The 42,076-nt window shown below is 59.9% G+C and carries 35 protein-coding genes and 1 pseudogene; 19 read left to right on the top strand and 17 right to left on the bottom strand.

Annotated elements, in window-relative coordinates:
* Nucleotides 1-900, top strand: a 900-nt coding sequence (rfaD, locus tag VGU61_RS09745; protein WP_326858921.1) for an ADP-glyceromanno-heptose 6-epimerase, incomplete at its 5' end; no start/stop codon positions are given.
* A gap of 6 nt (nt 901-906) precedes the next feature.
* Here rfaD and VGU61_RS09740 read toward each other — a convergent pair.
* The gene (locus VGU61_RS09740; protein WP_326858920.1) at nt 907-1,116 is read right to left on the bottom strand and encodes a hypothetical protein; all 210 of its coding nucleotides are present in this window, start codon (nt 1,114-1,116) and stop codon (nt 907-909) included.
* A 169-nt stretch (nt 1,117-1,285) separates the two neighbouring features.
* Between VGU61_RS09740 and VGU61_RS09735 the strand changes: the two genes are divergently transcribed.
* A complete protein-coding gene (locus tag VGU61_RS09735) occupies nt 1,286-3,898 on the top strand; it encodes a bifunctional diguanylate cyclase/phosphodiesterase (protein ID WP_326858919.1) in 2,613 nt (870 codons plus the stop codon).
* A 581-nt stretch (nt 3,899-4,479) separates the two neighbouring features.
* On the opposite strand, the gene VGU61_RS09730 is transcribed toward VGU61_RS09735, so the two are convergent.
* Nucleotides 4,480-7,398: a PAS domain S-box protein gene (locus VGU61_RS09730; RefSeq protein ID WP_326858918.1), complete on the bottom strand. Its 2,919-nt coding sequence runs from the start codon at nt 7,396-7,398 to the stop codon at nt 4,480-4,482.
* A gap of 349 nt (nt 7,399-7,747) precedes the next feature.
* On the opposite strand from VGU61_RS09730, the gene VGU61_RS09725 reads away from it, so the two are divergent.
* Entirely contained in the window at nt 7,748-8,785 is a 1,038-nt protein-coding gene (locus VGU61_RS09725; protein WP_326858917.1) for a GGDEF domain-containing protein, read from the top strand.
* A 24-nt stretch (nt 8,786-8,809) separates the two neighbouring features.
* Here VGU61_RS09725 and VGU61_RS09720 read toward each other — a convergent pair whose 3' ends face one another.
* Together VGU61_RS09720 and VGU61_RS09715 are read right to left on the bottom strand one after the other, a co-directional pair.
* Nucleotides 8,810-9,439, bottom strand: coding sequence for a LysE family translocator (locus VGU61_RS09720; RefSeq protein WP_326858916.1), 630 nt, complete (start codon nt 9,437-9,439; stop codon nt 8,810-8,812).
* Nucleotides 9,440-9,463: 24 nt separating this feature from the next.
* Nucleotides 9,464-9,871: a GNAT family N-acetyltransferase gene (locus tag VGU61_RS09715; RefSeq protein ID WP_326858915.1), complete on the bottom strand. Its 408-nt coding sequence runs from the start codon at nt 9,869-9,871 to the stop codon at nt 9,464-9,466.
* Nucleotides 9,872-9,997: 126 nt separating this feature from the next.
* Here VGU61_RS09715 and VGU61_RS09710 point away from each other — a divergent pair, with 126 nt between their 5' ends.
* The 4 genes from VGU61_RS09710 to VGU61_RS09695 all read left to right on the top strand — a co-directional run bounded on the left by VGU61_RS09710 (nt 9,998) and on the right by VGU61_RS09695 (nt 16,512).
* Entirely contained in the window at nt 9,998-10,444 is a 447-nt protein-coding gene (locus VGU61_RS09710) for an Lrp/AsnC family transcriptional regulator (RefSeq protein ID WP_326858914.1), read from the top strand.
* A 91-nt stretch (nt 10,445-10,535) separates the two neighbouring features.
* A complete protein-coding gene (gene icmF / locus VGU61_RS09705) occupies nt 10,536-13,814 on the top strand; it encodes a fused isobutyryl-CoA mutase/GTPase IcmF (RefSeq protein WP_326858913.1) in 3,279 nt (1,092 codons plus the stop codon).
* Nucleotides 13,815-13,913: 99 nt separating this feature from the next.
* Entirely contained in the window at nt 13,914-14,603 is a 690-nt protein-coding gene (locus VGU61_RS09700; RefSeq protein ID WP_326858912.1) for a diphthine--ammonia ligase, read from the top strand.
* A 457-nt stretch (nt 14,604-15,060) separates the two neighbouring features.
* A complete protein-coding gene (locus VGU61_RS09695; RefSeq protein WP_326858911.1) occupies nt 15,061-16,512 on the top strand; it encodes a CapA family protein in 1,452 nt (483 codons plus the stop codon).
* 93 nt (nt 16,513-16,605) lie between these two features.
* Here the strand turns inward: VGU61_RS09695 and VGU61_RS09690 are convergent, their stop codons facing one another.
* On the bottom strand, nt 16,606-17,292 hold the full coding sequence (locus VGU61_RS09690) for a Crp/Fnr family transcriptional regulator (protein ID WP_326858910.1): 687 nt from the start codon (nt 17,290-17,292) through the stop codon (nt 16,606-16,608).
* A gap of 222 nt (nt 17,293-17,514) precedes the next feature.
* Between VGU61_RS09690 and rarD the strand changes: the two genes are divergently transcribed.
* Together rarD and ettA are read left to right on the top strand one after the other, a co-directional pair.
* Nucleotides 17,515-18,399, top strand: a complete 885-nt coding sequence (gene rarD, locus VGU61_RS09685) for an EamA family transporter RarD (protein ID WP_326858909.1) — start codon at nt 17,515-17,517, stop codon at nt 18,397-18,399.
* Nucleotides 18,400-18,444: 45 nt separating this feature from the next.
* Nucleotides 18,445-20,112 carry an energy-dependent translational throttle protein EttA gene (ettA, locus tag VGU61_RS09680; protein WP_326858908.1) on the top strand — a complete coding sequence of 556 codons (1,668 nt, stop codon included), beginning with the start codon at nt 18,445-18,447 and terminating at the stop codon, nt 20,110-20,112.
* Between the two features lie 79 nt (nt 20,113-20,191).
* Here the strand turns inward: ettA and VGU61_RS09675 are convergent, their stop codons facing one another.
* The 3 genes from VGU61_RS09675 to VGU61_RS09665 are packed head-to-tail and all read right to left on the bottom strand — an operon-like array spanning nt 20,192 to nt 22,399.
* Nucleotides 20,192-21,148: a DUF3618 domain-containing protein gene (locus tag VGU61_RS09675; RefSeq protein ID WP_326858907.1), complete on the bottom strand. Its 957-nt coding sequence runs from the start codon at nt 21,146-21,148 to the stop codon at nt 20,192-20,194.
* Complete coding sequence (locus VGU61_RS09670; protein WP_326858906.1) at nt 21,145-21,549, bottom strand: phage holin family protein; 405 nt, start codon at nt 21,547-21,549, stop codon at nt 21,145-21,147. The genes VGU61_RS09675 and VGU61_RS09670 overlap by 4 nt, the downstream gene beginning before the upstream one ends.
* On the bottom strand, nt 21,536-22,399 hold the full coding sequence (locus VGU61_RS09665; RefSeq protein WP_326858905.1) for a hypothetical protein: 864 nt from the start codon (nt 22,397-22,399) through the stop codon (nt 21,536-21,538). The genes VGU61_RS09670 and VGU61_RS09665 overlap by 14 nt, the downstream gene beginning before the upstream one ends.
* A 487-nt stretch (nt 22,400-22,886) precedes the next feature.
* Between VGU61_RS09665 and VGU61_RS09660 the strand changes: the two genes are divergently transcribed.
* On the top strand, nt 22,887-23,186 hold the full coding sequence (locus VGU61_RS09660; RefSeq protein WP_326858904.1) for a hypothetical protein: 300 nt from the start codon (nt 22,887-22,889) through the stop codon (nt 23,184-23,186).
* 80 nt (nt 23,187-23,266) lie between these two features.
* Here the strand turns inward: VGU61_RS09660 and VGU61_RS09655 are convergent, their stop codons facing one another.
* The gene (locus VGU61_RS09655) at nt 23,267-24,025 is read right to left on the bottom strand and encodes a CPBP family intramembrane glutamic endopeptidase (RefSeq protein ID WP_326858903.1); all 759 of its coding nucleotides are present in this window, start codon (nt 24,023-24,025) and stop codon (nt 23,267-23,269) included.
* An 83-nt stretch (nt 24,026-24,108) separates the two neighbouring features.
* The gene (locus VGU61_RS09650; RefSeq protein ID WP_326858902.1) at nt 24,109-24,903 is read right to left on the bottom strand and encodes an MBL fold metallo-hydrolase; all 795 of its coding nucleotides are present in this window, start codon (nt 24,901-24,903) and stop codon (nt 24,109-24,111) included.
* A gap of 220 nt (nt 24,904-25,123) precedes the next feature.
* On the opposite strand from VGU61_RS09650, the gene VGU61_RS09645 reads away from it, so the two are divergent.
* Nucleotides 25,124-26,179 (top strand): alkene reductase, encoded by a 1,056-nt coding sequence (locus VGU61_RS09645; protein ID WP_326858901.1) that lies wholly within the window; start codon nt 25,124-25,126, stop codon nt 26,177-26,179.
* Between the two features lie 21 nt (nt 26,180-26,200).
* On the opposite strand, the gene VGU61_RS09640 is transcribed toward VGU61_RS09645, so the two are convergent.
* Nucleotides 26,201-26,416, bottom strand: a complete 216-nt coding sequence (locus VGU61_RS09640; protein WP_326858900.1) for a hypothetical protein — start codon at nt 26,414-26,416, stop codon at nt 26,201-26,203.
* Nucleotides 26,413-26,625 carry a DUF4177 domain-containing protein gene (locus VGU61_RS09635; protein WP_326858899.1) on the bottom strand — a complete coding sequence of 71 codons (213 nt, stop codon included), beginning with the start codon at nt 26,623-26,625 and terminating at the stop codon, nt 26,413-26,415. The genes VGU61_RS09640 and VGU61_RS09635 overlap by 4 nt, the downstream gene beginning before the upstream one ends.
* 164 nt (nt 26,626-26,789) lie before the next feature.
* On the opposite strand from VGU61_RS09635, the gene VGU61_RS09630 reads away from it, so the two are divergent.
* Nucleotides 26,790-27,002, top strand: a complete 213-nt coding sequence (locus VGU61_RS09630; RefSeq protein WP_326858898.1) for a hypothetical protein — start codon at nt 26,790-26,792, stop codon at nt 27,000-27,002.
* Nucleotides 27,003-27,241: 239 nt separating this feature from the next.
* Nucleotides 27,242-28,801 (top strand): methyl-accepting chemotaxis protein, encoded by a 1,560-nt coding sequence (locus VGU61_RS09625; protein ID WP_326858897.1) that lies wholly within the window; start codon nt 27,242-27,244, stop codon nt 28,799-28,801.
* A gap of 10 nt (nt 28,802-28,811) precedes the next feature.
* Here VGU61_RS09625 and VGU61_RS09620 read toward each other — a convergent pair whose 3' ends face one another.
* From VGU61_RS09620 to VGU61_RS09600, 5 genes are all read right to left on the bottom strand, one after another.
* Nucleotides 28,812-29,381: a DUF4399 domain-containing protein gene (locus VGU61_RS09620; protein ID WP_326858896.1), complete on the bottom strand. Its 570-nt coding sequence runs from the start codon at nt 29,379-29,381 to the stop codon at nt 28,812-28,814.
* Between the two features lie 155 nt (nt 29,382-29,536).
* Nucleotides 29,537-30,703 (bottom strand): zinc-dependent alcohol dehydrogenase, encoded by a 1,167-nt coding sequence (locus VGU61_RS09615; protein ID WP_326858895.1) that lies wholly within the window; start codon nt 30,701-30,703, stop codon nt 29,537-29,539.
* On the bottom strand, nt 30,700-31,737 hold the full coding sequence (locus tag VGU61_RS09610; RefSeq protein WP_326858894.1) for an SRPBCC family protein: 1,038 nt from the start codon (nt 31,735-31,737) through the stop codon (nt 30,700-30,702). Before VGU61_RS09610 ends, VGU61_RS09615 begins: the two co-directional genes overlap by 4 nt.
* A gap of 220 nt (nt 31,738-31,957) precedes the next feature.
* Nucleotides 31,958-32,506 carry a hypothetical protein gene (locus VGU61_RS09605; RefSeq protein ID WP_326858893.1) on the bottom strand — a complete coding sequence of 183 codons (549 nt, stop codon included), beginning with the start codon at nt 32,504-32,506 and terminating at the stop codon, nt 31,958-31,960.
* Nucleotides 32,507-32,621: 115 nt separating this feature from the next.
* Nucleotides 32,622-33,707 (bottom strand): DNA topoisomerase IB, encoded by a 1,086-nt coding sequence (locus VGU61_RS09600; RefSeq protein ID WP_326858922.1) that lies wholly within the window; start codon nt 33,705-33,707, stop codon nt 32,622-32,624.
* Between the two features lie 302 nt (nt 33,708-34,009).
* Between VGU61_RS09600 and VGU61_RS09595 the strand changes: the two genes are divergently transcribed.
* The 6 genes and pseudogenes from VGU61_RS09595 to VGU61_RS09570 all read left to right on the top strand — a co-directional run.
* Nucleotides 34,010-35,161 carry a hypothetical protein gene (locus VGU61_RS09595; RefSeq protein ID WP_326858892.1) on the top strand — a complete coding sequence of 384 codons (1,152 nt, stop codon included), beginning with the start codon at nt 34,010-34,012 and terminating at the stop codon, nt 35,159-35,161.
* A gap of 169 nt (nt 35,162-35,330) precedes the next feature.
* Nucleotides 35,331-35,714 (top strand): DUF6394 family protein, encoded by a 384-nt coding sequence (locus VGU61_RS09590; protein ID WP_326858891.1) that lies wholly within the window; start codon nt 35,331-35,333, stop codon nt 35,712-35,714.
* A gap of 11 nt (nt 35,715-35,725) precedes the next feature.
* Nucleotides 35,726-37,441, top strand: a complete 1,716-nt coding sequence (locus VGU61_RS09585; RefSeq protein WP_326858890.1) for a potassium channel family protein — start codon at nt 35,726-35,728, stop codon at nt 37,439-37,441.
* A gap of 393 nt (nt 37,442-37,834) precedes the next feature.
* On the top strand, nt 37,835-38,332 hold the full coding sequence (locus VGU61_RS09580; protein WP_326858889.1) for a C40 family peptidase: 498 nt from the start codon (nt 37,835-37,837) through the stop codon (nt 38,330-38,332).
* A 172-nt stretch (nt 38,333-38,504) separates the two neighbouring features.
* Nucleotides 38,505-40,775: a sensor histidine kinase gene (locus VGU61_RS09575; protein ID WP_326858888.1), complete on the top strand. Its 2,271-nt coding sequence runs from the start codon at nt 38,505-38,507 to the stop codon at nt 40,773-40,775.
* Between the two features lie 131 nt (nt 40,776-40,906).
* Nucleotides 40,907-42,076, top strand: a pseudogene (locus tag VGU61_RS09570) (hypothetical protein); the annotation flags it as partial.

Here is a 42,076-nt window from a genome sequence, read left to right as displayed (position 1 = left end):
AACCTGTCGCGGCCTGACAAGTTCATCAACATTGTCGATACCGAAGTCGCCGATTATCTCGACAAGGAAGATTTTCTGGTGCGGCTCGAGCGTGGCGATTTCGACAGCAAGTTCTCCGCCGTGCTGCATCAGGGCGCCTGTTCCAATACGATGGAAACGGACGGCCGCTACATGATGCGCAATAATTATCAATACAGCATTGCGCTGTTCGAGTTCTGCCAGCGGGAGAAGATACCGTTCATCTACGCGTCCTCTGCCGCGGTGTACGGCAGCAGCGCGACCTTCAAGGAGGAACGGCAGTATGAACGGCCGCTGAATGTGTATGGCTACTCAAAATTCCTGTTCGACCAATACGTGAAAAAGTTCTGGTCTACGCATGGCAGGCAGTCCGCCGCTCCGGTCGTGGGACTGCGTTATTTCAACGTGTATGGGCCGCGCGAGAATCACAAGGGCACGATGGCGTCGGTTGCATTCCATCAATACAACGAATTCCTCGCAAACGGAAAAGTGAAACTCTTCGGCGGGCATGATGGCTATGAAGCCGGTGCCCAGATGCGGGATTTCATCTACGTGGACGACGTGGTCGATGTCAATCTGTTCTTCCTCGACCATCCGGAAAAGAGCGGCATCTTCAACCTTGGCACCGGACGCGCGCAACAATTCAACGATATCGCGGTTGCGGTGGTGAATGCACTGAAACCTTCCGGCACGCCGCTGACACTGGAGCAGATCGTTACCCAAGGCCTTCTCGAATACATTCCTTTTCCGGACAAGCTCAAGGGCAAGTACCAGAGCTTTACCCAGGCCGACATTGCACAGTTGCGCGATGCCGGTTACGACAAGCCGTTTGCCGATGTCGCCACCGGCGTCAGCAGGTATATCCAATGGCTTAAGGCCTGATGTTTGTCATCTGGTTGCACCTGCCGCAATTACATCCTTTGCCAATCGTGCAACCAGCGCCTTTGCCCGCACCATCGCGGCACAAGCGAAACTAGAGTATTTCTTCACCGCGCCGTGATCCGGTCGCATAAATGCTAAACCAATCTCCGTAGCACTTGTCATATCAGACTGCCTGATATGGCGAACAGGAAATTCCGTTTCCGTCAGCAGCGGCATTGCACCCAATTACCGGGTCGTTCACCATGTCTCCGCTGGATGTCTTGTTAAATCGGTATCGGAGAAGCTTTTGGCACGACAGACACATTCAGCCATCCAAACTAGACCCTGGCATGGACTAGGGAAAATACGTAAAACTCTGGACGAACTCAAAGGCCATTTTGACAAGGTGCTTGTCTGGCCCTTGCTGATCCTTGCGCTGACGATCCTCGGATGGTCCATGCTGTTGATGAAACTGGATACCGACAAACAGGAGATCCAGCAGTTTTCATTGCAGCAAAGCGCTACCCTGGCGCAGGCTTATGCGGATCATCTGGCGCGCAATTTTGAAGCGATTGACCAGATTGCCCTGCACGTCAAATACGAATGGGAATTATCGAAAGGCACGCTCAAGCTGGATACCGCGCGTGCCCGGGGTTTGTTTCCCTCTTCTGAACTGGTGCTGGTAACGATCGTCGACAGGAAGGGCGATACCGTCACAAGTACCGCGCCCGTCGACAAACCGGTCAACATTGCCGACCGCGAGCACTTCAAGGTGCATATCGATAACCGCGAGGACATTTTATTTATCAGCAAGGTGTTGATAGGACGCCTGTCCGGCCGCCCGGTGATCCAGTTTTCCCGCAAGCTGACCGGGCCGGACGGCAGTTTCGATGGCGTGGTGGTGGTGTCGGTCGAGCCTGCATTCCTCGCATTGTCGTTCGACTTCAGCAGCCTGGGCCAGAACGGCCTGCTGGCCGCTGTCGGAGAAGATGGCACGGTGCGGGTGGCGCGGGTCGGCAAGGTCGTGCCGGCGCAGCAGCATCCGCCGCTGATCAGATTGCCGGAGATGCGCTCTGCGCATGGAAGCATGCTGGCGGCTGCCGACTGGTTTGAGGATGGCCGCAGCCGCTTCCTGAGCTGGCAGGGCTTGAAGACGTATCCCTTCATGGCGATCGCCGGTATCGATGCGCAGGACATGCTGATCCCTTACCGCAAGGAGCGGGAGACGTCGATAGCGCTTGGCGTGCTTGCCACCCTGGCCGCATTGATTATCGCGATATTGGCGACTGTCGCCTCGGCACGCCTGGTGCTGGCACGGTCGAACGCAAAGCGGTTGCGCGATGCTTACCGGATGGCCACCGAATCGGGCAACGACGGATTCTTCATCTGCGAAGCACTGCATGACAACGAGGGAACGATCGTCGATTTCAGGGTGATGGATTGCAACCGTCGTGGCGCGGAACTGATACGCCGCCACCGGGACAGCCTGATCGGGCTGCGCTTGTCACGGCTGTATGCGCGTCCCTTTTTCACCGAAGTACTGGCAATATTCCGCAATGCCATGGAGCGCGGCATCAGCGAGGGCGAGTATCAGGTCCCGGAAGGCAGCCTGCTCAACGTCAAATGGGCGTACAAGAAACTGGTCCGCTCCGGCAACAGCCTGGCGATTACGCTTCGGGATATCAGCGACCAGAAACTTCATCTCGAAGAGCTCGAGCGGCGCGGCAACGAGGATGCGCTGACGTCGCTGCACAACCGTCACTGGCTGCATGCGTTTCTTCCCAAGGCGCTGGAAAAGGCCTCGGAAAATAACAAGATGCTGGCGCTGCTGTTCATCGACATCGACGGCTTCAAGGCGGTCAACGATTCGATGGGACATGCCGCCGGCGACGAACTGCTGCGCATCGCGGCATCGCGGCTGCAATCCGTGCTCCGGCCGCAGGACAAGGTAGTACGCCTCGGCGGCGACGAATTCCTGATCGTGCTGGAGGACGTCGAACAGCAGGCCGATGCATCCCACATCGCGCGTCGGGTGCTGGAAGTATTCGGCGAAAAGTTCAAGCTCAAGATGGCCATGCATACGGTGGGCGTATCGGTCGGCATCAGCCTGTTTCCAAGAGACGGCCGGGATGCGAAAACCCTGCTGCAGAACGCCGATATCGCGATGTACTCGGCCAAGGAAAGCGGCAAGGGCCAGTCGCGCTTCTACGACCCGGTGTTCTACGACAAGCTGCGCCTGCGCCTCGAAACCGAACGCAAGCTGCGCGATGCGCTCGATCTCGACCAGTTCGTCATGTTCTACCAGCCGCGCCTCGACATGCGTACCGGCCGGGTATGCGGGCTGGAAGCCCTGATCCGCTGGAATCATCCGGAAGACGGTTTGATGGAACCAATGCGCTTCATCACGATCGCGGAAGAAAGCGGCCTGATCCTCAACCTGGGCAGGCAGGCGATGGAAAAAGTCTGCGCGCAGATCGCCCAATGGTCATGCGCCGACCATCGCTGCGTGCCGGTATCGATCAATGTATCCCCGCGCCAATTCCAGGAAGGCAACCTCAAAAACATCCTGGCCGCCTGCCTTGCGCGGCATAACGTCGCGCCGGGACTGGTGGAAATCGAAGTGACCGAAAGCTCGATGATGGGTGAGGACGCCGAAATATCGATGGAAATGGAAGCGCTGCAGACATTGGGGGTGAAGCTGCTGGTGGACGACTTCGGCACCGGTTATTCCTCGCTGTCGCAGTTGCAGCGCCTCGACATGGATGGCCTGAAAATCGACCGCGCCTTCACCTCCGAACTGGGACGCTCCGACGAGGGCGAGGTGTTCTTCACCGCCATCGTCACGATGGCGCATGCGCTGGGCATGCGGGTTGTCGCCGAAGGTGTGGAAACGCGCCAGCAGGTGGATATCCTGAAGCGGCTGCTTTGCGACGAGATCCAGGGATTCTATGTGTCGCGCCCGGTGCCGGCGGCGGCGATTCCGGCGCTGATTGAGAATCCGAAGCTGCTGGCGGCGTGAGTGAAAGTTTTTAAGTTAATTTTCGCGCCCACTTATTGCCGACAGGGTTGCAAGGAACTGCACTGCCACTCGTAAAACCCAACCAAGCCAATGCAGAAAGGCTGTGGTAGTTGAATTCCGCTTGGACGCTGCCGAGAAAAAGGGTGCCATAGCGGATAAAGAAGCGAAATCTGTCTGAGCCGCAGGCGAGTTTATTTCGCTTCCCGCTTTGGCACCCTTTTTCTCGGGGACCCCGAAGGGGCAGCGTCCCTGCGGTCGCCTTCTTTTGCTTACTTTTCTTGGCGAGACAAGAAAAGTAAGTGGCCTGCCGGGGCCAGTCCCGGCTAGTCTCTTCGGAACCGTAAGGGTTGCATCACCGGAGACACTCCGTAGCTCTGGATTCCCGCCTGCGCGGGAATGACGAAGGTGATGCATTGCTGGAGACAGTCCGTAGCTCTGAATTCCCTTGCAGGACGCGCACTGACTTGCAAGCGAGTACCGTTGCGCAGACGGACAGCATGCTGGCCGACTTCCCTGCTCTACCCTCAGCGGGAATGACAAGGATGATCGATTAACGGGGACACTCGGTTACTCTGAATTCCCTAATGAAAATCCTTAAACACCACCCCCTCCCCCAATGACGGCGGCCGGTTGATCCGCGACCAATGCCCGCTCAGCATGATCTCCTCGAACTTCTCCGCCGGCACCGGTGGACTGAAGATGAAACCCTGCGCACTGGTGCAGTCGCGCGCCTTCAGGTACGCGAGCTGTTCGGCGGTTTCCACGCCGCCGGCGGATACGCCGATACCCAGGTTATGCGCCAGGTTGATGATGGCCGAGGTGATCGCCGAATCCTTCCGGCGGTGCGGCAAATGCTGCACGAATGCCTTGTCGATCTTCAGGCCGTCGACCTCGAATTCCTTCAGGTCGATCAGTGCATTGCTGCCGGTGCCGTAGTTATCGATGGTGATGCGCACGCCGAGCGCACGCAACTCGGTCAACTGGCGCTTGATGTCCGGATGCTTGGTCAGCATCGATTCGGCGATTTCGATTTCCAGAGAGTTCGACGCCAGGCCGGTCTCTTCCAGGATCGGGCGGATCATCTTGACGAACTGCGGATTGCTGAACTGCCGCGCCGAGCAGTTGACCGATATCCGCAGTTCCGGCATGCCTTGCTCCTGCCAATTCTTCACCTGCCTGCAGGCTTCGCGCAATGCCCAATCGCCGATCTCCACGATCAGGCCGGTTTCTTCCGCTATCGCCAGAAAGTCGTTGGGCAGCACCAGTTCGAGTTCGGTCGCCTGCCAGCGCAGCAGGGCTTCCACGGTTGAAATGGTCCAGTTGTTCAGATCGATCTGCGGCTGGTAGTACAGCTCGAATTCACGGTTCTTCAGCGCATTGCGCAACGCAAGCTCACGATCTTTCTTCCAGTTGCGCTCCATGTGGATATCGGCGGTATAGACCTGGTAGGTGCCGCGGCCTGCGCTCTTCGCCCGGTACAGCGCCAGGTCGGATTTTTTCAGCAGTTCAACCGAGCTTTTCGCATCGGTCGGGTAAGTGCTGATGCCGATGCTGGTGCCGCCGATGACTTCGTTGCCGTCGAGGTAGTACGGACGGCCGAGTTCGATGATGATTTTTCGTGCCAGGGTTTCCGCCGCTTCCGGCTGCGATACATCGGTCTGGATCAGCACGAATTCATCACCCCCCAGGCGCGCGACGAAGTCCGTTTCGCGCAGCGAAGACAGGATGCGCATGGCCACTTCCTTGAGCAGCAGATCGCCGACATGATGGCCGAAGGTATCGTTGACATGCTTGAAGCGGTCCAGGTCGAGCAGCAGCACCGACAGAGGCGCCTTGGTCCGCTCCGACATGGCGATGGCCTGGTGCAGGCGGCTGCTGAAGCTGACGCGGTTCGGGAGGCCCGTCAGCACATCATGATTGGCGAGGAATTGTGTCTGCTCCTCGACCAGCCGGTGCGCGGTCTGGTCGCGCATGATCTTGACGAAACCGCGCAGGCTGCCATCCTCGTTGCGCATCGGGGTCACCACACCGACTGCCCAGAAGCGGCTGCCGTCGCGGCGCAGATGCCAGCGGTCGTCCTCCGAGCGCCCAACCATTTCGGCCTCGATAAGCTCCCGCGACGGCTCGCCCATGCCGCGGTCTTCCGGCGTGAACAGGTCCGAAACCGGCTTGCCGACCGCTTCCTTCGTCGACAGGCCGAGCATTTTCTCGGCACCGGAATTCCAGCTGATGATGGTGCCGTGCGGGTCCATCATCATGATGGCGTAATCGGTCGATGCCTCGACCAGCAATTGATAATTTTCCTGCGCCTGCCGCAATGCCTTTTCCGTCTGGATGCGCTGGGTGATGTCGGCATTGGTTTCCAGGTAGCGCAGCGGGCGGCCGTCCTGCAACTCCAGCGACCATTGACTGAACACGACCAGTTCCCGGCCATCCTTGGCGACATGGACCAGTTCGCCTTCCCAGTACTGCGTCTCCTGTATCGCTTTCTGGATTTCTTCCAGCGGCTGCGGATACTGCGTTTGCAGCAGTTCGTGGCACACGCGGCCGATCGCCTCCTCCCTGGTGTACTTATATAACCGTTCGGCGCTGCGGTTCCAGTAGGTAATGATGTGATCGGGCGAGCGCACCAGGATCGCATCATGCGACAGGTCGAGCAGGCTGGCCTGTTCCTGCAGCAGGCGCGCCTGTTGCGCGAGCGCTTCTTCGCGCTTCCTCAATTCCGTAATGTCGTGGAAAACGACCACGGCGCCGATCAGCACGCCATTGCCGTCCACCATCGGCCGCGCGTTGGCGCTGATCCAGCGGCCTTTGCCACCCTCCGGATGACAGCTGTAAGCGATCAGGCCATTGACGTGTTCGCCTCGCAGCGCCCGCGCCAGCGGCCGGTCGGCCGGCGCATACGGCGTCCTTCCATCGGGCTGGCACAGTGCGAAAGCCAGAAAAGTGTCCCTGGCTTCACCATCGACCGGCCTTACGTGCAGCAGGCGCTGCCCCGCGGCATTCATGACGATGATGCGCCCTGTTACGTCGGCCACCACTACCGCATCGGCCATGCTGTCGAGGATCGACTGCGTGATGTGCTCCTGCGCCCGGACTTCCTTTTCCAGTTGCTTGCGGCTGGATATGTCCCGCAGCGACGCGGAGAAAATCATGCGGCCCGAGGATGGAATCGGCGTGACGCTCAGCTCGACCGGAATTTCGCTGCCATCCTTGCGGCGGGCCGACAGCTCGACCCGCTTGCCGAGCATGGTCGCCTCGCCTGTTTCGAGAAAGTGCGCCATGCCGGTCAAATGCGCGGCATGATGGCGCTCCGGAATGATGGTGTCGATCAGGCGCAAACCGCAGGCCTCCTCCCGCGTCCAGCCGAAGGTCCGTTCTGCCTGCAGGCTCCACTCCACTATCCGGCTTTGTTCGTCGATGGCGATAAACGAATCCAGTGCATTGTCGATGATGAGGCGGTAAAGCTGGTCCGATTCGTCGGGCCGGAGATAGCTCATGTTTAATTAATTTAATGCCGAAAAGTACATGACGGTCTGACAGCGCAACTTGGATGTGGTTCGGGAAATTGTCACTGTATAAACGACGCCCACAATTTACTTGCTGGACCTCATCCGATTGCCAATGGCAAAAATGCGACAGCCTGTCAAACGGTGAAACATTCAGGATAGAATGATTGTCATTATTTATAAGCTGTCAAAAAGGAGATCCACCTTCGCTGCAGCGCAGCAAGGTGATGATCGTTACCCGAATTCCAACCGTCTTATTGTCTTCGCACCATGACTACACGGCAGTGCCTTCCGCCCGTTCACGTCTTCGGTGACTGATGATTCATTCGGGATGCCGATGATGGAAGCGCTTCTCAAACATTTGATCGACATCACCTGTCAGCGCGATCACACGCTGCTCGACAGCTCTGTCGTTTCGGCGCTGCATGATCTGGTCGGGGCGGATCAGGTCCGGGTACATGAACTGTTCCGGTTCCGGGACCAGATGTACATCCGTCCGAAAACCTGGATCGAGAACGGCAAGGCGGTTTCCGCGGAAGATTGCATGACCGCGGACCAGTACAAGGGCGAGCCGATCAGTCGCTACCCGATCCTGCTCGATGCAATCCAGAAACAGCTGGAATCCGTCACTCAGGCGACCCCTGGCATCGGTCATACCCTCTGGATGCCGATCTGGCTCCAGGACAAGGTGAATACCTGTATCGAAATCGTCAATCCGACGCCGTATTCGGAAAGCACCATGCATGTAATGGAAGGCATTCTGAGCGTCTACCGCAACTACCAGAACATACTGGACTACAGCGAACGCGATTCCCTTACCGGCTTGCTGAACCGGAAAACCTTCGACGAAAAATTTTCCCGCATGCTGGCTGCAAGCATCGCCGATGCGCCACCGCAGAATCAGGAAGAGCGGCGGCAGGGCGGTGTCGAAAAGGGGCAATGGCTGGCGGTCGTGGACATCGATCACTTCAAGCGGGTAAATGACCAGTTCGGCCACCTGTACGGCGATGAGGTATTGATCCTGGTGGCTAACCTGCTGCGCGCATCGTTCCGCTCACAGGACCGGGTGTTCCGCTTCGGCGGCGAGGAATTCGTCGTGCTGCTGCGCTCGACCACGCTGGAAGAGGCCGACCGGATATTCGAGCGCTTCCGCCGCAACGTCGAGAAACATGAGTTCCCGCAGGTCGGGCAGGTCACCGTCAGCCTCGGGTTTGCCGCCATCACCCAGGAATCGCCGGTCGTGATCCTCGGCCATGCCGATCAGGCGCTCTATTATGCAAAGGAAAACGGCAGGAACCGCGTTTGCCACTATGACAAGCTTGTCGACAGCGGCTTGTTGCGATCCGAGGTGTCGAACGACACCGTCGAATTCTTCTGAAGACGATCCGTCAGTCCCTGCGCCTTACAAGGCGCGCTTGACGCCTGCCATCAACGCGCCGGCAATCAGCAATAGTCCCCCTGCCGCCCGGTTGCTTGCAGTCACGAATTTTTCATTCGCCGTAAAGCGCCTCGACTTGCTGCCGACCCAGGCATACAGGGTATAAGCGGCGGTATCGAGCGCAATGCAGGTAACGCCGAACATCAGCAGTTGCATGCCGACCGGTCGCGTCGGATCGATGAACTGCGGCAGAAGCGCGACGAAGTACAACAACGCTTTCGGGTTCGACAATTCCACCACCACTGCCTGCCAGAATGCACGCGATCCTCCGATCGATTGCCCCGGATCGGCGCTGACCGTCAATGCGCTCGCCTTGCTGCGGATAGCCGAAATGCCCAGATAGAAGAGGTAGGCGACGCCTACCCATTTCACAATCGAGAACAAGGTGTTGCTGGCGACGATCAGTGCTGCGATGCCGGTCGCCGACAGCGCGAAGTAAATCGCATTTCCGACGGCAATGCCGGCAATCGCCCAATAGGAACGGCGCAGTCCGTTGGACATGGCCTGTGCCACCACCAGCAGCGCCGCCGGTCCGGGCGTCAGGCAGACCACCGCCGTGGTGACGACGAAGAGCAGATAGGTTTCCCAGTTCATCATTTTCCCCTTTGATTATGTTGTTCAATGTTCTGTGCCGGCATAAATCCACATCGCCAGGGTCCGGCCAGCCGGGTGAAAACCCACGGACTGATAGAACCCGATAGCCTTGCCGTCCGCCACCAGCATCTGCTGATGGAAGCCGGCGTACCTCATTCGCAGTGCGGACATCATTCGCCCGCCTATTCCCTGCCGCTGGAATTCGGGATGCACCAGCAGGTGCGGGTAATAGACGACCAGATGCCCGTCCGAGATGGCATTGCCCAGGCCGATCAGGCGTCCGGCGCGGCGCGCGGTGACCAGCGAGTGCGAATTCGACAATGCCGCCAGCAGTTGCTCAGGCTTATCGGCGGACGACCAGCGGTTCGCGCGGTACAGCATCAGCACTTCACTTTCTTCCACGCTGTCAGCGAGATTGATGTCAATGTCCATTCCCTGCCATTCCAGAAAAGTTCACCCATGCCATAGCTTATGCGCCGCAGGCGCTGGACTGAATGCACAATGAAAGGCAATATCGCTAACTCACCTTTGTTTTTATCGAAATTGGATGGTTCCGCCATGAAAATCGAACTCGACGCAATGGATGCCAGAATACTCGACATCCTGCAGTCCGACGCGCGCACCACGATGGCGGAGATCGGCCGGCGGGTGCACATGAGCCAGCCGGCGGTCGCCGAACGGGTCCGGCGCATGGAAGCCGCCGGCGTGATCGCCGGCTACCATGCCCAAGTGAACCCGGCGGCGCTCGGCTACGGCATCACCGCCTTCATACGGGTATCCAAGCGCAGCCACCAGACGCCGGTGGAGGTGGTGGCGGCGGAATTGCCGGAAATCGTCGAATGCCATTCAATCACCGGCGATGACTGCAGCATCGTCAAGGTGATCGCGCCGTCGGTGGCGGAACTGGAAAAGGTCATCGTGGCGCTGACCCGCTGCGGCGTCACCTCGACATCGCTGATCCTGTCGTCCTTCATCGAACGCAAGGCCATCAAGCCGGCGGGCTGACGCGGCGCAAACCGGCGGGCTGCGGCGGTCGCTTGACGTTAACGTTAACGTAAGCTACCGTAACGACCGTCCCTCCTTCCCGGATCCCGCCATGACCGACCTTTCCATTGCGCAAAAACTGACCGAGTACAAGCCCCTCAACAAGGTCCGTTTCGTCACCGCCGCCTCGCTGTTCGACGGCCACGACGCCTCGATCAACATCATGCGGCGCATCCTGATGGCCAACGGCGCCGAAGTCATCCACCTCGGTCACAACCGCTCGGTCGACGAGATCGTGACGGCGGCGCTGCAGGAGGATGCGCACGGCATCGCGATCTCCAGCTACCAGGGCGGGCACGTCGAATACTTCAAGTACATGATCGACCTGCTGAAGCAGCGCGGCGGCGAGCACATCAAGGTCTTCGGCGGCGGTGGCGGCGTGATCGTGCCGTCCGAGATCGCCGAACTGCATGCCTACGGCGTCTCGCGCATCTTCAGTCCGGAAGACGGCCAGCGCATGGGATTGGTCGGCATGATTTTGTCGATGATCCAGGCCTGCGACATCGACCTCGCGGCGACCGCGCCGACCGGATTGACGATGCTCACGGAGGGCGACTTCGAACGGCGCCAGCGGCCGCTGGCGCAGCTGATCACCGCGCTGGAAAGCGGCAAGGTCTCCGCGGCTTTCAAACAGGAATTGCATGCGGCGGCCAAAGCGGCCACCGCGCCGGTGCTCGGCATCACCGGCACTGGCGGCGCAGGCAAGTCGTCGCTGACCGACGAGCTGATCCGGCGCATCCGGCTCGACCAGCAGGATAGCCTGAATATCGCGCTGATCTCGATCGACCCGTCGCGCCGCAAATCCGGTGGCGCGCTGCTGGGCGACCGCATCCGCATGAACGCGATCAATCCTTGGGGCGGTCCGCCACGCATCTTCATGCGTTCGCTGGCGACGCGCGAAGCCGGCTCCGAAATTTCGCAGGCGCTGCCGGACGTGATCGCCGCCTGCAAGGCGACCGGATTCGACCTGGTGATCGTCGAAACCTCCGGCATCGGCCAGGGCGACGCGGCGATCGTGCCGCATGTGGACCTGAGCATGTATGTGATGACGCCGGAATTCGGCGCCGCGTCGCAGCTGGAAAAAATAGACATGCTGGATTTCGCGGACTTCGTCGCCATCAACAAGTTCGATCGCAAGGGAGCGCAGGATGCATTGCGCGATGTGGCGAAGCAATACCAGCGCAACCGCGAACTGTGGGGCAAGTCGCCGGAGGAAATGCCGGTGTACGGCACGCAGGCATCGCGCTTCAACGATGATGGCGTGACGGCGCTGTACCAGGGTTTGTTGCCGAAGCTGGCAGAACGGGGATTGAAGACGCAGCCCGGCAAGCTGGCGCCGGTGTCGGTGCGTTTCTCGTCGGGGAAGAATGCGATCGTGCCGCCGGCGCGCTCGCGTTACCTGGCGGAGATCGCGGATACGGTGCGCAGCTATCACCGCCATGCGCAGAAGCAGGTGAAGCTGGCGCGGGAGCGGCAGCAGCTGCAGGAATCCAAGCGCATGGTGGAGGCTGCCGGCAGGACGGCGAATTTCGACGATGTGATTCAAGATCGCGATAACGCAATGGACAGCGCAGCAAAGAAGCTGCTGGCGATGTGGCCCGCCACGCAGGCGGCCTACGCCGGCGATGATTTCGTCACGAAGATCCGCGACAAGGAAATCCGCACCCGCCTCGTGCAAAAGACGCTGTCCGGCACCACCATCCGCAAGGTATCGCTGCCGAAGTTCGAAGACCATGGCGAAATCCTGCGCTGGCTGCTGTTGGAAAATCTGCCCGGCGCCTTCCCCTATACCGCCGGCGTCTTCCCGTTCAAGCGCGAGGGCGAGGACCCGACCCGGATGTTCGCCGGTGAAGGCGATGCCTTCCGCACCAACCGCCGCTTCAAGCTGGTGTCCGAAGGCATGGAGGCCAAGCGCCTGTCGACCGCCTTCGATTCGGTGACGCTGTACGGCGCCGATCCGGCCCTGCGCCCGGACATCTACGGCAAGATCGGCAACTCCGGCGTGTCGATCGCGACGCTGGACGACATGAAGGTGCTGTACGATGGCTTCGACCTGTGCAGTCCATCCACCTCGGTGTCGATGACCATCAACGGTCCTGCGCCGAGCATCCTGGCGATGTTCATGAATACCGCGATCGACCAGCAGCTCGACAAGTTCCGCGCCGACAACGGGCGCGAGCCGAGCGCCGACGAAGCGGCGAAGATCCGGGCATGGGTGCTGCAGAACGTGCGCGGCACGGTGCAGGCCGATATCCTGAAGGAAGACCAGGGCCAGAATACCTGCATCTTCTCGACCGAGTTTTCGCTGAAGGTGATGGGCGATATACAGGAGTATTTCGTGCAGCACCAGGTGCGCAATTTCTATTCGGTGTCGATCTCCGGTTATCACATCGCCGAAGCCGGCGCGAATCCGATCTCGCAGCTCGCCTTCACCTTGTCGAACGGCTTCACCTTCGTCGAGGCCTATCTCGCGCGCGGCATGCACATCGACGACTTCGCGCCCAACCTGTCGTTCTTCTTTTCCAACGGCATGGACCCGGAATACACGGTGCTGGGACGTGTCGCGCGGCGCATCTGGGCGGTGGCGATGCGCGACAAGTACGGCGCCAACGAACGCGCGCAAAAACTCAAGTACCACATCCAGACGTCCGGCCGCTCGCTGCATGCGCAGGAGATCGATTTCAACGATATCCGCACCACGCTGCAGGCGCTGATCGCCATCTACGACAACTGCAATTCGCTGCATACCAACGCCTACGACGAAGCCATCACCACGCCAACCGACGAGTCGGTGCGCCGGGCGCTGGCGATCCAGCTCATCATCAACCGCGAATGGGGTCTGGCGAAGAACGAAAACCCGAACCAGGGCAGCTTCATCATCGAGGAACTGACCGACCTGGTGGAAGAGGCGGTGCTGCAGGAGTTCGAACGCATCGCCGAACGCGGCGGCGTGCTGGGCGCAATGGAGACCGGCTACCAGCGCGGCAAGATTCAGGAAGAGTCGATGCATTACGAGCACCTGAAGCACGACGGCACGCTGCCCATCATCGGCGTCAATACCTTCCGCAATCCGAAAGGCGACCCGACGCCGCAGGCGCTGGAGCTGGCGCGCTCGACCGACGATGAAAAGCAGTCGCAGCTCAGGCGGCTGGCGGAATTCCATGCCCGCAACGCGGAGCAGGCTTCCGCCATGCTGGCCGAATTGCAGCAGACGGTAATCGACGACGGCAACGTGTTCGCGAAGCTGATGGACGCGGTGCGGGTGTGCTCGCTCGGGCAGATCACCGATGCATTGTTCGAGGTGGGCGGACAGTACCGGCGCAATATGTAAAACACATCTTGGGATTGTCGCCTTAGCTTGCGCAGGGCACCCGGAGTGCGGAAAACAGAAGTAGTATTCAACCTTCATTCACTCATCCCGGGACGACGCATGAGCAATGCCGCATCCGACCATTCCGCACTCGTCTCATGGAGCGGCGGCAAGGACTCCTGCCTTGCGATGTGGCGCGCCCGCCAGTCCGGTGTGACGATCCGCCGCCTGATCACCGCCATGGATGAATCCGGCGAAAGCGCGCGCTCGCATGGCGTGCCGCCGGAGTTGCTGGCCGCCCAGGCGGATGCGCTCGGCGCAGAAATGCGTTTCTACCGGACGTCCTGGAAAACCTACCAGGAGCGCTTCATCGCCACGCTGCGCGACGCACGCGCGGACGGCATCAGCCATGCGATCTTCGGCGACATCGATCTGGTGCCGCACCGCGAATGGGAAGAAAAGGTGTGCGCCGAAGCCGGCATCACGCCTTCCCTGCCGCTGTGGAACGAACCGCGACTGGCGCTCGTGCAGGAATTCCTGTCGCTCGGCTTCAAGGCGGTGGTTGTGTGCATCAACGGCAATTACCTGTCCGAGGATTTTTGCGGACGGAATTTTGATCAGGCGTTCATCGACGATCTGCCGGAAGGCGTCGACGCCTGCGGCGAGAACGGTGAATTCCACACCTTCGTCTACGACGGGCCGGCTTTTGCAAGGCCGGTCGCATTTCGACGGGGCGAGAAGCAGCGCTACGAATCGCCCGCGCCGCTGACGCCGGCAACCTATTTTTTTCAGAGACTGGTGGCGGCCTGAGTTGCAACGACGCGGCGGGAAGAAAGATGCAAAGGATGCGCAAATGGTTTGCAATCCAGCGCGACGCATTTGATCTCCTCGGCCACAGCGTCGTGCCATTCAATAAGCAACTCCATGCCCGCCCGATCAATGGCGTATCAAGCCTGAACGTGATAATCCACGTATCACGAGGCTGCGCGGCAGACGTGTGATCCATTCGCATAACCCGACCGCATGCATTGGGTCGGCACGCCCGATCGACGATAAAGAACCATCGTAGCTCAAGCGGCTGTCGCGCTTATTTCCCTTCCCCGCAGTCCTCTTCCAAACGCCAGCCGCCATCACGCTTGGCTCAACAACCTCGGTATCATCGAACAATACTTTGTTTTGATTTACGATACAGCATCATCCATTTCCAGGATGGTGAAACCGTTATCCCAAAAATTGAAGAAGAAAGACACACCCAATAAGTCCGAGAATGAAAAAAATAGTGAACAACTCCGTATTTAGTGCTGCCGTCGCAAGCACATTTCTGGCCGCGCCAACAGTTGCTGCCGACCCGACGCACGCGAATGAAGGCAAGATGGCATCGAACTGGATCCAAGCCAATGTTTCGAACGGCTTCACACTGACGGCCGTGGGCGACCTGATCATCACCGAGCCGATTCATCAGCGCATGAAGCGCACGTCGCCTGACTTGCTGAAACTCCTGCAAAACGCGGATGTCATTTTTGGCAATTTCGAAGACACGGCGATCGATATCAATAAGTTCGGCGGTTATCCGGATGCGATGTCCGGCGGCGGCTGGCTGATCAGTTCACCGAAAGTGCCGGCCGATCTGCGTGCAATGGGCTTCAATCTTGTCGCCCGTGCAAACAATCACACGACCGATTGGGGTGTCAAAGGCATGCGGTACACCAACAATCTTCTGGATGAGGCCGGCATTACCCATGCCGGGACAGGCGAAACCCTCGCCGAGGCTCGCGCAGCGAGAATCCTGTCAGTGCCCGCAGGCCGCATTTCCCTGGTATCGATTGCGTCCCGGTTTGAACTCAACTCCCGCGCCGCCGATCCGCTCGGACAGATTCCGGGACGCCCCGGATTAAATGCCCTGCGCACCACGCGATATGTCATGGTATCGCCGGAGCGACTGGCGGTACTGGCAAAAATCCGCGATGCGCAACCGAAGGGTTCGGTACGCAAATCGCTTCTCGAATCCGATGCGAAGACCGACACCGTCACGCTGTTCGGCACCAAGTACCGTGCCAGCCCGGGGATCGGCGACGGCCTGGCATTTACGTTCTCGATGGACGCACAGGACCGCAAGGAGATCATCCGCGCCGTCCGCCAGGGAAAGCAAACCTCGGACTTTGCGATAGCGACCATTCATACCCATGAGCCGGGCAACTATAGCGATGTGCCGCCGGATTTCCTGCCCATCCTGGCACGTGAGTCGATCGACAACGGCGCGGATGCCTTCATCGGTCACGGGCCGCATCAGCTGCGCGGTATCGAAATCTACAAGGGCAAGCCGATCTTTTATTCGCTCGGAAATTTCTTCTTCATGGACAATACGCAGCAGCCGATCACACGCGACGAATTCGAAAAGGACAAGGTCGATCCTGCATCGATGACCGAAGCCGAGTTCATGGAAATGAGGCGTGTGCACGGCGTGTTCAAGGAACGCGTATGGTTTGAAAGCGCTGTCGCTGTCAGCCGCTTTGACGAACAGGGCAATCTTCGCGAGATTCGCCTTCATCCGATCGAGCTGCATTGGGAAGGCGGCCGCGACGCCGACCGGGGCATTCCACGGATTGCATCGCCGGAAGTCGCCAAGCGCGTGCTGGAACAGTTGCAGAAATTGTCGCGGCCTTTCGGCACGAAGATCGACATCCAGAACGGCGTAGGCCTGATCCGTGTAGGCGCCTGACGGTCAGGAATCAGGAGAAACATGACTGGACGGGCAATTCGTGTCCCGTCTGTTTGCAGCCGGCATGACGACGCGCCGGCTGATCGCCGTCCGTCAGGAAGAAAAGCGGCGCAGTCCATCCAGATCGAGCACGGTGATCCGTCCGTACTCCAGTTTCACCAGTCCCGCCTCCTCCAGCACTTTCAGCCCGCCGTTGACCCGCTGGCGCGAAGCACCCGCCAGGTAGCCGATCTCTTCCTGCGAAATTTTTATTTCGGGACTGATACCCGGATTAAGGTGCGGATTGAACAAGGCGGCCAGACAGCGCGCGAGGCGCGCATTCGTATCGAGCATGCGGTCGAACTCGACCAGCGAAATGAACATGCCGAGGCGTTCGTTCAGCAGCGTCATGACGAAGCGGTTGAAGGCGATGCTGTTATCCAGCAGATCGAGAAACAGACTGCGGGGCATCAGGGCGAGACGGGTATCGCGTATCGCAATGACATCGTATTGCCGCGGCCCCGTCTTGAGCAGCGAACCCTCGCCGAACCAGCCGCCGCTCAGCAGGCCGGTAAAGGTGATGGTCTTGCCTTCCGGTGATTCGCTGCTCATCTTCACCAGTCCGTCGATGGCGCCGATCCAGTAATCGGCCGATTCCCCCTTGCGGCAGGCATAGCCGCCCGCCGGCACGAAGCGCTCGATTGTCTCCGCTTCCACCCGCGCCATTTGTTCGGCGCTCAGCGATTGCGCCCAGGCGGCCTGGCGCAGCATATCGATCAGGGAAAGTTCGGAGGAAATCATGGCGGCGATTCTGGAGATCCATACTGCGGGCGGAAACAGGTGGAATGCATCATATATGCCATGTTGCTCCATGCCAAGAACAACATGGTGCCAAATGAATCATGATCATGTGGCGACAAATATCCAATGCACCATTTGCTGCGATAATTGCACACCCTCGCCGGCGGCAACAATGCAAGGCCGCCCGGCTTCACATCATTTCATTTTTCCAATCTATCGACCATGCATGCAGGAATGCTTTATGCTGCCGCCGCTTATGCAATGTGGGGGCTTTTCCCGGTGTATTTCAAGGCGCTGCAACATGTGCCTGCCAGCGAAATCCTGGTGCACCGCATGGTGTGGTCGCTGTTGCTGGTGGTGGTGCTTCTGTCATTGCGCAAACAATGGGCGTGGCTGGGCGATGTCATGCGCAAGCCGAAAGTGCTGGCGGGTTTCGCGGCAAGCGCGGTTCTGCTGGCGAGCAACTGGTTTATTTACATCTGGGCGGTCAATCACGACCGGGTGGTCGAATCCAGTCTCGGCTACTTCATCAATCCTCTCTTCAATGTCCTGCTTGGCTTCATCGTGCTGCGCGAGCGGATGCGCCCCGGCCAATGGGCCGCGATCGCCATTGCCGCCTGCGGCGTGCTCTGGCTGACCTGGCAGGTGGGTCATCTGCCGTGGATCGCGCTGGCGCTGGCGGCGACCTTCGGCCTGTACGGGCTGCTGCGCAAGACCGCCGCGCTTGGCGCGCTCGAAGGACTGGCGCTGGAAACGCTGCTGCTGTTCCCGCTCGCCCTCGGCTACCTCGTCATGTTGTCGCTCGACGGACAGAACAGCTTTACCACCGGCACGCCGGCCACCCGCTGGCTGCTTGCGATCGCCGGACCGATCACCGCCATCCCCCTGCTATGCTTCGCCGCCGGCGCGCGCCGCATCCCGATGTCGGTGCTTGGCCTGCTGCAATATATCGGACCCACGCTGCAGCTCATGCTCGGCGTATGGCTCTACAACGAGGCCTTCGACGGCGCGCGGCTGATCGGCTTCGCACTGATCTGGACCGCGTTGCTGGTTTACTCGGCGGAGGGCCTCTGGCGGGCCTGGTCCGCCAAGGCCACTGCCGCATAACTGGCGTATCCTACTCATCTCTTTTCACGTAATCCGGAAAACCCCATGGCTCAATACGTCTACACAATGAACCGCGTCGGCAAGATCGTGCCGCCGAAGCGCCAGATTCTCAAGGACATTTCCCTGTCGTTCTTCCCCGGTGCCAAGATTGGCGTGCTCGGCCTGAACGGCTCGGGCAAGTCCACGCTGCTGAAGATCATGGCCGGCATCGACAAGGACATCCAGGGCGAAGCGGTGCCGATGCCGAACCTGAACATCGGCTACCTGCCGCAGGAACCGGAACTCGATCCCGAACAGACCGTGCGCCAGGCGGTAGAAGGCGGCCTCGGCGAAGTCTTCGAAGCAAAAGCGAAGCTTGACGCGGTCTATGCGGCCTATGCGGAACCCGATGCCGATTTCGACGCGCTGGCCGCCGAACAGGCGCGACTGGAAGCGATCATCTCGACCGCCGCCGGCGACAATCCCGAACAACAGCTGGAAATGGCCGCCGACGCGCTGCGCCTGCCGTCCTGGGACGCGAAGATCGGCGTGCTGTCCGGCGGCGAAAAGCGCCGCGTCGCGCTGTGCCGCCTGCTGCTGTCGAAACCCGACATGCTGCTTCTCGACGAACCGACCAACCACCTCGACGCGGAATCGGTCGACTGGCTGGAGCAGTTCCTGCAGCGCTTCCCCGGCACTGTGGTCGGCATCACCCACGACCGCTACTTTCTCGACAATGCCGCCGAGTGGATTCTCGAACTCGACCGCGGCCACGGTATTCCCTGGAAGGGCAACTACAGTTCCTGGCTGGAGCAGAAGAGCAACCGCCTGAAGCAGGAAGAGGCGAGCGAATCGTCGCGCCAGAAAACGATCGCCAAGGAACTGGAGTGGGTACGCCAGAATCCGAAGGGCCGGCAGGCGAAGAGCAAGGCGCGTCTGGCCCGCTTCAATGAATTGAGCGAACACGAATACCAGAAGCGCAACGAGACGCAGGAAATCTTCATCCCGGTCGCCGAGCGTCTCGGCAATGAAGTCATCGAATTCAAGAACGTGTCGAAAGCCTTTGGCGACCGCCTGCTGATCGACAACCTGAGCTTCACCGTGCCGCCCGGCGCGATCGTCGGCATCATCGGCCCGAACGGCGCCGGTAAATCAACGCTGTTCAAGATGATCACCGGCAAGGAAAAGCCGGACAGCGGCGAAGTCGTGATCGGCAAGACCGCCAAGGTGTCGATGGTCGACCAGTCGCGCGATACGCTCTCCAGCAACAAGACGGTCTTCGAGGATGTGTCGAACGGCGCCGACGTGCTGACGGTAGGCCGCTTCGAAATGCCGTCGCGGGCGTATCTTGGACGCTTCAACTTCAAGGGCAGCGACCAGCAGAAGATCGTCGGCAACCTGTCCGGCGGCGAACGCGGGCGCCTGCATCTCGCCAAGACGCTGCTGATGGGCGGCAACGTCCTGTTGCTGGACGAACCGTCCAACGACCTCGACGTGGAAACATTGCGCGCGCTGGAAGACGCCTTGCTGGAATTCGCCGGCAGTGTGCTCGTGATCTCCCACGACCGCTGGTTCCTTGACCGGATCGCCACCCACATCCTTGCCTTCGAGGGCGAGTCGCAGGTGGTGTTCTTCGACGGCAATTACCAGGAATACGAGGCGGACAAGAAGAAGCGCCTCGGCGAGGAAGGCGCGAAGCCGAAGCGGATCCGGTACAAGCCGATCACGCGTTAAGCTTCCGCATATAAAAAGGCCGCTCCGGAGAGCGGCCTTTTTACTTATTATTGTTGTTACCGATGCATCGGCACGCAGGTCAATGCAGGCTCTGCCCCGGTGTCGTGCTGATGATGGTGGTATCGGAGATCACGGTGGTGGTCCTGGTGCCTGTCGTTGGCGTCGTGCTTCCCGTAGTGCGGCTGCCCGATCCATCGCTGGTGACATTCTTGACTTCACGCTGCGCCGCCTGTGCGACACGCTGGGCCGAATCCTTCAGGCTGTCAGCCTTCGTGCGCACGGTTTCCTTGACGGTGTCCAGCAGCTGGTCCCGCTTGCTTCCCATCAGCTGGTCTTCGCGGCGCGTGTTCGGCAATGACGCGCCGAGCATGGTGCCGATCGCAACGCCGAGAATACCGAGCATGAGCGGCTGTTCGTCGATCATGCGGTCAAACCCGTCCCGGGCGCGATAGTATTGCTGCCGGGATTTCTGGGTCAGCTTGCCGCTGCTCGAACCGGTGCTGCTGGTCGAACCGGACAATTTGCCGCGAGCCCGGCTTGCCATCGACGATGTGCTGTCGCTGACACGGTGCCCGAGTTCACTGACCTTATTCATCAGACCACGGCCTTTTTCACCAACCTTGCTCATCGCCCCGCCCGTTGTGCCTTCCGGAGAACCGACCGCAGCCGAACTGGACACGTAGTCCACATCGTAGACAGTCGGATCGAACTCCAGGTCCTGGCGGTCGCGGGCCTGCCGGCGCACACGCGTCACGCCATCCGATTTCCTGCCCTGCACGAACATCGATGCGATGCTGAGACCGAACAAGATGAGCGGGATCGGGTTCTTGCGGACCGTGTCGCCCAGGAAGGTACCGAAATTGTCCGGCAGGTTCGTGCGTGCATAGTGAACCGCCCGGTCCATTACCTGCGTGGGAGCCAGCTTGTTCTGAATCGCATCGATAGTCGAGCTGACCTCGGCGCGCGTACGCTCGATGTCGTGTTCGATCTCTTCAGGGCGGCGCGTATCTTGGCGGATATCTTCATTTTCTTTCATTGCGCTTTCTCCTTGACTAAGCCCTTATCCCTGCGAAGCGAGTCCATGGTCCGGTGCGGCATCAGGTTGTCCGGTTTCAGTTTGGCGGTGCCGCCCCTGAGCATCAGGTACCCGATGACTGCGAAGACGAGGCCCACAAGCAGCGGCGCAAGCCATGGCGCCACTTCCTGCGGAAGCAGCATCTCGACGCCCTTCACCACGGCTTGCAGGATGATGAACAAGCCCGCCAGAGCCACCGCGGCGCCGATGGCAACCGCGGTGATCGCCGTTGTCGCGGTCGAGACTTTTTGCGACATTTCCGCGCGCGCCAGCGCAATCTCCTGGCGAACCAGGTCGACCATTTCATGCGTCAGGTCCGAAAAAAGCGCCGGCAGCGACTTGCCGTTCTTATCGGTTTCCATACGTGTTACCTCCGGTTGATCCACTGGTGGACGATGGCGTTGTACCGGTACCGGTGGTATCGATGCCGCTGGCGCCCTTCTTGGTGCTCGTGGAGCTGCCGGTGGAACCGGTGAGGCTGGTGTTGCCGGCGCCTGTCGCGCTTGGTGCGGTACCGGCGGCGGAAGTGGCCGTGCCCGGGGTGCCGTCGCCGGTCATGCCGGTGACGGGATCGCTGCCGACGCCGGTTGCGGAGAGTTCCGTTGCGGAAAGGATGTCGTCATACGACTGCGTGCTGGTACCCGTGCCGCCGGATGCCTGGCTGGTGGAACCGTATCCGGTCGTGTCGTAGCCGGTGGAATCATAGCTGGACTCGTAACGATTCTGGGCCGAGCTTTTCAGGAAACGCGCCAGCAGCAGGCCGGCGATGACCGATCCGGCGAAGAACACGCCTGGCGAACGGCGGCCCAGATCCTCGGCGTCACGCAGCAGCGCATCGAGATCCTTGTTGCGCAGGCCTTCGCTGAGCGACTCGATCCGGTCGGCTGCCATGCTGACGTAGCGGCCTGCTTCCGGACGCCCTTCGTCCTGCAGGCGATCGGCCGTGCTGCGGATTGCCTGTGCAACCGATTCGACTTGCGTCACCGCTGTGGTCTTCTGCTGCTCGAACAGGGTGCGGCCCTGTTCCTTCGCGCGTCCGGCGAGGTCCTTGGCATAACCCTTGGCTTCGCTGGCCACACGACCGGTTTTATCCTTCAGCGCATCGGTTGCCGATGATTGCTGACCGGTGCCCTGGGAGGTAGAGCCCAGATTGTCGGAAGTGGCTCCGAACCCTGTTGTCGAGTTCGTGCGTCCAGTATCTTGATCTGCCATTGTCATCACTCCTTGAAATTGTTGGTAATGAAAGTCTGTTCTGCGAAGAACGTTTCCGCGGTATTGATAGTTGTTTGAAATGCAAATCGTTAATTAGTTCGCATGATTACCGAATTGCTTGACGAAGGACGACTATGTGACGTTTTTATAGGCAGATGGGCCCCGCTGCGTGATGTGCGACGAACCGGCGGAGTAAAAAAGCTGCCGTGAAAACGGGCACGGGACCGGGAAAATTCGGTACGGACCAGAAAGCGATTCGTCTCGAACGCCACTGCGCGTGCAATCGTTATGCCACCACATCAGGAGCAATCCACCAGGACAGTTTCACCCGGCATCGGCAGCGCACTATCAAATGCAGCGACGTTCTTGCAGTCCGGTCAACCGGCTCTTTTGCCATCGCCAACTTCTGCATTTTCTTGCCTAAATATCGACGACTTGGAGTACGGGCAGGGTGTACCATGCGCGTTTTTCCACGGAGAATGTTTCGATGAGCAATGACAATCTGTTCGTGATTTTGCTGGGCATTGGCGCGATGGGCGCAATCATCTACTGGATTGCCTACCAGACCGGACGCCTGCATGGTTTTCGCCACGGCCTTGAAAAAGGAAGCACGCTGACGTCGCGCGTGCAGCATCTCAAGGGGATGTCGGACGGCTATGTGATGGCGCTGCAGCACACGCCCGGGCAACGCAATGAATACATGAATAACGTGTTGTTGAGGATGGGCTCGATCACGCCTGCGGATATCGAAGCGGATCGCCGGCGACGACGTCAGTTGCAGGATTGAGGATCGGTTCGGCCGGTTATCGGGCGTGCGGGTACGGTACGGGAAAGTTGCTTGCTGAGATGGTGAACGCCTGGAAGATTTCAGACAATCCTTGCAAGGACGTACGCCACGATATGCGCAATGCCATGCGCAAGCATTGCGGACTCGATTCCGCCGCGCCAGTAAACAATGCCGAACAAGACTCCGAACATGGCATTGGCAAGAACCACAAACGCCACGAGGTTTCCGTCCATCTGCATTGTCTGCGCCGCAACCGCAGGCAGGTGCCCCACTCCGAACAGGATCGCACTTGCAACGATTGCGATCCATATCCATCGGGCCTGGACGGTGCCCGTTCCACCCTGCCCGAACCGCCATCCAAGCCATGCGATCAAGGTCATCGCGCCCCACCGCAGCAACACCTCTTCCGTGATGCCGCCATACAGAACCCGTGCATATAGAGGAAGCCCCGGACCGGACTGCAACGCCTTGAACGCCGCCGGCCCATGGGCGGCGGCAACGTAAAGCAGCACACCACCCGCAAAGCCCGCAGTGCATCCCCACAGCAGTGCTGTCTTCACATTGGTCCGCCATTGCACGCTGTTTGCCGGGAGGCTGAGCACAGGCGCGCCAAGGCCGACCGTGCGTGCCAGCCTTGCACCGATCCAGCAGGCCAGCGCCAGTATCAGTGCGCTTTGCAGGATGCTGGCGGCGACCAGTATCCATGCCGGAGGCAGATTCTCCCTGCCTTGCAGAAGCGGCGGCACCATTTCCATGGCAACGGCGAATACGCCGGGCATGCCGAGGCACCACAACAGGATACCGATGCGGCGCAATTGAAGGGATGAAGAGAGAGTCATTGCGGCGAGACAAGTTGTTGGCGGGGTTATTGTAGCCTCGGCAACGCGGACCGGTCGCACCCCGGCCCGCTGTCCGACTGTCATTACGGCAGTGCGACATTCACCCCGGTCGGCGCCACATAGGATTCCTGCGTCATCAGATCGACGCCGCACTCCAGCGTTTCGATCCAGTCGAGGAATCGGCCGATCATGGCTTTTCCCTTTAGCGGTGCACCGTGTTGCGGCACGATCCATTCGGGGTCCAGCTTCCGCACCATCCGCACCCAGTAACGGCAAACCTTGTTCGACACCATGTAGCGGGCGTGAAAGCCGCGCATGTATGCCAGATGCTGGTCGAAATCGCCCACCGGCCGGGCGGCGAGATGCCCCGGCAGGAGCGACGCCCCCATGTCACCTGAAAACAGGATGCGGCTGACCGGATCGTAGAACTGATGATTGCCTTCGGAATGCAGGAAATGCGCCGGGATGATCTGGAAGTTCGTTCCGCCGACAGGCAACAGCGTGCCCTCATCGGGAATGGCGACAATGCGCCCCTCGGTTTTACCCATCGGACAAAAATGCGGCACGAAGCGCGCCCAGATGCGGGAAATCAGCAGCTTGGTATCCGATCCGCTGAGCCAGCGCGGCAGCGACGCGATGATGTCCGGATCAGCGTGCGAAGCAAATACATATTCGAGCTGCTTGGGCGGGAAATAGCGGCTCATCGCCAGGAAGAGCTCGTTGTAGGTCATGACGCCGCCCGGATCGAGCAGGATGCCGTTGCCGCCGTTGATGATCAGGAATTGATTGGATTGCACCGAATTGCCGTCGCCGTCTTCGACGAGATCCGGAAACATCAGGCAAACATGGTCGCCGTTATTGAAAAGTTCGATCGCCATCGCACATACCTTATGAAAAGATGCGGCACAGTCTATCGATATTGCTTTTTGGAAAACCGAACCCAGATCAAAATTTCATTCATTGCCGGTCCACAGGACCAGACCGGCGGCACGCTCTGCAGATTTCATTTAAATACTGCAATATGCCGGTAGTCGTTGCGACCCAGCGCCGTTTCATACCTGCATTGGCACTTACTTCTTTGCAAACCACAAACATCACATGACAAGCTTATTTGACCCGATCAAGATCGGCGACCTTGAACTTCCCAATCGCATTTTCATGGCGCCGCTGACCCGCTCGCGCGCCGTCGGCGGTCGCGTACCGAATGCGCTGATGCGCGAATACTATGTGCAGCGCGCCTCCGCCGGACTCATCCTCAGCGAAGCGACCGCGGTGACGCCGATGGGCGTGGGCTATGCCGATACGCCAGGCATCTGGTCCGACGCGCAGGTCGCTGGCTGGAAGGACATTACCGATGCGGTACATGCGGCAGGCGGCCACATCTTTTTGCAGCTTTGGCATGTCGGCCGTATTTCCGACCCGGTGTTTCTCGATGGCCAGTTGCCGGTCGCGCCGAGCGCGATCGCGGCCGGTGGCCATGTCAGCCTGGTCCGCCCGAAACGCGCCTACGTGACCCCGAGGGCGCTTGAACTGGAAGAAATCGCCGGCATCGTCGAGGCTTACCGCAAGGGCGCCGAGAATGCGAAGGCCGCCGGTTTCGACGGCGTGGAAATTCATGGCGCGAATGGTTATCTGCTCGACCAGTTCCTGCAGGACAGCACCAACCATCGCACCGATGCCTATGGCGGATCGATCGATAACCGGGCGCGGCTGATGCTGGAAGTCACCGATGCCTGCATCTCGGTATGGGGCGCGTCACGCGTCGGCATGCACCTCGCCCCGCGCGGCGATGCACACACGATGGGCGACTCCAACCCCGCGGCAACCTTCGGCTACGTCGCCCGGGAACTGGGCAGGCGTGGCATCGCCTTCATCTGCGCGCGCGAGTCGCTTGGCGAAAACCGCCTTGGCCCGGAACTGAAGAAGGCATTCGGCGGCATCTATATCGCCAATGAAAAGATGACCAAAGCCACGGGCGAGCAATTGCTGGCAGCGGGCGAAGCCGATGCGGTGGCTTACGGAAAATTGTTCATTGCGAACCCGGATCTGCCGAAGCGCTTCGCGCTGGATGCGCCGTTGAACGAGCCTCGTCCCGAAACCTTTTATCATCCGAGCCAGGAAGGCTATATCGACTATCCGGCGCTCGCAGCCTGAGCGGTTGTGGACAGCGGCGCCTCACCCGTCGAGGTGGCCGCTGTCTTTCAGCTTCCTGTCGGTGAGGTACTCGCGCAACACCAGCGACAACACCAGCACCACGATGAACAGCAGGCCCGCGGTGATCGATATCTTGATGAAGAGGGCGGCGTCAAGCGGCATAAACCAGAGCTGAACCAATGCAAGCACGACCCATGCGACAGCGATCAGGCAGCAGAGGATGACGCCGACTTTCATGCATCCCTTTCCATGACGACAAGGTAGGCCTCGCGTTTCCAGAGCAACAGCATGCGACGGATATCTTTTTCCATCGTGACGACACGCCAGCCTTCACGCGCGTTCTTGTTCAGGAATTCACTGAATCGCACCGGATCGACCTTGGACGCCCCGAGCACCAGCGAACCCAGCATGCCTTCCTGATAAATCACGACCTTGTATTGTTTCATCCCCGCTCCTCGTTAAATTGATGTGGCCGTTTTGCCAACTGCCGCAGTGTAACAGCGTCCTGCTTCACCTTTACTTAAGTTAGCCACAGGAATTTTTGTTTTTTCGCAGGAACATTGCGACACGGAACCTGTCTATCCGCCAGTCAATCCTTGGAGCAATATTCATGAGCAAAATTCGAGTGGGCGATACGGTTGCCTTCCGCCGCGATCTGGCACGCAGATGCGCATCGAAAGGCGTGAGCGATTTTCGCGCGACCGTCACCGCGGTTACGGACGGCTGGGTTTTCATGACCGGGCGCTGCGGCACCAGCAAGGTGATGCCGGCATCCGACCTGAGCAAGGTTGCGCACAACGGCGTCATCCTGGAATTGGTGTGACCGATTGATTCGGAACCCTGCGCGGCTTCAGATTAGCCAGGGTTTTACCGCTCTATTTATCGCTTCCTGAAGCCGTCCGGCTTCATACAATGGGGCAAAGAGGAATTTCCGGCAACATCCATTCTGTTGTGGCGGCCGGAGGCAACAACATCGCGAGCCGTCCCCCGGCGTCCGCATCCATCCCCCCTTCGTCACCCCAAGGGCGCTGCCTGGCAGCGCCTCTTACAACTAAAGATCGTATGAATATCTCTGAACTCAAAGTTGGGACCCGCCTTGCCGTGGGCTTAACCGCCGTCCTCGTTATCCTGACTGCCATCGTCGGCGTGGCGTTGCTGAGGGTGCAATCGCTGGACCGGAATATCAGTGCGATCGTGGACCAGGCGATGATGAAGGAGCGTCTGTTTTCGGAATGGGCGGCGAACACCAACCTCAACGGTGCCCGCACGATTTCGGTGGCGGAGTCGAACGACCCGAAGCGGGAGAAGCAATTGCAGGAGAGGATCAAGCAAACCAGCGCGCGCATCTCGGAAATCCAGAAGAAACTCGATGCGGTGGAAAAGGATGCGGAAGAAAAGCAGCTTCTCGACCAGGTCGGCGCCAAGCGGAAGATCTATATCCAGGCCCGCGACGAAGTATTCAAGGAGAAAGCCGTCAATGAGGAAAATGCGCGGACACTGGTGATCTCCAGGCTCGAGCCGGCGCTGGAAGACTATATCGCTACGATCAGCAAACTGAGCTTATATCAGGCGTCAATGATTGCAAGCTGGACAACCGAGACCACCACGCTGGCGCGCAATACGCAATGGCTGGTAGGCGTGCTCGGCGGCCTGGGTCTGCTGCTCGGCGCCGTCATATCGATCGTGATTGCGACCAGCATCCGCAGGCAATTGGGCGGCGAACCCGCCTATGCCGCCACCGTCGCCAACATGATTGCCCATGGCGACCTCACCAGCCGCATCGACCTCCACAATGCCGGCAGCGACAGCCTGATGCACGCGATGAAAGCCATGCAGGATCAGCTCGCCGCCCTGGTGGAACGCGTGCGCGGCGGCACCGAGATGATCGCCACCGCGTCAAGCCAGATCAGCAGCGGCAACCAGGACCTTTCCGAACGCACCGAGCAGCAGGCGAGCATGCTGCAGGAAACCGCATCCTCCATGGAAGAGCTGACGTCGACGGTGCAGCAGAATGCGGACAATGCGCGGCAGGCGAATCAGCTCGCGGCATCGGCGTCGTCGGTCGCCCAGCGCGGCGGCGAGGCGGTCGGCCAGGTGATCGACACCATGGCCTCCATCAGCGAATCGGCGCGCCGGATCGTCGACATCATCGGCGTGATCGACGGCATCGCATTTCAAACCAACATCCTGGCGCTGAACGCCGCCGTCGAAGCGGCACGGGCCGGCGAACAGGGGCGCGGCTTTGCGGTAGTGGCAACGGAAGTGCGTAACCTGGCGCAGCGCTCCGCCGCAGCCGCCAAGGAAATCAAGGCATTGATCGGTGAATCGGTGGAGAAGGTCGATGCCGGCAGCGCACTGGTGGAACGCGCCGGCAGCACGATGGACGAGATCGTCGAGAGCGTGCGCCGGGTCGCGGACATCATGGGAGAGATTACCGCGGCGAGCCAGGAACAAAGCAGCGGCATCCAGCAGGTAAACCAGGCCATCGGCCTGATGGACCAGGTCACGCAGCAGAACGCGGCCCTGGTGGAACAGGCTGCCGCAGCCGCCGAAGCAATGCGCGATCAGGCCGGCGGCCTGGCGCAGGCGGTCAACGTGTTCAAGGTCGACCGCCGGGGATAGCGGACCGGTGCTACTTCGGCATCACCTCGATCGTGATTTCCTTGCTGGCGATGTAATACGGCACATGCTTGTGATCGGCGAACAGCAGGCGCAGCGTATGCTTGCCCGGGGGCAGATCGAGAATCGCTTCGGTTTCGCCCTTGCCGTAGTGCTTGTAGCGCTGGTTCAGGTATTCCTCCGGCTTATCGAAGGGAATCGGCTTTTTGATATCGGCCGGCATCGGCATGTCGATCAGGATATGGTGATGGCCGGTGCCTTCGATCTTGCCTGCCGCAACCGGCGCCACACCCATGCCGGTGATGGAAAACGCCACCCGGAACGGCGAACGGACCTTGTCGCCATCCTTGATGTTGACGAAGTAGGCCACTTTTTCCGCGATCGGAAAAGGCCGCGTGCGGTCCAGTGCACTGATGCTGCTGATGACGGATTCGGTATTGAGGGTTGTTTCCGGTGATTTCAACGGCGCGGACGCCTTGACTGCCTGCGGCGCCTTCGCCGGTTCGGCCGCCAGGGTCGCCGTACAGACGGCGCTGCACGCAATAGCCGCCAGTCCCTGTCTCCATGCGGTTTGTTCGATCATTTACCTGTTCTCCCCCTGCCAAGTTTGCATGTGTATTGCTGTTTGAACTTGCCAAGAGAATAACCGGTTTGCCGATTCTTGTTGCACGCAAAAAAACACCGGGCGTCGCATTGTTGTTCCGCCCGGTGCCGCAGGTGACCGCGATGTCTGGCTTTTCAGGGTTTCAGCACCACCTTGATGCACTCGTCCTGCTTGTTCTTGAAGAGGTCGTAGCCGTGCGGCGCTTCGTCCAGCGGCAGCGTGTGCGTGATGATGCAGGTCGTGTCGAAGTCGCCGTTGCGGATGCGCTCCAGCAGCGGATGCAGGTAGCGCTGCACATGCGTCTGCCCGGTCTTGATGGTCAGCGAACGGTTCATCACCGAACCGATCGGGAATTTGTCGATGAAGCCGCCATATACGCCCGGGATCGATACATGACCGCCGTTGCGGCAGGCCATCAGCGCCTCCCGCAATACGATCGGGCGGTCGGATTCCAGACGTACCGCCTGCTTCATCCGGTCGTAGGCCGCCACCGGGCCGAGTCCATGCGCTTCCATGCCGACCGCGTCGATGCAGGCGTCCGGGCCGCGTCCGCCGGTCATCTGCTTCAGCGCTTCCAGCACGCTGACTTCTTCATAGTCGAGCGTTTCCGCCTTGAGCTGGCGTGCCAGCCGCAGGCGCTCCGGGAACCGGTCGATGGCAATCACCCGTTCCGCGCCCAGCAGGAAGGCACTCTGGATGGCAAACAAGCCCACCGGCCCGCAACCCCAGATCGCCACTACGTCGCCCTGCCTGATGTTGCAGTTTTCCGCCGCCATCCAGCCGGTCGGCAGAATATCGGACAAAAACAGCACCTGCTCGTCCGTCATGCCGTCGGGGACCTTGATCGGTCCGACGTCGGCAAACGGCACGCGCGCATACTCGGCCTGCCCGCCGGCATAGCCGCCCGTGAGGTGCGAATAGCCAAAAATCCCGGCTGTCGAATGGCCCCACATTTTTTCCGCCATCCAGGCATTCGGGTTCGAGTTTTCGCACACCGAATACAGCTTCTCCGAACAGAAATAGCAGTTGCCGCAAGCGATCGGGAAGGGCACGACCACGCGGTCGCCGATCTTCAGATTCTTGACTTCGCCGCCGAGAGCGACGATTTCTCCCATGAATTCATGTCCGAGGATGTCGCCTTTCTCCATCGTCGGCACGAAGCCATCCACGAGATGCAGGTCCGAGCCGCAGATCGCGGTCGAGGTGATCTTCACGATGGCATCACGCGGGTTAAGGATTTCAGGGTCGGGTACGTTCTGAATCCGCACATCGTTCTTGCCCATCCAGCAATTCGCTTTCATCCCGGCTCCCCTTTTCGGAAGATCAGGCGGCTCACCATGCTGCGCGGACCCGACGGCTGGCCGACGCTGGTCGGGATCTCGCCGGTTTCGATCAGCCACTTGAAGCGGCGCAAGTCGTCGTCGATCTGCTGTGCCGGCTCCTCGCCCAGCACCTTTGCCACCAGTGCACCCATCTTGCCGGCCGGCGGGCTGTATTGCAGATCCACATGGACGACAGTGCCGCGGTCGCCGGGGGCGCGCTCGAAACTGACGGTGCCGGCGTTATCGACATCGGCATCGGCGACCGAACGCCAGGCCAGCAATTGTCCCGGCTGGTCGATGGTCACTTCCGCATCCCATTCGACGCTGGCACCGAGCGGCGCCTTGGCTTTCCAGTGCGAACGATTCCCTTCCAGCACGCGGACTTCCTCCAGATGCTTCATGAAGCGCGGGAAATTGTCGAACTGGCGCCAGAACCGATAGCATTCGTCGGCCGGCTTGTTGACGGTGATCGACTTCTGCACATGAACGGTGTTGCGGGTATTTTGCAGCGCGCTCGTCGGCGCGCTGTAGATTTGCGTCTGCTGCACGCTCGACAGGATATCCAGTGCCGCGATCCCGGCCACGGCGGCGCACGCGAGCGCGACCTTGTTGCGTTCGTCGGCGCCGGAGCGGCGTACCGCCATGCCCAGCATCGTTAGATTGATCGCATCGCCGGCGACCCGGCTCCACAGCCAGTTGGTCGGCTCCCTCTGAGTCAGGATGCCGACGCCGCTGGCGATCTCGCGCAGCCCGAGAGCACGGAACAGCATCGGCCGGTCGGCCACGCCGATGGTACGCGACATCGTCCGCGGCGCCAGCAGGTGCACCACGCCGAGACCGACACTCAGCCAGCCAAGTGCTTTCGCCAGCTGCTGGCTCCGGTCTGCGCCGACTGTCCTGTATTGCTGCGGCGTGCCGTAGTGCGGAATGGGGCGGGAATCGTTGAACTGGGAAAGGGGATGGAGATGCCGCGAGACTTCCGGCAGTCCCGTGCCCGATAATTGACTTTGCATAGTTTTCCTCCGTTGCGCTAGCCGTGCCTTATTGCATGCGTTTGGGCTAACGGATGATTACGCTGATCCGACCGGCCCGACGCTGCAGACGGTCAATAAAAAAAGTTAGTCAAAATATATGGGACGGTAGTTCCCCGCTATTTCCCGGCTATTTTGGGAAGGCAAGAAACAGGAACGGCGCCGTGAGGACGCGGCGCCGCGAGATGGGTAAAAGGCGGTGTTACTGCGAAGCGATTTCCGCAACCTTGCCTTCACGCGTGATGGTTGTTACTTTTTCGAATTGTTCCCAGGGCAGCTCGGTTGCTTCCACCTTCGGGATGTCCTTGTAGTGTTCAAGGCCTTCGCTGATGTACTCATCGGCATCTGTCGCGGGCACAGCGCCGGTCTCGGCAGCGGTGCCGCCTGCCTGCGCAGGTTCGGTGACGACCGGGAAGCGCCAGTACACCTTGTCCAGTTCAAGGCCGCAGCTCTTGCGGACATGATCGCGCAAGGTCATTTCGATGATGTGCGACAGGCGGAAGCGCTTCATCGGTTCCGATTCGATGACCGCCGTATAACGGCCGTTGCCGCCCAGGCAGGCGCTGTCGACGCTGACGCTTACACCGGTCTTGCTGAAGTAATCGACGATCGTGGCCTTGATGGTGGTGATATTGCGCTGTTGATGGCGGGCACGCGCCTTCTCCCGGAACAGGGCTGTTGCGATGCCGATACCGCCGGCGGCAATGATCAAAAGCAGGGACAACGTAAACGCGTCGGTCTGGAAAAGCATGTCGGATGTCCTTCATTCGCTGGCAGGCTGCAGGTGCGCGGGTGCGGGCCGTGAATTGGTAACGGCCACATCGGACAGCAACTTTAGATTGTCAGAACTGCACCGGCAATTCGATCTACGCTGCCTTTTTGCGCGGCTGGCGCGCCTTGCCCTTGGCCGGCTGTTGCACCTGCAACCGCTGCTGCAACAAGCCGAGTACGGCCGCCTCTTCCGGTTTCAATGCATGAATATCCTCGGCCAGTTCTTCACGCGCCCGTTGCTGCAACGCAGCAAGCATGGTGCCGTCGAGGTAGGCATCGATCACACCGGGGTGGACATAGCATTTGCGACAGATGCTGGGCGTGTTGCCCAGCTTTTCGGCCACGGCTTCGATCGCCCGCACGATGTTCTTTTTCGCCTGCGCTTCGGAGTCGAATTTCTGATATTCCTGCAACGCGATCGCAGCCAGCAGGGTGCCGGACCAGGTGCGGAAATCCTTGGCCGTATAGTCTTCGCCGGTCAGGTTGCGCAGGTATTCATTGACATCGGCGGAGTCGACGCTGCGCTGCACGCCGTCGTCATCGATGTACTGGAACAACTCCTGTCCCGGCAGGTCGCGGCTGCGCCGGATGATGCGTGCCAGGCGCGGATCGTGCAGCTTGATCGAGTGATGCACGCCGCTCTTGCCGCGGAAGCGGAATTCCACTTCGCTGCCGTCGATGCGTACGTGCCGGTCGCGCAGCGTCGTCAATCCGAATGATTTGTTGGTGCGCGCATATTCTTCGTTGCCCACCCGCATCATCGTCGCCTGCAACAGGAATACCACCGTCGCCAGCACCTTCTCGCGCGGCAGGCCCGGCAGCTTCAGCGCCTCTTCGACCTTCCGGCGAATCAGCGGCAACGCCTGGCCGAACTGGATCATGCGGCCGTACTTGGCTTCATCCCGCACGCTGCGCCAGCGCGGATGGTAGCGGTACTGCTTGCGCTTCTTCGCATCGCGGCCGGTGGCCTGGATATGCCCGTTTTCCCATGGACAGATCCAGACATCGGTCCATGCAGGCGGAATCACCAGCGACTTGATGCGCGCCAGCACTTTTTCGTCCCTTATCGCCTTGCCATCGGCGTCCACATACTTGAATCCATTCCGGGCCGGCAGGCGCGCAATGCCGGGCTGATGATCGCCGACATAGCGCAGGCCGACCATTTTGGCGGTTGCCGGCATGGTTTCAGAAGCGGCAACAAGCGCTTCGGTTACAGCATTGTCGGAACGAAGGGCTTCTGCATCCTTGATGTCCATGGCGGTCTGGGTTGGGGGATCGGGGATCGACGTGTCTATTGTTGCGAAAAAATTCCGGTGACCTGTTCTGCAATATCAATTCGACACATGGCTATGCAGGATGTTTCAACTTTGCGATAAGCAAGCAGGCGGTATTTGACGCCCGCGCCGCACGGCGGCTATATTGGTTCCCACATTCCTGCCGGCAATTCAAGCCGGATCGCAAAAAGCAGCCGGGAGACATGGATATGAAACGGGAACACGAGCTTTGCTTCACCGCATCCATCCACCATGCCGGCGGCATCCTGATCCACGGGGCCACCGCCGACGAGGTAGATACGTCACGCTCCCGATTGCTGGTCCATCTCCAACGGCTCGGTCTCGACCGGCACATCACGATGATCGATAACGCCGTGTCCGTCCGATTCCGGCTTGACGACACCTGCGCCAGCCACTGGGCACCCGGCTGCGACACGACCCGGTTATGCAGCACGCTTGGCCTGGATACACGCGCCAGTTGCGCCGACCTGGAACGGGAAATCCTGCTGGCAATGCTGCTCGGGCCGGTCCCGTTCGATTTTCCTTCCTATGACGAACTGCTGTCCGCCGTGCGTATCCGCAGGAATATCGTCGAAGCCGCCCGCAAGACCGCGCTGGCCTTCCATACCACGCAAGCCGAACGGCCGGTTGAATACTGGACTTACAAGCCGGGCACCGGCTTTGTACTCCTGCCGGGCAAATCGCTGATTACCGCATTGCAAAAGGCAACCCAGCCCGATGATGACGGCAGCGTCTATTCCTTCTCCTGCTATCGCGCGACCGAATATGTCATCCTGCTCGCGGTCGCCCAGGAATTGGCCTTATGCAATGCCGCCCTGCTTTCGCGCCTGCAGTGCTACTGGGAAGCGCAACCCATCATGTCCGGGCAGTTCCATGATGTTTTCCTGCATGAACACGGCTCGATGAGCGCGCCATTGCCGCTGAAGTATTACGTTCCCGGCGACCGCATCTGGTTCCGGAATCCGGACAGCCATTCCTCGGATGCCACCGGCTACGAAGGCTCCTGGGTGATGTATCTGGGCGAGGGTTTGTTCACCAATTTCTGGAAACGGGCCGAACCGTACACGCTGACGGCGAAATGTCTGGAGATTTTCCATTGGCGGCATGCGGCCCGACGCGATTCGGCGGGCGAACTGCACATCGATGAGCGAGTGGTCGAACAGCGCGTCCATGCATCCGCTGGCGACCCGGACGACGTGCAGCGGATTCTCGGCCTGATGCTGCGGTACCGGGAACCGAGCGGCGTATACCGTGACGGCGGCTGCATCGATACCACCCGGGAATATCTGCGCTGGGTGCGTCCCGGCACGGGGGATCTGGTCCTTCCGCCGTCTCACTGATCCATAGCGCACATCCTTCGACGCATCTCGATCTTGCGGCTGCGCCATACGCATTGGGCAATTCAACACTAAGCTAGAATTCGCAACGAATGCAAACGCGCCGTAACAACGTGCGCCGGCGCAATCGCTCCGTCGGCGCAGCCGGGTCAATCAACTTCAAGGATGTGCAATGAATCTGGAAAAAGTCGTTTTCGCGTTTTTCATCGTGTTTGCCGCGACACTCAATTTCGGCTTCTTCGTCGGCGATATCGACAATCCGGATCATCACAATATTTATGAATTGTTCGCCGCCATCGTGGTGAACATGATCGCCACTGTATTGAAGTTCGGCGACCGGACCCAGATCGGCGCGGTGCATCTTTCCACCAGCCTGGTTGCCGACTTGCAACTGATTGCCGCCGCGGTGACCTGGACGGTGGTAATGCATGTGACCGGTCAGGGCCTTACCCCGAGCACGACCGTCAGCATCGTTTCGCTGGCCGGGGGAGCGCTGCTTGCCAACCTCATATCGGTCACGATGCTGATCGTCGAAACGGTCATGATGCGGCGCTGAAGCGAACCGTCATGAACAGCGTCATTTTTCTGGTTCTGCGCCGGATGCGCGCACCGCTGATCGTGCTCATCGCGGTCTATGCCATCGCGGTGCTCGGCCTGACCATCGCGCCCGGGGTGAACGAAGATGGCACGCCGTCGCCGCCGCTGAGTTTCTTCCATGCCTTCTATTTCATCAGCTATACCGCCACGACGATCGGCTTCGGCGAGATACCGAAAGCATTTTCGGATGCGCAGCGGCTATGGGTCACGGTGTCGATCTACCTGACCGTGGTCGCATGGACCTACGCCATCCTTACCATGCTGACCCTGTTCCAGGACAAGGCATTCCAGCACGCGCTGGTCGCGTCCCGTTTCGCCAACCGTGTGAAGCAGATCAAGGCGCCCTTCTACCTGGTGTGCGGATGCGGAGAAACCGGCACCCTGATCTGCCGTGCACTGGACTTTCTCGGGTTTGATTTCGTGATTCTGGAAAAGGATGCGCAGCGTGTCGAGGAACTGAACCTCGAGGACTTCAAGACCAACGACCCTGCACTTGCCGCCGATGCCAGCGTCACGAGCAATCTGCTGATGGCCGGCTTCCGCCATCCTCAATGCCAGGGCGTGCTGGCGGTGACGAATGACGAAGATGCCAATCTCGCCATCGCCATCAACGCCCGATTGCTGAACCCGGCCATCCCGGTGCTGGCGCGGGTACGCACGCCGACGGTCGCCGCCAGCATGGCATCGTTCGGCACCCATCACATCGTCAATGCCTATGAACGTTTCGCCGAGTATCTTGCGCTTGCCATGTCCTCGCCGGAACGCTTCCGGCTGATCGAGATCCTGACCGGCCTGCCGGGCACGTCGCTGCCGGATGTGCATCGTCCTCCCCGCGGGCGATGGATCATCTGCGGCTATGGACACTTCGGACAATCGATCGCCCGCTACCTGTCGCTGCCCGGCATCGATTTGACGATCATCGATCCCGAAGGCGACGGGCCGGACGATTGCCGCGTGGTGGCCGGCATCGGCACCGAAGCGCATGTGCTGGAACAGGCCGGCATCATGGAAGCCGCCGGCATCGTGGCCGGCAGTCCTAACGACATCAACAATCTGTCCATCGCCATGATGGCCAGGAAGCTGAACCCTGATATCTTCGTCGTGGCGCGGCAGAATCAGGACGCCAACGATAGGCTGTTCGATACCTTCCGCGCCGATTTCAGCATGGTGCACACCCGCATCGTGGCGCAGGAGTGCATCTCGATCATCACCACCCCGCTGCTGTCTCGCTTTCTTGCGGCGGTGCGCGGCGTCGATGAAGGCTGGTGCAGGATGCTCGCCATCCGTCTCGAAAACATCTGGCACGGGCTGATGCCGGACGTATGGGATGTCGCCATCAACCAGCACGCCACGCCGGCCGCTTATGATGCCCTCAGCGGCGATCAACCATTCAATGTCGGCCTGCTCCTGCGCGACAACGCGGAGCGGGAAGACACATTGCCGGCCATCGTCCTCATGATCGAGCGCGAAGGCCAGACTGTGCTTTTACCCGACGATGCATTCCTGCTGAAACCCGGCGATGCACTCCTGATCGCCGGCCAGCACTCGGTACGCTCCATCCTGGCGCTCACCCTGAAGAACGCCAATGCCTTGCATTATGTATTGACCGGCGAGGACCGGCGCGGCGGGTGGCTGTGGCATTACCTCGCTTCCAGAAAGGGGCGGCGCGCCGCGCACCCCGGCTGATGCGATCGAAAAGCGAACAAAGAAAAAAGCCCGCTCGCCGTGACCGGCTGCGGGCTGAATCGTACCTTTGGGTGTTACCTGTCTGTTTACGGCAGGAGGAGTGAAAACTTTAGCTTCCGGTTTTACGACGCTGTCGCGGGTCCAACAATGCGGCGCACCCGTCCCGCTTTCGCTGCAATCCAGCGCAATAAAAAAGCCCGATCGGCTTTTGGCTACGGGCAATTCCCCGAGGAGACGTCAGGGAGGAGACATTTGATATGCATTCGACATGCATAGTTTGCTGACTGACTATCGGTCGAATAGTTCGGAAAAAAATCCGATACAGGCAAAAAACTGCGTTCCATGCAGAAAGCAGGCATCCTATACAATTGCCGCCAAACCATAGTGACCTGCATGAAAAGAATTTTTCCCATCGCCATTTTCCTTCTCGCTATTGCCGGATGCACCAGCGTTCCGCCTGCGCCAGCGAATCGGATCAGCGCCGACACCTTTCAGAATGAGCGCGAAGCCTCGCCCGCCGCACAGGAAGTCGCCATGTATGCCTTGATGCTGCTGAAAACGGGCTACCGCTTCGGCGGGAAGAACCCGGAAGCGGGGCTCGACTGCTCAGGCATGGTGACGTATGTATATCGGGAAGCCGTCGGGATGCCCCTGACGGGTAATGCGGCGTCCCTGGCTCGGGAAGGCCGTGAGGTGTCGATCGATCAGCTTCGCACCGGCGACCTCGTATTGTTCAATACCCTTGGCCGGCCGTTTTCCCACATCGGCATCTATCTTGGCAAGGGTGAATTCATTCACGCGCCCAACTCCAGGGGACAGGTACGCGTGGACAAACTTACCAATCGGTACTGGGCACAACGGTTCGAGATGGCGAGAACATTGCTGGACTGATTCCCAACCATATTCCCGCCGGAAAGAACATAAGGCAATACCATGCCCCTCATGTCCTTATTTCCCGGCACGCCAGAATTCTTTTCCATGGCATAGGGTCCAATTATTTTTGAAACGCAGAGATTTTCAGAAATATGGCTTTGTTCCAACCATTGCATTTCCGGGATAGCGATTGACGCATTCGACGATCCCGGCATCCCACTGGTCCGTACGAAAGTTTCTCCTCTCCCTGGTTTTTGTCTGCCTGTTGCCGGGAATCATCGGCGCAGCGGTGTTGTTCCTATATCAGTACCAGCATGGACGCACCCAGCAGGAAGAGGTCATGGTCCAGACAGCACGCGCCCTGAGTCAGGCAGTGGATAGCCGGTTGCGCAGGAGCCTTTCGCTGGGGCAGGCACTTGCCACCCATGACTCGCTGTCGGCGCGCGACTACGCCCGCTTCCACGCAAGGGCGCGCGAGCTACTGGCTTTGCCGGAAATGGGATCCAACATCGTCGTACGGGATAGCAACGGGCGGCAAATGGTCAATACCGCAGTGCCGTTCGGCGATCCCCTGCCCGTCACCGAGATGCCGGGCTCGGTGCGACGTGTGTTTGCCACCGGAGCGCCCGCCATATCCGATCTCTTCATCGGCCTTCCGCTCAAGCGTCCGATCATGAGCATCAATGTGCCGGTCACCATCAACGGCAAGGTGGACTACGTGCTTGGCGTCGGCCTGCTGCCGAAAGAATTCGACGCCATCCTGAAAGCGCAGGAGCTTCCTTCCGGCTGGGTGGCCGCGATCCTGGACAGCAGCGGCACGATCGTCGGACGCAGCCGCACACCCGAGAAATACATCGGCAACAAGGCCACACCCAGCCTGCTCGAGGCAGTGCTGAAGTCGCCTGAGGGCATCGTCAGCAGTACTACCCAGGAAGGCACCCTGGTGATGACGGCCTTCAGCCGTTCCCATACCACCGGCTGGAGCGTCGCCATCGGCATTCCAAAGAAATCCCTGGCCCAGTCCCTGATCGTTCCTCTCTACGCGCTTGCGTCGGGCATCGCCGCCTTGTTCGGCATCGGCCTGGTGCTGGCGTGGTTCATGGGGAACAGGATTGCCCGCTCGATCAAATCCCTTACCGCGCCCGCCATGGCATTGGGCAGCGGCGGCGCAGTGCGGATTCCCCGCGTGCATCTCAGGGAGGCCGCCGAGGTCGGCTTGGCCATCGCACGCGCGGCGGAATTGCTGCAGGAGCGCTCCAATGCGCTCGAAGCCCGGAAGAACGAACTGGCCCAGGCCCACACCTTATTGCGTAATGTGATCGACAGCTCGCCGGCGCTCATCTACCTCAATGACCTGGAAGGAAATCTGCTTCTGGTCAACAAGACATATGAACGACTTTTTGGTACCGGCGCTGCGAACGGAGCGGCCGGAAACCGGCAGCCCCAGCCTGCCTCTTCCCCCAAACGATTTTCGGCAGCGGCCCTGCGCGATCTATCCAGCGGCAAGATCATTCGGTCCGAGGAGGAAATGCATACCAGCGAAGGCGTGAAGTACTACGCTGTTCATCAGGCGGCGCTGCGCGACCTGGAAGGAAAAGCAACCGGCGTCTGTGCGGTGGCAGTCGATATCACGTCATTGAAAGTCGCGGAAGCACGGATTCGCGTGCTGGTGGAAACGCTTGAAAAGCGCGTGGAACAGCGAACCGATGAGCTCAACCAGGCAAATGCCCAATTGCTTAATGTGAATCGTGAATTGAAAGAGGCGAACGAACAGCTGGAAGCCTTCAGCTATTCGGTGGCGCACGACCTGCGTGCGCCGTTGCGCAGCATCCAGGGCTTTTCCGATGCACTGGCGGAGGATTACAACGACACCCTGGAGAGCACCGCGCTGAATTATCTCCAGCGCATCACGAAAGCGGCGGCGCGGCTCGAACTGCTCATCGATGATCTGCTTTCCTACAGCCGCCTGGCACGGATGGAATTGCCGCTATCGGCCGTGAGCCTGGACCGTGTCATCGGCGAAGTGATGGCGAATCTCGGCGTGCAATTACAGGAAACCGGCGCTGCGGTGGACGTCGCGCCCGAGCTCCCGTTTGTACGAGCGAATAAGGCGGCCTGCATGCAAATCTTCCAGAACCTGATGTCGAATGCGGTGAAGTTCGCCAGGCCTGGCGTGCAGCCATCCATCCGAATATGGGCGGAGACATGGCATGCCGGCTATGGCGAAACAACGTTCGCCCGCATATGGATCGAGGACAACGGAATCGGCATTCCGCGGGAACAATTGCAGCGCATTTTCAAGCCGTTCGAACGCCTGCACGGCATGAGCGAATATCCGGGCAGCGGCATCGGCCTTGCGGTGGTCGACAAGACGGTACGGCGCATGGGGGGGCGATGCGGCGTGGAGTCGGAAGTGAATGCCGGTTCGCGCTTCTGGGTGGAACTGCCGCTCGAGCAGTAATGCCGCATCGCTTCCGCACTTCGGCGGCAGTGAAAATGAACAATACACATCAGGGGCGCAGCATGGCTGAAACAAGATCTGCCGGTGTTAGAATTTGAGCCCGCTTTCGGCCACCTAGGGCGCCTCTATTCATGAAGGTCAAATCCCATCTCGTTCTGCTCGTTGCGGTCGTTCTGCTCCCGGTTGTACTTTTCTCCGCTGTCGTATTGGATTTGCTGGTATCGAAGGAACGTGCTGCGGCAATGCGGAGCATGCATGAATTGGCCAGGGCGACGGTACTGGCGGTCGACCAGGAACTCAGCCTCGGCATCGCGACCGCCCAGACGCTGGCGACGTCCGCGCTTCTGGCAAAGGAGGACTTCGCCGGATTTTACCGGCAGGCGAAAGCCGCCAATGCCGGCCGCCAGAGCAACACCACGCTGATCGACGAGGATGGCCGGCAAATCTTCAACACGATTACCGCTTTCGGCACTCCTATCGCGCCGCCAAACCCGGCATCGGAGAAGCGCACCCAGGAAGTCATGGCGGGCAATGCGGTCAGGATTTCCGGCCTGATCCGCGGCAGGGCAACCGGAAAGTTCGTCGTGGCTGTCGAGTTTCCGGTCCGGACGGCAAGCGGCAATCGCTATTTGATCGGGCAATGGATGTTCACCACCCGCCTTAATGAGCTTCTGCCCTCGGAGAATGTGCCCAAATCCTGGCTCATCTCGGTCGTGGATAAGGAAGGCGTGACGCTGGCCCGCAATCAGCGGCCGGATGACTTCGTCGGCACGCCGAGCAGCGAAAAACTGCTCAAGATTATCCTTGGCCCTGAAAAGAGCGAATTCCGCGCCTTCAATCGCGCGGGCCAGGAGATGTATGGCGTGAATGCGCGCTCCGCGCTGTCGGGCTGGACAGTGACTGTCGGCGTTCCGGTCGAGGAGATCGAACAGGGCGCGGTCCGGGCTGTCTCCCTGACGGCACTTGGACTTCTGGCGGCGATCCTCTTCGCGATCGTCGGCGCCACGCTTTTCATCCGGCGCCTTGTCCGGGCCATCAACGCCGTTGCCGTATCGGCCGAGCAACTTGGCGAAAACAGGATTCCCTCCGTATCCAATCTGGACGTGATGGAAATGAACCGTTTGCAGGTGGCGCTGCACGAGGCGGGCAGGCGCCTGCAGGCAACCGATGCTGAGCGGGTCCGGCATCTCGCGGAAGCAAACGAGGCGCGCGCGCTGGCGGAATCGCAGAACAAGGCGAAGGACCAGTTCCTGGCCATGCTGGGCCATGAGCTTCGCAATCCGCTTTCCGCCATCGCCTCC

This window comes from Noviherbaspirillum sp., from assembly GCF_035944575.1.
In the GTDB taxonomy this organism is placed as follows: domain Bacteria; phylum Pseudomonadota; class Gammaproteobacteria; order Burkholderiales; family Burkholderiaceae_D; genus Noviherbaspirillum.
Note: the sequence above shows the minus strand (reverse complement) of the source record. Positions and strands in the feature narration are given on the sequence as shown.

Bases quoted from the DNA above. Each gene is read 5' to 3' on its own strand.
- VGU61_RS09740 (WP_326858920.1), bottom strand. From the start codon at position 1,116: ATGCCGCTGCTGACGGAAACGGAATTTCCTGTTCGCCATATCAGGCAG.
- VGU61_RS09730 (WP_326858918.1), bottom strand. From the start codon at position 7,398: ATGAGCTATCTCCGGCCCGACGAATCGGACCAGCTTTACCGCCTCATC.
- VGU61_RS09725 (WP_326858917.1), top strand. From the start codon at position 7,748: ATGGAAGCGCTTCTCAAACATTTGATCGACATCACCTGTCAGCGCGAT.
- VGU61_RS09720 (WP_326858916.1), bottom strand. From the start codon at position 9,439: ATGAACTGGGAAACCTATCTGCTCTTCGTCGTCACCACGGCGGTGGTC.
- VGU61_RS09715 (WP_326858915.1), bottom strand. From the start codon at position 9,871: ATGGACATTGACATCAATCTCGCTGACAGCGTGGAAGAAAGTGAAGTG.
- VGU61_RS09710 (WP_326858914.1), top strand. From the start codon at position 9,998: ATGAAAATCGAACTCGACGCAATGGATGCCAGAATACTCGACATCCTG.
- icmF (WP_326858913.1), top strand. From the start codon at position 10,536: ATGACCGACCTTTCCATTGCGCAAAAACTGACCGAGTACAAGCCCCTC.
- VGU61_RS09700 (WP_326858912.1), top strand. From the start codon at position 13,914: ATGAGCAATGCCGCATCCGACCATTCCGCACTCGTCTCATGGAGCGGC.
- VGU61_RS09695 (WP_326858911.1), top strand. From the start codon at position 15,061: ATGAAAAAAATAGTGAACAACTCCGTATTTAGTGCTGCCGTCGCAAGC.
- VGU61_RS09690 (WP_326858910.1), bottom strand. From the start codon at position 17,292: ATGATTTCCTCCGAACTTTCCCTGATCGATATGCTGCGCCAGGCCGCC.
- rarD (WP_326858909.1), top strand. From the start codon at position 17,515: ATGCATGCAGGAATGCTTTATGCTGCCGCCGCTTATGCAATGTGGGGG.
- ettA (WP_326858908.1), top strand. From the start codon at position 18,445: ATGGCTCAATACGTCTACACAATGAACCGCGTCGGCAAGATCGTGCCG.
- VGU61_RS09675 (WP_326858907.1), bottom strand. From the start codon at position 21,148: ATGAAAGAAAATGAAGATATCCGCCAAGATACGCGCCGCCCTGAAGAG.
- VGU61_RS09670 (WP_326858906.1), bottom strand. From the start codon at position 21,549: ATGGAAACCGATAAGAACGGCAAGTCGCTGCCGGCGCTTTTTTCGGAC.
- VGU61_RS09665 (WP_326858905.1), bottom strand. From the start codon at position 22,399: ATGGCAGATCAAGATACTGGACGCACGAACTCGACAACAGGGTTCGGA.
- VGU61_RS09660 (WP_326858904.1), top strand. From the start codon at position 22,887: ATGAGCAATGACAATCTGTTCGTGATTTTGCTGGGCATTGGCGCGATG.
- VGU61_RS09655 (WP_326858903.1), bottom strand. From the start codon at position 24,025: ATGACTCTCTCTTCATCCCTTCAATTGCGCCGCATCGGTATCCTGTTG.
- VGU61_RS09650 (WP_326858902.1), bottom strand. From the start codon at position 24,903: ATGGCGATCGAACTTTTCAATAACGGCGACCATGTTTGCCTGATGTTT.
- VGU61_RS09645 (WP_326858901.1), top strand. From the start codon at position 25,124: ATGACAAGCTTATTTGACCCGATCAAGATCGGCGACCTTGAACTTCCC.
- VGU61_RS09640 (WP_326858900.1), bottom strand. From the start codon at position 26,416: ATGAAAGTCGGCGTCATCCTCTGCTGCCTGATCGCTGTCGCATGGGTC.
- VGU61_RS09635 (WP_326858899.1), bottom strand. From the start codon at position 26,625: ATGAAACAATACAAGGTCGTGATTTATCAGGAAGGCATGCTGGGTTCG.
- VGU61_RS09630 (WP_326858898.1), top strand. From the start codon at position 26,790: ATGAGCAAAATTCGAGTGGGCGATACGGTTGCCTTCCGCCGCGATCTG.
- VGU61_RS09625 (WP_326858897.1), top strand. From the start codon at position 27,242: ATGAATATCTCTGAACTCAAAGTTGGGACCCGCCTTGCCGTGGGCTTA.
- VGU61_RS09620 (WP_326858896.1), bottom strand. From the start codon at position 29,381: ATGATCGAACAAACCGCATGGAGACAGGGACTGGCGGCTATTGCGTGC.
- VGU61_RS09615 (WP_326858895.1), bottom strand. From the start codon at position 30,703: ATGAAAGCGAATTGCTGGATGGGCAAGAACGATGTGCGGATTCAGAAC.
- VGU61_RS09610 (WP_326858894.1), bottom strand. From the start codon at position 31,737: ATGCAAAGTCAATTATCGGGCACGGGACTGCCGGAAGTCTCGCGGCAT.
- VGU61_RS09605 (WP_326858893.1), bottom strand. From the start codon at position 32,506: ATGCTTTTCCAGACCGACGCGTTTACGTTGTCCCTGCTTTTGATCATT.
- VGU61_RS09600 (WP_326858922.1), bottom strand. From the start codon at position 33,707: ATGCCGGCAACCGCCAAAATGGTCGGCCTGCGCTATGTCGGCGATCAT.
- VGU61_RS09595 (WP_326858892.1), top strand. From the start codon at position 34,010: ATGAAACGGGAACACGAGCTTTGCTTCACCGCATCCATCCACCATGCC.
- VGU61_RS09590 (WP_326858891.1), top strand. From the start codon at position 35,331: ATGAATCTGGAAAAAGTCGTTTTCGCGTTTTTCATCGTGTTTGCCGCG.
- VGU61_RS09585 (WP_326858890.1), top strand. From the start codon at position 35,726: ATGAACAGCGTCATTTTTCTGGTTCTGCGCCGGATGCGCGCACCGCTG.
- VGU61_RS09580 (WP_326858889.1), top strand. From the start codon at position 37,835: ATGAAAAGAATTTTTCCCATCGCCATTTTCCTTCTCGCTATTGCCGGA.